Origin of the sequence: Brevibacillus sp. BD137, from assembly GCF_041644655.1 — a bacterium.
Taxonomy (GTDB): domain Bacteria; phylum Bacillota; class Bacilli; order Brevibacillales; family Brevibacillaceae; genus Brevibacillus; species Brevibacillus brevis_D.
Genome location: NZ_JAOTNO010000008.1, coordinates 57,672 through 115,342 on the forward strand (window position 1 = coordinate 57,672; position 57,671 = coordinate 115,342).

General features: G+C 47.5%; 55 protein-coding genes, 2 tRNA genes, 1 pseudogene and 1 riboswitch (2 of these 59 cut by a window edge). Of the genes and pseudogenes, 16 read left to right on the forward strand and 42 right to left on the reverse strand.

The genetic code is table 11. The annotated features are described in order from the left end of the window. The 8 genes and pseudogenes from ODZ53_RS18065 to tnpA all read right to left on the reverse strand — a co-directional run. Positions 1-396 carry the beginning of an alpha/beta hydrolase gene (locus tag ODZ53_RS18065; protein WP_372678869.1) on the reverse strand. The gene continues 444 nt to the left of window position 1, outside the view, so the window shows 396 of its 840 coding nt (coding positions 1-396); the start codon lies at positions 394-396; its stop codon lies beyond the left edge, outside the window. A 105-nt stretch (positions 397-501) separates the two neighbouring features. Further along, positions 502-1,593, reverse strand: coding sequence for a YheC/YheD family endospore coat-associated protein (locus ODZ53_RS18070; protein ID WP_372678871.1), 1,092 nt, complete (start codon positions 1,591-1,593; stop codon positions 502-504). 118 nt (positions 1,594-1,711) lie between these two features. After that, entirely contained in the window at positions 1,712-2,905 is a 1,194-nt protein-coding gene (locus tag ODZ53_RS18075; RefSeq protein WP_372678873.1) for a M20 metallopeptidase family protein, read from the reverse strand. Between the two features lie 70 nt (positions 2,906-2,975). Next, positions 2,976-3,974 carry a histidinol phosphate phosphatase domain-containing protein gene (locus tag ODZ53_RS18080; protein ID WP_372678875.1) on the reverse strand — a complete coding sequence of 333 codons (999 nt, stop codon included), beginning with the start codon at positions 3,972-3,974 and terminating at the stop codon, positions 2,976-2,978. A 153-nt stretch (positions 3,975-4,127) separates the two neighbouring features. After that, positions 4,128-4,604 (reverse strand): dihydrofolate reductase, encoded by a 477-nt coding sequence (locus ODZ53_RS18085; protein ID WP_015892627.1) that lies wholly within the window; start codon positions 4,602-4,604, stop codon positions 4,128-4,130. After that, complete coding sequence (locus ODZ53_RS18090; RefSeq protein ID WP_087346046.1) at positions 4,601-5,395, reverse strand: thymidylate synthase; 795 nt, start codon at positions 5,393-5,395, stop codon at positions 4,601-4,603. Before ODZ53_RS18090 ends, ODZ53_RS18085 begins: the two co-directional genes overlap by 4 nt. Positions 5,396-5,569: 174 nt before the next feature. Beyond that, entirely contained in the window at positions 5,570-6,661 is a 1,092-nt protein-coding gene (gene tnpB / locus ODZ53_RS18095) for an IS200/IS605 family element RNA-guided endonuclease TnpB (protein ID WP_372678878.1), read from the reverse strand. A gap of 2 nt (positions 6,662-6,663) precedes the next feature. Next, positions 6,664-6,923 (reverse strand): annotated as a pseudogene (gene tnpA, locus ODZ53_RS18100) (IS200/IS605 family transposase); the annotation flags it as partial. A gap of 127 nt (positions 6,924-7,050) precedes the next feature. Between tnpA and pdxR (ODZ53_RS18105) the strand changes: the two are divergent. Together pdxR (ODZ53_RS18105) and ODZ53_RS18110 are read left to right on the forward strand one after the other, a co-directional pair. After that, positions 7,051-8,490 carry a MocR-like pyridoxine biosynthesis transcription factor PdxR gene (gene pdxR / locus ODZ53_RS18105; protein ID WP_372678880.1) on the forward strand — a complete coding sequence of 480 codons (1,440 nt, stop codon included), beginning with the start codon at positions 7,051-7,053 and terminating at the stop codon, positions 8,488-8,490. Between the two features lie 117 nt (positions 8,491-8,607). Then, entirely contained in the window at positions 8,608-8,808 is a 201-nt protein-coding gene (locus ODZ53_RS18110; protein ID WP_015892632.1) for a hypothetical protein, read from the forward strand. A gap of 116 nt (positions 8,809-8,924) precedes the next feature. Here the strand turns inward: ODZ53_RS18110 and ODZ53_RS18115 are convergent, their stop codons facing one another. Then, the gene (locus ODZ53_RS18115) at positions 8,925-9,131 is read right to left on the reverse strand and encodes a cold-shock protein (RefSeq protein WP_015892633.1); all 207 of its coding nucleotides are present in this window, start codon (positions 9,129-9,131) and stop codon (positions 8,925-8,927) included. A gap of 124 nt (positions 9,132-9,255) precedes the next feature. On the opposite strand from ODZ53_RS18115, the gene ODZ53_RS18120 reads away from it, so the two are divergent. Then, complete coding sequence (locus ODZ53_RS18120) at positions 9,256-9,735, forward strand: hypothetical protein (RefSeq protein ID WP_173606330.1); 480 nt, start codon at positions 9,256-9,258, stop codon at positions 9,733-9,735. 186 nt (positions 9,736-9,921) lie between these two features. Then, entirely contained in the window at positions 9,922-11,385 is a 1,464-nt protein-coding gene (putP, locus tag ODZ53_RS18125) for a sodium/proline symporter PutP (protein WP_372678883.1), read from the forward strand. A 129-nt stretch (positions 11,386-11,514) separates the two neighbouring features. Here putP and pdxR (ODZ53_RS18130) read toward each other — a convergent pair whose 3' ends face one another. Continuing rightward, positions 11,515-12,936: a MocR-like pyridoxine biosynthesis transcription factor PdxR gene (pdxR, locus tag ODZ53_RS18130; RefSeq protein WP_372678885.1), complete on the reverse strand. Its 1,422-nt coding sequence runs from the start codon at positions 12,934-12,936 to the stop codon at positions 11,515-11,517. 114 nt (positions 12,937-13,050) lie between these two features. Between pdxR (ODZ53_RS18130) and ODZ53_RS18135 the strand changes: the two genes are divergently transcribed. Both ODZ53_RS18135 and ODZ53_RS18140 read left to right on the forward strand, forming a co-directional pair. After that, positions 13,051-13,638 carry a GNAT family N-acetyltransferase gene (locus tag ODZ53_RS18135; RefSeq protein WP_372678887.1) on the forward strand — a complete coding sequence of 196 codons (588 nt, stop codon included), beginning with the start codon at positions 13,051-13,053 and terminating at the stop codon, positions 13,636-13,638. After that, complete coding sequence (locus tag ODZ53_RS18140; protein WP_372678889.1) at positions 13,635-14,498, forward strand: hypothetical protein; 864 nt, start codon at positions 13,635-13,637, stop codon at positions 14,496-14,498. The genes ODZ53_RS18135 and ODZ53_RS18140 overlap by 4 nt, the downstream gene beginning before the upstream one ends. A gap of 75 nt (positions 14,499-14,573) precedes the next feature. Here ODZ53_RS18140 and ODZ53_RS18145 read toward each other — a convergent pair whose 3' ends face one another. Both ODZ53_RS18145 and ODZ53_RS18150 read right to left on the reverse strand, forming a co-directional pair. Next, positions 14,574-16,541, reverse strand: a complete 1,968-nt coding sequence (locus ODZ53_RS18145; protein WP_372678891.1) for a dynamin family protein — start codon at positions 16,539-16,541, stop codon at positions 14,574-14,576. Continuing rightward, entirely contained in the window at positions 16,538-18,208 is a 1,671-nt protein-coding gene (locus ODZ53_RS18150) for a dynamin family protein (RefSeq protein WP_142497898.1), read from the reverse strand. Before ODZ53_RS18150 ends, ODZ53_RS18145 begins: the two co-directional genes overlap by 4 nt. Positions 18,209-18,418: 210 nt before the next feature. Between ODZ53_RS18150 and ODZ53_RS18155 the strand changes: the two genes are divergently transcribed. The 4 genes from ODZ53_RS18155 to ODZ53_RS18170 are packed head-to-tail and all read left to right on the forward strand — an operon-like array spanning position 18,419 to position 22,482. Then, on the forward strand, positions 18,419-19,993 hold the full coding sequence (locus tag ODZ53_RS18155; RefSeq protein WP_234125258.1) for a spore germination protein: 1,575 nt from the start codon (positions 18,419-18,421) through the stop codon (positions 19,991-19,993). Next, on the forward strand, positions 19,994-21,100 hold the full coding sequence (locus ODZ53_RS18160) for a GerAB/ArcD/ProY family transporter (protein ID WP_372678894.1): 1,107 nt from the start codon (positions 19,994-19,996) through the stop codon (positions 21,098-21,100). It abuts the gene before it with no gap. Beyond that, positions 21,093-22,325 (forward strand): Ger(x)C family spore germination protein, encoded by a 1,233-nt coding sequence (locus tag ODZ53_RS18165; RefSeq protein WP_372678896.1) that lies wholly within the window; start codon positions 21,093-21,095, stop codon positions 22,323-22,325. The genes ODZ53_RS18160 and ODZ53_RS18165 overlap by 8 nt, the downstream gene beginning before the upstream one ends. 4 nt (positions 22,326-22,329) lie before the next feature. Beyond that, positions 22,330-22,482: a hypothetical protein gene (locus tag ODZ53_RS18170; protein WP_016743138.1), complete on the forward strand. Its 153-nt coding sequence runs from the start codon at positions 22,330-22,332 to the stop codon at positions 22,480-22,482. 113 nt (positions 22,483-22,595) lie between these two features. Here the strand turns inward: ODZ53_RS18170 and ODZ53_RS18175 are convergent, their stop codons facing one another. The 4 genes from ODZ53_RS18175 to ODZ53_RS18190 form a co-directional block, all read right to left on the reverse strand. Next, the gene (locus tag ODZ53_RS18175; protein WP_142497902.1) at positions 22,596-23,120 is read right to left on the reverse strand and encodes a type 1 glutamine amidotransferase domain-containing protein; all 525 of its coding nucleotides are present in this window, start codon (positions 23,118-23,120) and stop codon (positions 22,596-22,598) included. A gap of 175 nt (positions 23,121-23,295) precedes the next feature. Then, positions 23,296-23,378 (reverse strand) — tRNA-Leu (locus ODZ53_RS18180). 17 nt (positions 23,379-23,395) lie between these two features. Then, positions 23,396-23,472: transfer RNA gene (locus ODZ53_RS18185), tRNA-Pro, on the reverse strand. 134 nt (positions 23,473-23,606) lie between these two features. Beyond that, a complete protein-coding gene (locus ODZ53_RS18190; protein WP_372678899.1) occupies positions 23,607-24,095 on the reverse strand; it encodes a hypothetical protein in 489 nt (162 codons plus the stop codon). 135 nt (positions 24,096-24,230) lie between these two features. On the opposite strand from ODZ53_RS18190, the gene ODZ53_RS18195 reads away from it, so the two are divergent. The 3 genes from ODZ53_RS18195 (at position 24,231) to ODZ53_RS18205 (ending at position 26,851) form a co-directional block, all read left to right on the forward strand. Further along, positions 24,231-24,455, forward strand: coding sequence for a hypothetical protein (locus ODZ53_RS18195; RefSeq protein ID WP_007722024.1), 225 nt, complete (start codon positions 24,231-24,233; stop codon positions 24,453-24,455). Between the two features lie 67 nt (positions 24,456-24,522). Continuing rightward, positions 24,523-24,975 (forward strand): metallothiol transferase FosB, encoded by a 453-nt coding sequence (gene fosB, locus ODZ53_RS18200; protein WP_372679140.1) that lies wholly within the window; start codon positions 24,523-24,525, stop codon positions 24,973-24,975. A gap of 154 nt (positions 24,976-25,129) precedes the next feature. Further along, positions 25,130-26,851 carry a protoglobin domain-containing protein gene (locus ODZ53_RS18205; RefSeq protein WP_372678901.1) on the forward strand — a complete coding sequence of 574 codons (1,722 nt, stop codon included), beginning with the start codon at positions 25,130-25,132 and terminating at the stop codon, positions 26,849-26,851. A 5-nt stretch (positions 26,852-26,856) separates the two neighbouring features. Here ODZ53_RS18205 and ODZ53_RS18210 read toward each other — a convergent pair whose 3' ends face one another. From ODZ53_RS18210 to ODZ53_RS18295, 18 genes are all read right to left on the reverse strand, one after another. Beyond that, entirely contained in the window at positions 26,857-27,960 is a 1,104-nt protein-coding gene (locus ODZ53_RS18210; RefSeq protein ID WP_372678903.1) for a chymotrypsin family serine protease, read from the reverse strand. Positions 27,961-29,684: 1,724 nt separating this feature from the next. Then, positions 29,685-30,995: a nucleobase:cation symporter-2 family protein gene (locus ODZ53_RS18215; protein WP_372678905.1), complete on the reverse strand. Its 1,311-nt coding sequence runs from the start codon at positions 30,993-30,995 to the stop codon at positions 29,685-29,687. A 32-nt stretch (positions 30,996-31,027) separates the two neighbouring features. Beyond that, positions 31,028-31,618 (reverse strand): xanthine phosphoribosyltransferase, encoded by a 591-nt coding sequence (locus ODZ53_RS18220; protein WP_015892653.1) that lies wholly within the window; start codon positions 31,616-31,618, stop codon positions 31,028-31,030. A gap of 230 nt (positions 31,619-31,848) precedes the next feature. Continuing rightward, a riboswitch (purine riboswitch) is annotated at positions 31,849-31,950 on the reverse strand. Positions 31,951-32,082: 132 nt separating this feature from the next. Next, positions 32,083-33,168: a ribosome small subunit-dependent GTPase A gene (gene rsgA, locus ODZ53_RS18225; RefSeq protein WP_041749572.1), complete on the reverse strand. Its 1,086-nt coding sequence runs from the start codon at positions 33,166-33,168 to the stop codon at positions 32,083-32,085. 244 nt (positions 33,169-33,412) lie between these two features. Continuing rightward, the gene (locus tag ODZ53_RS18230) at positions 33,413-33,661 is read right to left on the reverse strand and encodes a hypothetical protein (protein WP_064201031.1); all 249 of its coding nucleotides are present in this window, start codon (positions 33,659-33,661) and stop codon (positions 33,413-33,415) included. A gap of 97 nt (positions 33,662-33,758) precedes the next feature. After that, complete coding sequence (locus ODZ53_RS18235; RefSeq protein WP_372678908.1) at positions 33,759-33,980, reverse strand: WYL domain-containing protein; 222 nt, start codon at positions 33,978-33,980, stop codon at positions 33,759-33,761. 169 nt (positions 33,981-34,149) lie between these two features. Beyond that, positions 34,150-35,391 (reverse strand): MFS transporter, encoded by a 1,242-nt coding sequence (locus tag ODZ53_RS18240; protein ID WP_372678910.1) that lies wholly within the window; start codon positions 35,389-35,391, stop codon positions 34,150-34,152. 276 nt (positions 35,392-35,667) lie between these two features. Beyond that, positions 35,668-36,291, reverse strand: a complete 624-nt coding sequence (locus ODZ53_RS18245) for a YcnI family copper-binding membrane protein (RefSeq protein WP_372678912.1) — start codon at positions 36,289-36,291, stop codon at positions 35,668-35,670. Positions 36,292-36,305: 14 nt separating this feature from the next. Then, entirely contained in the window at positions 36,306-37,592 is a 1,287-nt protein-coding gene (locus ODZ53_RS18250; RefSeq protein WP_372678914.1) for a copper resistance CopC/CopD family protein, read from the reverse strand. A 152-nt stretch (positions 37,593-37,744) separates the two neighbouring features. Further along, a complete protein-coding gene (locus ODZ53_RS18255) occupies positions 37,745-37,984 on the reverse strand; it encodes an alpha/beta fold hydrolase (RefSeq protein ID WP_372678916.1) in 240 nt (79 codons plus the stop codon). A 90-nt stretch (positions 37,985-38,074) separates the two neighbouring features. Then, on the reverse strand, positions 38,075-39,178 hold the full coding sequence (locus tag ODZ53_RS18260; RefSeq protein WP_372678918.1) for a Ger(x)C family spore germination protein: 1,104 nt from the start codon (positions 39,176-39,178) through the stop codon (positions 38,075-38,077). Then, positions 39,175-40,284 (reverse strand): GerAB/ArcD/ProY family transporter, encoded by a 1,110-nt coding sequence (locus ODZ53_RS18265; RefSeq protein ID WP_372678920.1) that lies wholly within the window; start codon positions 40,282-40,284, stop codon positions 39,175-39,177. Before ODZ53_RS18265 ends, ODZ53_RS18260 begins: the two co-directional genes overlap by 4 nt. Positions 40,285-40,301: 17 nt before the next feature. Then, positions 40,302-41,777 carry a spore germination protein gene (locus ODZ53_RS18270; protein WP_372678922.1) on the reverse strand — a complete coding sequence of 492 codons (1,476 nt, stop codon included), beginning with the start codon at positions 41,775-41,777 and terminating at the stop codon, positions 40,302-40,304. Positions 41,778-41,927: 150 nt separating this feature from the next. After that, positions 41,928-42,983 carry an ABC transporter substrate-binding protein gene (locus ODZ53_RS18275; RefSeq protein WP_015892665.1) on the reverse strand — a complete coding sequence of 352 codons (1,056 nt, stop codon included), beginning with the start codon at positions 42,981-42,983 and terminating at the stop codon, positions 41,928-41,930. A 60-nt stretch (positions 42,984-43,043) separates the two neighbouring features. Beyond that, on the reverse strand, positions 43,044-43,841 hold the full coding sequence (locus ODZ53_RS18280; protein ID WP_015892666.1) for an ABC transporter permease: 798 nt from the start codon (positions 43,839-43,841) through the stop codon (positions 43,044-43,046). Then, on the reverse strand, positions 43,838-44,641 hold the full coding sequence (locus tag ODZ53_RS18285) for an ABC transporter permease (RefSeq protein ID WP_372679142.1): 804 nt from the start codon (positions 44,639-44,641) through the stop codon (positions 43,838-43,840). The genes ODZ53_RS18280 and ODZ53_RS18285 overlap by 4 nt, the downstream gene beginning before the upstream one ends. Before the next feature lie 44 nt (positions 44,642-44,685). After that, positions 44,686-45,672: an ABC transporter ATP-binding protein gene (locus ODZ53_RS18290; RefSeq protein ID WP_016743157.1), complete on the reverse strand. Its 987-nt coding sequence runs from the start codon at positions 45,670-45,672 to the stop codon at positions 44,686-44,688. Between the two features lie 154 nt (positions 45,673-45,826). Continuing rightward, complete coding sequence (locus tag ODZ53_RS18295; protein WP_372678925.1) at positions 45,827-46,777, reverse strand: DMT family transporter; 951 nt, start codon at positions 46,775-46,777, stop codon at positions 45,827-45,829. Between the two features lie 136 nt (positions 46,778-46,913). Between ODZ53_RS18295 and ODZ53_RS18300 the strand changes: the two genes are divergently transcribed. Both ODZ53_RS18300 and ODZ53_RS18305 read left to right on the forward strand, forming a co-directional pair. Further along, positions 46,914-48,263, forward strand: coding sequence for an aminotransferase-like domain-containing protein (locus ODZ53_RS18300; RefSeq protein WP_372678927.1), 1,350 nt, complete (start codon positions 46,914-46,916; stop codon positions 48,261-48,263). A gap of 318 nt (positions 48,264-48,581) precedes the next feature. Further along, complete coding sequence (locus ODZ53_RS18305; protein ID WP_142498581.1) at positions 48,582-49,205, forward strand: YqaA family protein; 624 nt, start codon at positions 48,582-48,584, stop codon at positions 49,203-49,205. 54 nt (positions 49,206-49,259) lie between these two features. On the opposite strand, the gene ODZ53_RS18310 is transcribed toward ODZ53_RS18305, so the two are convergent. The 5 genes from ODZ53_RS18310 to rbsK form a co-directional block, all read right to left on the reverse strand. Beyond that, on the reverse strand, positions 49,260-51,398 hold the full coding sequence (locus tag ODZ53_RS18310) for an ATP-dependent Clp protease ATP-binding subunit (RefSeq protein ID WP_372678929.1): 2,139 nt from the start codon (positions 51,396-51,398) through the stop codon (positions 49,260-49,262). A 118-nt stretch (positions 51,399-51,516) separates the two neighbouring features. Beyond that, entirely contained in the window at positions 51,517-52,656 is a 1,140-nt protein-coding gene (locus tag ODZ53_RS18315) for an MFS transporter (RefSeq protein ID WP_372678931.1), read from the reverse strand. A 64-nt stretch (positions 52,657-52,720) separates the two neighbouring features. After that, complete coding sequence (locus ODZ53_RS18320) at positions 52,721-53,317, reverse strand: TetR/AcrR family transcriptional regulator (RefSeq protein WP_372678933.1); 597 nt, start codon at positions 53,315-53,317, stop codon at positions 52,721-52,723. A gap of 152 nt (positions 53,318-53,469) precedes the next feature. After that, the gene (locus tag ODZ53_RS18325) at positions 53,470-53,832 is read right to left on the reverse strand and encodes a cupin domain-containing protein (protein ID WP_372678935.1); all 363 of its coding nucleotides are present in this window, start codon (positions 53,830-53,832) and stop codon (positions 53,470-53,472) included. A 9-nt stretch (positions 53,833-53,841) separates the two neighbouring features. Beyond that, positions 53,842-54,744, reverse strand: coding sequence for a ribokinase (gene rbsK, locus ODZ53_RS18330; RefSeq protein WP_372678937.1), 903 nt, complete (start codon positions 54,742-54,744; stop codon positions 53,842-53,844). Between the two features lie 167 nt (positions 54,745-54,911). On the opposite strand from rbsK, the gene nfi reads away from it, so the two are divergent. Beyond that, positions 54,912-55,598, forward strand: a complete 687-nt coding sequence (gene nfi / locus ODZ53_RS18335) for a deoxyribonuclease V (RefSeq protein ID WP_372678939.1) — start codon at positions 54,912-54,914, stop codon at positions 55,596-55,598. Here nfi and ODZ53_RS18340 read toward each other — a convergent pair. The 3 genes from ODZ53_RS18340 to ODZ53_RS18350 all read right to left on the reverse strand — a co-directional run. After that, on the reverse strand, positions 55,595-56,233 hold the full coding sequence (locus ODZ53_RS18340) for an immunity protein Imm33 domain-containing protein (RefSeq protein ID WP_372678941.1): 639 nt from the start codon (positions 56,231-56,233) through the stop codon (positions 55,595-55,597). The two genes, nfi and ODZ53_RS18340, sit on opposite strands and share 4 nt — an antisense overlap. Before the next feature lie 142 nt (positions 56,234-56,375). Beyond that, on the reverse strand, positions 56,376-57,278 hold the full coding sequence (locus ODZ53_RS18345) for an alpha/beta fold hydrolase (RefSeq protein WP_372678943.1): 903 nt from the start codon (positions 57,276-57,278) through the stop codon (positions 56,376-56,378). 124 nt (positions 57,279-57,402) lie between these two features. After that, positions 57,403-57,671, reverse strand: the 3' portion of a protein-coding gene (locus ODZ53_RS18350) for a hypothetical protein (RefSeq protein ID WP_372678945.1). It continues 37 nt past the right edge of the window; only the last 269 of its 306 coding nucleotides appear in the window; its start codon lies off the right edge, out of view; the stop codon is at positions 57,403-57,405.

Below are 57,671 nucleotides of genomic sequence, written 5' to 3' on the forward strand. Positions count from 1 at the left end.
CGCGTCACCGCCGCCCTTGCTGTGTCCCAATACATACAGCTTCGTTTTGTCCACGTAATCGGGTAACGGGAGCTTGCCTGACAAAATCCGTTCCGTCAATGCTTGCAAATCAGCCAGCTCGCGCGCATATGTATTGCGTCCGAATTTCTCCAGCTCGTCGAACTCCGTCAAGCTCTCCCCTACGCCATTGCAGCTAAAATTAAAGCGAATGGTGGTAATGCCTTGCTTAGCTAGTTCATCGGCCACGTAGGGAAAGCTTCCCCAATCCTTGAAACCTTTAAAGCCATGGCAAAACAGCAGTAGTGGCTGTGCTGAGCCTGCCGATTCCTCCGTATGAATGTCGCCGCGCAGCGTTAACTCCTCGTCGAGTGCGATGGAAAAGGATTGTTTTTGCATGTGCGTTTCACCTCTTGTGCCATTTTTTTATTATTATGCCGTGTCCCCCTCTTAAAAGAAACGGAAATAACAAAAAAAGAGACCTTCCACTATGGAAGATCCTCTTTAGTTAGCTGCATTGCCCTTATTAACAAGATACAACGCATACTCCAACGGCCGTCGAACCGCCGTCGCATATCGCTTGTGCTGACGCATCTGCTTGAAAATTTCTCTCCCTGGCTTCGGATTGATTTCGATAATCCAAACCCTGCCATGAACATCAATCCCCAGGTCAAAGCCAAACTCCATCATCAGGCCGAAATGCTCTTCAATGCGTGTAACCGTCTTAATCGCGAGCTCCTTGCATTCCTGTACAATCCGCTCTGCCATTTCCTGACCAAATCGTGTGACCAAGAACGAAACAGCAGGCAAAGCTGTTCCTCCCCCATGCAAATTCGAGGTGGATGATTGGATCGGCCCAACCCGAATGCCCATCCCGGTCAAACACCACTGACCCTTCCCGTCCTTTTGCACAAGCATGCGAGCATCTACTGTTCGCTTGGGAACCAGTGACAATTGTAGCCCCTGTTGAAGAAAAAACTGCTCGTTTCCGCTCTTCTCATTCTTCATCCAATGCTCCAGCCGCTCGCACACCTCTGTGAGCGTCGCCAGTTTTTCACAGCTTTTGGCTTGCTGCTTGGTCCTGCCATGCAAAAGGTAACGACCTGCTCGTTTCTCCACACGCAGTATGCTTCTTCCACCTGTGCCGTTTGTCGGCTTGAGATAAACCAGACGATGATTGGCAAGCATCGTGGCAAGCGTTTTTCTGTCGTAGGGGAGTGTTTCGGGAAGCCAGCGCTGTAGCTGTGGATCTTGTATCAAAATCTGATGAACGACATATTTGTTCGAGAAGCGATTATTCGCATAACGGAACCAGTTTTGCTTGCGAAATGGCAAATAGGCACGATGCTTAGGCAATGGATAGTAGCGATAACGGTCGATGACGATATCGGGCCAGGGGAAAAACTCTCGTCTCCACTTCTTGCCATCTGATACAAAACCGTTGATCCGCTTTTCTGTAAAACGGACATCTTGTGGGCTAAACAAAAAAACCTCTGCCCCCATTTCTCTTCCTGCCTCTACCAGCCTTCGCAAATAGCCGGGCTCGACAAAGCCTGATTCTCCTCGGTAGGTCAGTACGCCTATCCGTTTTCTCACCGAAAGGCCCCTCCCTCCCTTATTCGATTTTCTAGCTAGCCTCGTATAGCTTATGGTTGAAAGCAAAAAAAAGCGCCTTTGTCCTATGTAGGCAAAAGCGCATCTTTCATGCGTTTTCTTATCGTTGCTGTGTTTCCAAATAGTGCAGCGCTGTTCGTCCCAAGAGCTCGCCTGCGATGAGCATGGCATCCTCGTCGATATCGAAGCTGGGATGGTGGTGGGGATATGTTGCCAGTTTTTCCGGATTGCCTGCCCCTACGAACAAGTAAGCGCCGGGCACCTTTTCCAAATAGTACGAAAAGTCCTCGCCCCCCATCAACGGCTTCATCGACTCCACACGGCCAGCTCCAAACGCTGCAATAGCTGCTTCCCGTGCGATCGCTGTTTCCTTTTCATGGTTAATGACGGCTGGATATCCTCGCTCGTAGACAACTGTAGCGCTTCCTCCCATCATGGCAGCCGTCCCCTCCGCTATTTCTGTCAGGCGCTGCTCCGCACGATCGCGGACGTCTGGCAAAAAGGAGCGGACAGTCCCAGTCAAACGACAGCTATCTGCGATGATGTTCGTACTGTCTCCGCCGTGGAACGTCCCCACGGTCACGACCACACTTTCTAACGGGCTAACGTTGCGGCTGGCAATCGTTTGCAGATGTCCGACGATTTGTGAACCGATCACAATAGAGTCGACGGTTTCTTCCGGAACAGCACCGTGTCCCCCTTTTCCTTTAATCTCGATGGAAAAGTCGTCCGTATTCGCCATGAGCGGACCCGCACTAATGAATACCTTTCCTACAGGGAACATCGACCACAGATGAACACCAAAGATCGCATCGACGCCATCTACAGCACCATCCTGAACCATTTGGATAGCTCCGCCCGGATTTTCCTCCTCCGCATGCTGAAAAACAAAGCGAATTTCACCGGCAAACTGCTCACGATGTGCTGCCAAAACAGAAGCGAGTCCTAGTAGCTGGGAAGTGTGCGCATCATGCCCACACGCATGCATGACGCCAGGTACAGTCGATTTATACGGTACATCTTTTTGATCTTGAATCGGCAGCGCATCAAAATCCGCTCGCAACGCGACGACCTTACCCGGGCGCCCACCGCGCAAAACGCCGATGACTCCTCTACCGCCAACTCCTGTGCGAACCTCATCGAAGTGAAGTCCTCTCAATATTTCGGCAATAAGGGCTGGAGTCTTCTCCTCTTGAAAGGAAAGCTCGGGATGCTGGTGCAGATGACGCCTCCAGCTAATGATTTGTGGTTCCATCTCTTTTAGCAGCTCTTTTAATTGTTCCTGCAAGGCCATGGTTCTTCCCCCCTTGATTCACTATTCTTGTCCCATCATAGCAGATTCATGGGACAAATGGGGAGCTTGACTAATCCAGGGCGAGCATGCTACGTTTTCGCTTTTCAAAAACCGCAAAGCTCGTATAGCCTACCCGTTTCAACTGCGCTCGAGCCTCGTCCAAATGCTGACCGACTTGATCAGGCGCAGTAGCGTTAGACGCCAAGGTGATGGGTACCTCATTCTGGAACAAGATTTCTAGAAAACGATAGCTGGGCGAAAATTCACGGAGTTGACTCGCCAAACCGTAGCCTGTATTGATTTCCGTCGCAATCCCCATACGTCCAAGAGCCCGGGCCAAACGCTGATAATACGGCAATAGGGCAGTCTCATCCGGTCGCATACCAAACGCTTTGATGCCATCGATATGGGCGATAACATCGAATAATTGCGATTCGATCGCCTGCTCCAGCTTATCAAAATAAAGGCTGTACAATCCGATTAGCTCCTGTCTTCCAAAGCGTTCTTGTCCACCCTGGATCGAATAACCCCAGCCTTCCAGAAAATGCACGGCTCCTATGCACACATCCCACGGATATTGATTGATGACATCCCGCAGTGTCTCTTCTCCACCCGAAAAATAATCCAATTCAATCCCGACACGCAGCTCAATTCCATCCTCCGCCCAGCGAAGCCGCTCTTTTTGCAGGAAAACAACAAAGCTGTCCAGTGAATCGTTTGCGACCTGGCTCAGCCATTTGCGTTGCGCTGTCCCCAAACGATCAGAGCCGATGTGCACATACTGTTCGTAATACGACCGATACTCATGAAAACGATATAAGTGCTCGACCACGCAAACTTGCTGAATCCCAGCCTGTTTGGCACGTAATCGATACAATTCAAGCCAATCTCGTGAATACGGGCCTTGTTGTAGGCGTTCTGCCAACCCATTGGTCAGCATACTTGCCCATTTTCGGCTCCCCATCACTTCGGCATGCTCCACGACGGGGCGCAATGATTCCGCTTGCTTGAGCAACCAGTCCAGCGAATACGGCCCTTCCTCCAGATGGACGTGAAAGTCTACCTTCACCCGATCACCTCCTTAGGTTCGTCCCTGCTATTTCCTATCGTTATATATGCGTTTGGTTCCATACATATGTCGAGTATTCACATGACGAACGACCTAGTAGAAGAGGTGAAAAAAGAACAAAAAAATGCCTCAGCATCGAGGCATTTTTGTTTATCAGCTATTTTTCCGCTCATACACGTAAAACGCATGCGGATGAACGTTCTTCTCATCCACGATACCCTCACGCTTGTCCACCAAGGTGTAAGCATCGCGATCCCATGCCGGGAAAAACGTATCGCCCTCTGTTTCCAAATCGATCTCTGTAATGTACAGTCGATCAACGACATCGAGGAACTGGCGATAAATTTCCGAGCCGCCAAAGATGATGACATCACCCATGGCGAGAACTTCTTCCTTCGTATGAACGACATCTACACCTTCAGGGTGAAAGTCCTGGCTACGTGTCAGAACGACATTTCTGCGGTTAGGCAGCGGCTTGCCGATCGATTCGAACGTTTTGCGTCCCATTACAATCGTTTTTCCTGTCGTTAATTCCTTCACATTTTTCAAGTCGGCAGGAAGGTGCCACGGCATGTCGCCATCTTTTCCGATGACTTGGTTGCGGGCATAGGCAACAATCAAACTGATCATACGGCCACCTCGCCTTTGATGTGCGGGTGGGATTCGTAGCCTACGATTTCTATATCTTCGTATTTGAAGTCAAAAATCGAAGTCACATCTGGATTGAGCACGAGCTTTGGCAGTGGTTTCGGCTCGCGAGTGAGCTGTAGCTTGACCTGCTCGATATGGTTGAGATACAGATGAGCGTCTCCGATCGTATGAACAAAATCGCCCACTTCAAGCCCTGTGACATGCGCCACCATATGCGTCAGCAACGCGTAGGAAGCGATATTAAACGGCACACCCAAAAACGTGTCGCCACTGCGTTGATACAGCTGGCAGGACAGCTTGCCATTCGCTACGTAAAACTGGAACAGCAGGTGACAAGGCGGCAATGCCATCTTGTCCAATTCAGCCGGATTCCACGCACTAACGATCAAGCGACGAGAGTCCGGATTGCGTTTGATCTCATCAATGACCCATTGAATCTGGTCCACTGTTTTGCCGTCGCGTCCAGTAAAAGAACGCCATTGGCTTCCGTATACCGGGCCTAAATCTCCGTTTTCATCGGCCCATTCGTTCCAGATCCGCACGCCGTTTTCCTGCAAGTAACGGACATTGGTATCGCCTGATAAAAACCAGAGCAATTCGTGGATGATCGATTTCATATGCAGCTTTTTCGTCGTGACCATGGGAAAGCCTTCACTCAGGTCAAAACGCATCTGGTGCCCAAAAACACTGGTCGTTCCGGTGCCTGTCCGATCCTCTTTTGTGACACCCTCATCCAAAATGCGCTGGCACAAATCCAGGTATTGTTTCATCGTCCATCTCTCCTTCCATCTCATCTATTTTACCTGACCCAGACGAAAAGGAAAGATCGGAATGTCATGATATATTGACACTCCCCATGCCTAAAGGCGGGGGATTCTTGGGTAGTCACTCCTAACGGAATGAATTTTACCAAGCTATCCCTGTGTGTCCCACAGTTTAGTTGACTACGCCAACAATCGAAGTCCTTCTTGCTCAATATTGATCGCAGCGTTTTGGTCACGATCATGTTGTACGCCACAGTGTGGGCATATCCAACTGCGCAAGTTAAGACTTTTCACTTCTTTGTTGCGGTATCCGCAGTTTGGCGTTGAGCAGAGCTGGCTTGAAGGAAATTGTTTTCCCACAATGGAGACCTTTCTTCCATACCATTCTGCCTTATACTCCAGCATCGCACGAAACATCGACCACGAAGCATCTGCAATGGATTTGGCTAACTTGTGATTTTTGACCATATTTTCCACTTGCAAGTCCTCCAAACAGATCACTTGGCTTTCGTTAATCAGCTTGGTTGACAGCTTATGTAGAAAATCGTTACGGGTATTTGCAATTTTTTCGTGGAGTCGAGCTACTTTGGTACGCGCCTTGTTCCGGTTGTTGCTGCCTTTTTGTCTACGAGATTGAATCCGTTGCCACTTCACCAGTTGCTTTTCATACTTGCGATAGTATTTGGGATTTGCTACCCTCTCACCAGTAGAGAGAATGGCGAAATCCTTGATTCCAAGGTCAATCCCAACTGTTCGTTCTACTATTGGGAGTAATTTACTCTCCGTTTCACACAATACGGATACAAAGTATTTACCTGAAGGATTGCATCTAATCGTAGCCGATAGGATTCGCCCTTCAACTTCTCTGGATTTAGCAAACGATACCCATCCCAGCTTAGGAAGTTTGATGCGATTCCCTTCTATTTTGATGTTCATCTTGCATGTATAGGATTGCTTTGGGTTCTTCTTGCTCTTGAATTTGGGATAGCCTTTTTTCTCTTTGAAAAACTTTCTGTAGGAGGAATCCAAATCTTTTAAGGTTGATTGTAGGGCAGTGGAGTCCACTTCTTTCAACCATCCGATTTCTTTTTTAAGTTGCGTGAGCAAAGCAGAACAGTCGTTGTAATTCAACGTTTTGTTTTCTTGTTCGTAAGCATCTTTTCGTTTCGCAAGAAAGTGATTGAATACAAAGCGAGTACATCCAATTGTCTTGTTGATGAGTGTTGCTTGTTCTTTGTTTGGATACAAACGGAATTTGTAGGCTCTATGCAAGTTCCCTTCAAATGTTTTACGACTCGGTGGATTCCGAATTGCGGATCGCATTTGATGAGCAAATGAACATGATCAGGCATGATTTCCATTTCAACAACTTCCACACGTAGTTCCACTGCCTTTTCAAGAAACAACTCTTTTAATCGATGTCTACTGGCTCTTTCAAAACCTTTTTACGATACTTCGGACAGAAAACAACGTGATATTTACAGTCAAATACGACATTGTGGTTACTTTCCACTGATCTACTCAAGACCATCACCCATGGTTAATTATACCACTTCCTTAGCACCCCCTACAGGGGATGCAGAGCAAAGTACCTTATATCCCCATAGCTAAAGCAAGGGGTTTTACGGCACGAGTAATAAATATAGAAAGCGGGATTCGTGATGGATGGCAAATCTTCTGTTCCTACAAAGCCCTTATATAAACAAATAGCAGAGCAAATTGAGCAACGAATCAGCAGTGGTGAATTCGGTCCTGGCAGCTATTTGCCCTCGGAGCGCACACTGGCCAAAGAACTGAACGTCAACCGCTCGACCGTCGTCGCTGCGTACGATGAGCTGCAAGCAGCAGGTATGATCGAGCGCATACAAGGAAGTGGTACCATCGTCAGCCAAGATATTTGGGGACTGGCACGGACCCGCGTTCCGAACTGGCGTCATTTGACGGAATCAGGTTCATTTCGTCCGAATTTACCGCTGATTCGCAAAATCCGTCGTGAAACACAGGAAAATGACTTGATCGATTTGGCGAGTGGCGAGCTCTCGACCGATCTCGTCCCCAATCAAACGCTCCAGCAGCTCATGAACCCCGATGACTTCCCGGCTCACCTCGGCTATGAGCATCCGCAGGGCAATTGGGCTTTGCGAGAAACATTGAGTCTCCACATGAAAGCATGGCGAAGCATCGAAGCACCCGCTACCTCCATTATGATTACGTCAGGCGCACAGCAAGCCCTTCATCTCGTCGTTCAATGCTTGTTAAAGCCAGGGGATGCGGTTGCCATTGAGAAGCCGTCTTATTGTTATTCCTTGCCGCTTTTTCATTCTGCTGGCTTGCGTACGTTTTCGCTGCCTGTCGACCGGGATGGAATCGACCCGAAGCACTTGGCCCAGCTCCACCGCCAGCACCGCATCAAAATGGTTTTTCTCAATCCGAATTATCAGAACCCGACAGGAACGCTACTTTCATTGGAGCGGCGCCAGGAATTGCTCGCGTTCTCCTATGAAAAAGGGATTCCGATCATCGAGGATGACCCATACAGCCTGACCAGTTTTTCGAGAGAGCCCGTCCCAACCTTAAAATCACTGGATCAACACGGAACAGTACTCTATATCAGCTCTTTGACCAAAATCGTAGCCTCAGGTCTACGAATCGGCTGGATCGTCGGGCCCCCTACCGTCATGGAAAGATTGGCAGATGCGAAACAACAGTTTGATTTTGGGCACAGCATTTTTCCGCAATGGCTGGCGAATCGCTTTCTCGGATCTCCTCAGTTTGCGAGTCACATCGATCTGTTGCGAACAGAGCTATCCTTGCGGCACGATCAGCTTGTCTCCTCGCTCCAAGACAAGTTCGGTGATCAAGTAGAAATGGTCGGGTCAGAGGGTGGCATTCACCTGTGGTGTAAATTTAAAGGGGAATGGAGCGGCGAACATTTTCTCACAGAATCAGTCAAACGGGGAGTAGTTTTCGTTCCGGGACATCTTTTCGGCGCGGAGCAAGGGTATGTCCGCTTCACCTTTGGCAGAGTTACCCTAGATCAGATCACTGAGGCAGTCTCTCGCTTAGCGGATGCATTCTCAGCAAGTGGATGGTCAAAATAATCCCCAAGTGGATGGCAACATTTTTGTGCGGTCGGTATATGATCGAAGTAAGCTACCGTATGCATCCTCGTGTATATCCGGCAGGATGACTGGGCCATACAGAAAGGACTGGCTGTTATGAGTATTTTGCCTTTCATTATTGCTATTATTGTACTTGTTCTCATAGGTCTCGTCGTTACCATAAAAATCGGTATGAACCCATCCGAATCCAAAGTGCGGGACTTTAAACAACGCTCCCGCAATCTGTTGATCATTTACGGCATGATTACCATCGCCTTGGTGATTGCATTGTCAGTCTTTCTCTACAACAACCTTTGATCCATCCCGAACGATACGTGACATAAATAAGACGCCGTCTGCCTTGTACAGGTATGACGGCGTTTTTGAATCGAAGGAGGTCCTTCGTCATGTGTTTTTAGAAGATGATACCTCTTTTACACGACTTTCCTCGCCACATTGGCGGCTTGCAGCCCACGCTGACCATTCACGATTTCAAAAACCACCTGCTCGCCTTCCTCCAAGTTCCGGTAACCTGCCCCCGTGATCGCAGAGTAGTGTACGAATACATCAGGTCCTCCATCACGCTCAATAAACCCATAGCCCTTTTCTTTGCTGAACCATTTTACTTTCCCTTGAATCATTGTGTTTCCTCCCTGTAATCAGTGCAGCTCTTACGCTTACCCCATCATATGCGGATGCGAAGTCAGTGGATATACGGTAAAATAAATAAAGTATGAATCGTCACGCCAGAAAGGAGTGAATCACATGAAAAAAGTATGGATGATCGCATGCGCGTTGCTGCTCACTGCCTGCTCCGATCTATCAGAAGGGGTCCAAACCGCCCAGCAAGCAGTAGAAACAGGTCAACAAGCGATTGAGACAGGAAAACAAGCTGTTGAAGCGGGCCAACAAGTTCTCGAAGCCGGCAAGCAACTGGCTGAGTCTGAAGTCGCCAAACAGTTGCAAACATACCTCCAGCAAAAATACGAATCCTCTGAAGCATTGCGTAAGGCCATGTTCAGTGGAGATGGTCAGTTGCTCGTAAATGAATTGCAAAAAACCGAGCTTGCGAACTTCAGCTTTTACAAATCTGACATGTTTGGTGTTGAATATACAGGCACACTCTCTGCCGATGGTACTTTCAAAGTGCTCAAGCACGATTTGAACAACCAAGGTGCAGAGCCTACAGTCGTAAAGGAATTCAAAGTAACACTCGACGGAAACGGTCAGGTACAAGTTCAGTAATTTGGAAAACATTTCAAGGGAAGCCTGCGATCAATCCTCGCGGGCTTTTTCGTGTTATTAAAAAACTTTTTATTGGATTTCTACAAAATTTTCTGTATTTCCTTATAGATTTTTATAATTGGGCATGATAATGTGTAAGATGTTCATATAATTTTCACAAATACTAAACACAACGAGGTGATGCCAATGAATATGCTACTCGCATCTATTATTGTGTACATGGCAGGTATGCTCCTGATCGGCTATTATGCCTACAAACGTACCTCCAATCTGACAGACTACATGCTCGGCGGTCGGTCGCTCGGTCCAACTGTAACCGCTCTCAGCGCGGGTGCATCCGACATGAGTGGCTGGTTGATGATGGGCTTGCCTGGCGCCATGTTTGCCCAAGGTCTTAGCGCATCCTGGATTGCCATTGGTCTGACTCTCGGGGCTTATGCCAACTGGCTGTACGTCGCTCCCCGCCTTCGCTCGTATACAGAGGTTGCCAACAACTCGATTACGATTCCTGCTTTCTTGGAAAATCGTTTCGGGGACGGGTCTCGGATGCTTCGTCTTGTCTCAGCCCTTGTTATTATGATCTTTTTTACCTTTTACGTCTCATCTGGTCTCGTCTCTGGAGGCGTGTTGTTTGAAAACACCTTCCATCTGAGCTATCAAACGGGACTATGGATTGTTGGATTGGTCACCATTGCCTACACATTGTTTGGCGGCTTCCTCGCTGTAAGCTGGACGGACGCTGTACAAGGACTCATCATGGTCATCGCGCTCATTCTCGTTCCGCTTGTGACCGTTCTTACAGCAGGCGGATTGGGAGAAACATTTACCGAGATTCACGCTGTCGATCCCTCTTTGCTTGACATTTTTAAAGGGACGAGCCTGCTCGGCATCATTTCTTTGTTTGCATGGGGTCTCGGCTATTTCGGACAACCGCACATTATCGTTCGCTTTATGGCGATCACGTCCACGAGTGAGATTAAAAAAGCACGCAGCATCGGTATGGGCTGGATGATTTTCTCCGTCATTGGCGCCATGCTGACAGGTCTGGTCGGTATTGCCCTGTACTCCAAGCAAGGCTGGACGTTGAGCGATCCTGAGACGATCTTCATCCAGTTGGGTACGATTCTGTTCCATCCGATCATTACCGGCTTTTTGCTGGCGGCCATTTTGGCAGCGATCATGAGTACGATTTCCTCTCAGCTGCTCGTCACCTCCAGCTCCTTGACCGAGGATATTTACAAAACCTTTTTCAAGCGTTCTGCAACCGACAAAGAGCTGGTCACCATTGGCCGCCTGTCCGTCTTGCTTGTATCTGTCATCGCCTTTTTGCTCGCCTTGAATAAAAATGATACGATCCTCGATCTCGTTGGATATGCGTGGGCAGGATTCGGCGCTTCGTTTGGGCCTGTCATTCTGCTATCCCTCTATTGGAAGCGCATGAACAAATGGGGTGCTCTCGCCGGGATGGTCGCTGGCGCACTTACCGTTATCATTTGGACTCGTTTTGATGTGCTGAAGGACTTCCTCTACGAGATGGTTCCCGGCTTTGCCATTAGCCTGCTCGCCATCGTGGTTGTCAGCCATTTGACCAGCAAACCTTCGAATGAAGTAACTGCTCAATTTGATGAGTACCAAAAAAGCATGAAATAATCTCTGCCGAAAAAAAGCCAAGCAGCCTATGCGCTGGACAATTGCCCTGTCCCACGCCATAGGCTGCTTTTTTCTGTTGAAACGATTTGAGACCCCCACCGGAACGAGAAGATCCGGCAAAAGCGCCAATCATAACGAAAACCAAGCTTCTGCTAGACGACTGATTCCTACTGCAATGTCTTGTTCCTCCACTCCACCAAATCCAACGATGATTCGCGGCCGCACATTCGTCGGATCATTGGCCCAGTTATGGCCGCTCGGATAAACGCGAACATCGGACGCACGAGCTAGCTCGATCAGCCCCCTTTCCGTTCGGGAAGTATCTACCTCTAGCAAAATATGCAGCCCCGCTGACTGTCCCAAAACTCGTACTTCCTGAGGCATGTACGTCTGTATCGACCGAAGCAATGCATCGTGCTTGCGGTGATAGACGGTGCGCATTTTTCGGACATGCTTTTCCCAGTAGCCCTTTTGCATGAACAACTGCATGCTCCGCTGCAAATGGCGGGAAACCGGAGAAGGATACGCCTGGAATGCTTCCAAATATCGCTCGATCAATTGCCGCGGAAGTACCGTGTAATCCAAGCGAAGTGCTGGAGAAAATGCTTTGGAAAAATTCCCGATATAAACCACACACCCGTCCCGATCCATCCCTTGCAAAGAGGGCGTAGGGTGTACATTGTAGCGGAATTCACCATCGTAATCATTTTCGATGATGATTCCGTTCCTTTTCTTTGCCCATTGCAACAATTGCTGGCGCTGGCCGACTGGCATGACCATCCCATACGGAAATTGATGGGCAGGCGTCGTGTACACGACCGTTGCTTTGCTTTTTTCCAAGGCTTCTATGGACAGCCCGTCTTCCACTAGCGGGATGGACACGACCTCATAGCCGTGCTGGGAAAAGACGATTCGTGCATCTGCATAGCCAGGCTCCTCGATCGCAACCACACGATGCCGATCTGCCAAGAGCAGACACAAAAAGCTGAGAGCCTGCTGTAATCCAGTGCCGATGATGATGTGCTCAGGCCGACAAATGAGCGTACGTGCTCTGCGCAAATATTTACTGAGCTCTTCTCGGAGCTCCCACTCACCTTGATCATCCCCGTAAAAAGAAAAGTCCTCCGGATAGACATCCAGCGCTTCCAGCATACAAGAGCGCCATGCAGCGTAAGGAAACGACTTCGTATCGATGACAGAACCGTGAAAATTGTAGCGACAGGTAAGATGCTCCCCTTTTTTCTTTTTCAAGAGAGATGAGTACAAGGCAATCTCCTCATCCTGCTCCACTGGCTCTGACCATCTCTCGATCTCGGCAGCATAAAAGCCACTTCGCTCCCGGCTCACGATGTAGCCTTCTGCGAGTAGTTGCTGATAGGCAGCCTCAATCGTATTTTTTCCGACGCCGCTTGCTTTCATCAACTGACGAATCGACGGCATCTTGGTTCCGGACGGTATCTCTCCCGATGCAATCCGTTTGCTCAATTGCTTGTATAGCTGATGATACAGAGGTTCCTTGCTCTGTGCATCCATGACCGGCATGTACTCCATCAGCGGCCCTCCATTCTGTCCCTATCCAACTCTCCCAAACTGTCACTATGTATAGGAGCAGTTCTCTTTTACAATGATTGTACCAGATTCACCCAAACGAAAGGAGAACAAGTCATGCGTATTCATTTGCAAGGAGAAAAGGTGGTTCTTCGAGATATTCGAGCAGAAGATTTGGATACGATTTACTATTGGAAATACGAAGCCGAGGATCGGGAACATCTCAATTGGAATGGCCCCTATAAACCGCTTGACCCGTACACAAAAGAAGAGTATCGTGCCCTCCCACGCTCCCAGGAGTCTCTCGCTCTCGTCGGGACAGATGCACCAAGAACCGAGCTGATCATTGAGATTGACGGCGAGCTAAAAGGCAGTGTCGGTCGCTACTGGGTATCTGAGGAGACGAACTGGTGCGAAATCGGAATCGTCATTTACGACTCCCGCTACTGGCAAAATGGTTATGGCCGGGAAGCGTTTCGGATGTGGATCGACTACTTGTTTACCCACATGGATACGGTACGTTTAGGCATTGGTACGTGGTCCGGCAACGAACGGATGATCAAGCTGGCTGCTCACATGGGAATGGTGGAAGAAGCGCGGGTACGCAAAGCAAGGATTGTTCGCGGTGAATATTACGATGCGATTAAGATGGGGATATTGCGCGAGGAATGGGAGAATCGGAAATTGAAACAGGGGGAACCATGAGGCTGGAAATATGCAAACTCGATGAGGTGATCGTCATAGGCGTCCCAGAGGATTTGGATTTTGATTCTCACGACGATGATTACGCACAATTTTATAATCCTCGGCTTACGGGGATCGAGCATGTACTTGAGCCAGAAAAAATATTTGAGATGTGGGATTCAGATGGCACGATCATCGGGAAAAGAGTGAGTCATATTGAACACATTCCAGATGGGTGCTATGTGAAAACGATACCAGCAGGAGAATTTGCCAAGCTTCACAAGAGTCAATTGCAGTACGAACTAGATATGTTTGCTAGGACAAATTATATCGAAGAAATGAGCTATGGATTTTCTACCAAAGAGACCAAAAAAAATGGTGATACACAAGAATTTTTCTATCGGCCAGTTCAGTATAGTCCTGATGTCGTGAATACACGTACGATTCCATCTTTAGAGAAAGACTTTTCAAAGTCATTAAAAGAACGATATATTTCCGTATTTTACGATGTAGAAAGCTGTAGCTTTCGCCGATTTGTATATAACCGATATATCACGCAGTACCAAGGTTGCCTCTGGGACTTAGCGAGATTCAATAACAACGATAAAGGTATCGTCAGAGAGGGTATGTCCGAAAATGAAGCGGAAACGTTTTTGCTTGAAAAAGGTGAGGTACTCGTTTTTTGGGAAGGTTTTAGTACGTTCGGAAAAGAGATGATGCGAGACAAAGTAATGAAGATGGACGCAAAATATCTGCTGGAAAACTATGGGCGCTTCACTATCGATATGTACATTTTTGATGAGACATTGACGTGGACTGTTATTTTTCAGCCCGAGGAAGACGAAGACGGATTCGAACATATTTTGCTGCGGGTAGTATGATAAATACCTGAAAAAAGGGCAATCCCTGGTCTGAAAAGACATAGGGACTGCCCTTTATTACTTTTAGAAAATTAATTACTCCAACTCAGCCGCTACACGACTTACTTTTGCCGCAAGCTCGTCGAGATCGACGTTCATCTCAAGAGCCGCAAACAGACCTGTGAAGTACTCGTTGATCTGGTCGATGACGCGATTGCGCTCACTTGCCACCAGCTCTTGGAACAGCGTTGAAAACTGCTCATCCAATTGCTTGTTTCCGATTTCTACGTACGCGCTCACTGGTTCTTGCATGCGCTTCTCCAGCTCGTCACGCATTTTTGCTTTGCCATCCTGCTCGAAAAAGTCTTTCGTGTTTTTGAACAAGGAAACCGCTGAAGCAAATGCCGATTCGGCTACTGGCAGTTCGTTCGCAAAGGACAGTGTTTCTACCTGTCTCTGCTGATAAGGTGCCAAGGTCAAACCTGCTGCGTAGCCTTGTACATCCTGTTGCCATGCCGCAACAAGTGTTGCCCCCTGCTTGTTCGTGAATTTCTCCAAGCGAAGAGTAGTGGCACGCAGCTCCTGGGCCAAGTCGTAGCTGATCGAACGCAGAAGATCAGTCAAGCATCCTTGCAGGGCTTGCTTCATGTTGCGTCCATCGTCCTTGATGACAGCCGGGTTAAATGCGAGATTGAACAGTTCGTTAAAACGGAAGAACAAGCGCTGGCGAACGTAGTAGAGCAGCTCCTCGCGCTCTTTGGCCAAGTCGCGTTCGAACGAAGCGGTAGACAGCGCTTCAACAGCTGACAGAGCCTGTGTCTTGGCGTTGCTTGCTGCTTCTTTGCGCAACAGACGCTCGTCTTCCCCGGACTGTGCCATACGCATGAATTCTGTCAAGGTATCATGAGCGCGACGGATTTCACCGATTGCAGCATTCACAGCAATTTGCGTCAGCTCTTCAATCGTAAAGCGGAGGAACTCTGCTTCAAACGACGCCATTCCCGAAAACTTGAATGCTTCTTCAGCCGGCATTAACGACTCGCCTTCAGCCGTATTTGTGCGCTGGCGGTATACTTTCTCCGCAGAAGCTGCCAGCTTGCCTTTTTCATGCATCCGTGCCAACAGAGCAGTCTGGCTCGACACCGGATAAATACGTGGGAGGCGAATTCCGCACGAGAGGAGGTTTTTCTCGACGTGGGTAATCACTCCCTGCAATTCCTCATCGTTTGCTGCGAGGTCACAAGCATTGACGATAAAGAACATTTTGTCCATTTCAAACGTATCCTTGACCCGTCCCATTTGTAGCAAAAACTCGCGGTCTGCCTGTGAAAAGGCGTGGTTGTAATAGGTTACAAACAACACGGCATCCGCGTTTTTCATGTATTCAAACGCCACACCTGTGTGACGCGCATTGATGGAATCTGCACCAGGCGTATCAACGAGAACGATGCCCTGGTCTGTCAACGGGCAGGAATAGAACAACTCGATGTATTCCGCAAAACAAGCTTTTTCTTCCTTGGCTACAAAGCCTTTGAATGCCTGCATATCCACAAGCAGTTCTCCACCCAGATGAGCAGCCATTTCTGGCAAACCTTTTGTTACAGCTTTCAAAAAGGTGTAGTGAGGTTTTGCCGTAGGCGGGATTTGGGCGACGTCGATCTTGCCCAGCTCAGCCAGTGCGCCATCCAGATCAGATGCAACCAGTCCAAACACAGCGAGTGAACGGATAACATCCTGCTCAATTGCTTCGCGCTCCTTCAAGACGACACGCACAGTTCCATGCGGATGCGCATCCGTAGGCGGCATAATTTTGTTGATCGCTGCTGTCGTCGGATTCGGCGATACAGGCAACACGAGATCGCCCATCAAGGCGTTGGCAAACGAGGATTTACCTGCGCTAAAAGCACCAAACAGTGCAACGGTAAAACGATTGGCGGTTAGACGATCTGCTCGATCCAGCATCGCCTGTGCCTGCGCTTGCATCCCTGGTACGGAAACGACTTCTTCACTTGCGCGTCGCAGACGCTCTGCTGCCGCAATTAGTTTGTCTCGTAGTTGATTCATGCTACTTGTTCTCCTCCACGCATAATCGCCAACAGACGACCCTTGGTTTCTTCTTCTCTCGCTGCCAGTCCTGCCAGCTTTTGATGCAGCGCTGCCAACTCACGCAATGCGCCAAGACGCTCGCCTTGAGCTGCACTTTCTACGCGCACTTTCTCCTTTATCATCTCAACCACTTGTGCAATAAAGGAGAGACCTACTCGTCTGTACTCCAGCTTCATCCCGCTGGAAATATCCGCACAGTAGTTCAGGACGTACTCACTCGAAGCAGCACCCTCTTTGATGTGCTTGCTCAGGAACTCACCTGTAATCTCGATCTTGGTCGCGTGCACGCTAGCGTGATATTCTTCGTTCCGCAAATCAAACACTTGCGGCTGCTTGCCAAGCCATTCTTTGAAATGGAAGTCGAGATTTCCCGCCACTTTTTCGCGGAACTCGACGAGAAGCGCTTCTTCGCGGCGTTCGCGCTCTTCTTCTGTCTTCTTGCCTGCAAACAATAACCCCACCTTGAAGCCCGGTTTGCGACTCTCCAAGTAGCTTCGTGCTGCTTCGTTCGTACTGAAATAAGTCAAACGAGCATTGTCCAAAAGTACACTCAGCTCTTTTTCCATCTGCACGCGGGCATCCTCAGCACGCTGCTCTAGAGCCGCCGCTGTTGCTTCCTCCTGCTCAAGCGCTTCCTGCACAGCCGCTGCATTACGACTATCGATGCCTTCTACTTCCAGACCATCTAGCTGGGCTTCCCACTGCTGGCGTTGATCTGCCTGGCTTGTTCTTACTACTTGGATGTGTTCATCGATCAAATGCTCGGCAGCACTGCGAACGCTCGTGCCAACCAGCTTTTCACGATCAGCGATCAACTGCGAAAGCATGCCCTTAAATTCTTCATACATGTTCTCAGAATGATCTGGTTCCGCAAGCGACGTGTAAAAAATACCATCCGGATGAATGTTCCAGGTCGCGAATGCCTCCTCGACACTTTCCTTATAGCTGTCGAAATCCAATTCGAAATCAATATGCTTATCAATCATGTTCACAACCAGATAAACTGGCTTGCCACGGTCCTTCAACGTCTTCGTAAAGTTGAAGTTCTCTTCGGCTTGAACATGGTTATAATCCATCATATAAATGACGACGTCAGCCAAATGCAGAGCAGATTCTGTAGCGATTTTGTGTGCAGCATCTGTTGAATCAATGCCCGGTGTATCGAGCAAGCTGGCGTATTCGTCAAGGAATGTTCCCGGATAAGAGACCTCTACGGATTCAACCGTATCTCCGTCAACAGCAAACTGCTTGAGCTTCTCCATCTCCGTATCTGGATCAAAAGTAAGGACTCCGCTGTTCATGGTGAAGACACGAGCCGCTTTTTCTCCGCCACGAATCTTCACGACATTCGCACTTGTCGGAATCGGATTGGAAGGCAACAAATTAACACCCAGAAGCGTGTTAATCATCGTTGATTTTCCTGCGGAAAAATGTCCACAAAACGCAATATTCAGCTCAGCGTTCTTTGTTTTCGCGGCCAGTTGAATGAGCTTGAGCGGCGTGTTTTCGTCTCCCTGCGACTTCATTACTTCTGCGAGTTCTTCCCATGTATGTGCCAGTCGGGAAAAGTCCGTTTCCCGGATCAATACTTGACTGTCAAGCACTTCTATTCCACCCTTCTCCATCTTTCCTACTCTCTCTACTAATACCTGTTCATGAACTTCCTTTTTACTTCACTCTATTCTACCATGCCGAATGTATCACAGGTCACAAATGAGTTCAATTCAAAACTATGAAAGATTTAGCATTCGCCTATTCTTCCGCATAATTTTCCTCTCATCTGGAAAAAATCGCACTAACATGATATTCGCAATCTGAACGGGAGGAAACTTCAAATGATGCGCAGATTTTTGTCACAGCGTCGCAAAAAGAAAACTCCCTCTCTTATCACACAACGCTTGCAGCAGCGAAATGATCCTGCGCTTGTACTAACGACCAGTTTGCAGCAAAACATGGAGACGTTTAAGACCGTGCTGGGCAGCCCACACGATTTATTACTTCGTTCCTTTACGATCGGCAACACCACTCATACCTGCGCCGTGATTGCGATTGATGGATTGGCGAACTGCGATATGCTGGATGCGCAAGTTCTCGGACAAATCCAGTTGATGATCTCGACTGCTTCCAAGGTAGTACCGACTGAACCAGACGAGATTGTCCGGATGCTTTATGAGGAAGTCCTCACTGTCGTTGAAATATCGAAAGCAACGGATTTGACAAAAGTACTCGAAGGCATTCTTTCCGGGGATACAGCCATTTTTGTAGATGGAGCGACCGAAGTCATTATTGTCGACAGCAAGGGATGGAAAACTCGTGCCATAGAGGAGCCGGTCTCCGAAGGATTGGTGCGTGGTCCGCGGGATGGCTTTACGGAGAGTATCCGGGACAATACCGTTCATATACGCAGACGTATCAAAGACCCGAACTTGCGCTTTGAAGGGTCGATCATAGGCAGACGCAGCCGAACAGATGTGATCATCGCCTACATTGAAAACATCGTTGATCCAGAACTGCTGAATGAAGTGAGACGGCGAATCTCTACGATCGATGTGGACGAGATAGAAGAGTCCGGTTTTATCGAGCAATGGATTGAAGATGATTTTTTATCACCTTTTCCGCAGATTCATAACACGGAGCGTCCCGATAAAGTGAGTGGAGCGTTGTTTCAAGGTCGCATTGCGATATTGGTGGACGGGACTCCGATGGTGCTCATTTTGCCTGTGACGATTGGATTGCTCCTGCATTCACCAGAGGATTACTACGAACGTTGGATTGTCGGTTCATTGGCTAGGCTGTTGCGGTATTTGGCAGCATTTCTGGCCGTCTATTCGCCCGCTTTCTATATCGCTCTCGTCACCTTCCACCCTGGCTTGATTCCGTCTGATCTCGCCTTCTCGATCGCGGCCACACGTGATGGGGTTCCGTTTCCGGCATTCGTAGAAGCGATCATGATGGTGACGACGATGGAGCTGCTGCAGGAAGCCGGATTACGCTTGCCGAAGCCGATTGGCCAGACTATCGGGATCGTCGGCGGTCTTGTCATCGGTGACGCAGCGGTTTCTGCGGGCATCGTCAGTCCTGTCATGGTCATCGTCGTCGCCCTCACTGCCATCGCTTCTTTTGCCATCCCTTCTTATCACCTTGCCATCGCCTTTCGAATGATTCGTTTTTTCGCGATGTTTATGGCGGCTATTTTTGGTATTTATGGTGTGGTGCTTAGCTTTATTGCCATCATGATTCATTTATCCAATCTGACCAGCATCGGGTACCCTTATTTGGCGCCTCTTGCTCCACATATGCCAAGGGATTGGAAGGATATGATTTTGCGCGCACCGGTTACCTTCTTGAAAACCCGACCAGATGCCCTTCACACGAAAGATGAAAACAGAATGAGTACAGGAGGGTCGTAAGTGAGTGCAGAAACCTTGGCGGAGAAAATGATCAGCAAAAATCATATGGGGATTAACATTGCCTCAGTCACAATCGGCGTCGGCATCCTGACCTTTCCCCGCTCCTTAGCCAAGGCAACCGGAGCATTCGATGGATGGATTTCCGTCGTGATTAGCGGTCTTTGTGCGTGCCTGGTAGGCTGGCTTCTTGCCAAGCTAGCGGCTCGCTTTCCGAGACAAAGCTTCTTTGAATACAGCTCGATGATCGCAAGCAAACCGATCGCTTACATCTTGACCTTTCTCGTCTGTATTTACACGATGCTATTTGTCTCGTTTGAAATCAGGGCAATCGGAAACATCGCTAAGCAGTACCTGTTCTACAATACCCCGGTGGAAATGATCACGCTCTCTTTTCTCTTAATCGTTCAATATTCCGTGATTGGATCACGTATTGCCATGCTGCGGCTCAACCTGCTGTTTTTGCCTGTAGTTCTTGTCGTCATGTTCGTCGTCCTGCTGTTTACCACCCAGTTGTTTGACATCGAAAATGTTCGTCCCTTCTTTTCATCAGACTGGCGCTCTCTCTTGGAAGGCTCCAGAGTAGTCGGACTGTCTTATTCTGGCTTCGAGATTATCCTTTTTTACACTATGCTGATGAAAAAGCCTCAGGAAGGGGCAAAGGCCGTGACGTTAGGTCTCTCGATCCCCATTCTGCTCTACATGACCATCTACATGTTCGCCATCGGCGTATTCTCTGCGGAGGTTGCGACGAACTTGACCTATCCAACCATCGAGTTGGCAAAAGAGGTCGAAATCCCCGGCGGCTTTTTTGAACGGGTGGAGTCCGTTTTCTTCACCATCTGGATCATGACGATCTTCAACACATGTGCGATGTGGCTCGATATAACCGTGCTCAACTTGTCGTCCATGTTCAACAAGGTGCGCAAAACGTTTTGGGTGCTCATTCTTTCTCCCATGATTTATTTTGTCGCGATGCTCCCACAAAACCTGGTTGATTTCTTCGCGTTTGCAGACAGCATCACTTATTTCGGAATGATCCTCGTCTATTTATGTCCGATTTTGCTGCTCCTCATCGCTGTCATACGAGGTGTAAAGGGTCATGAATAGACAGCTCACTGCTTTCTGCATCTTCCTGCTTCTATCGACTTTGCTGGCTGGATGCTGGGATCAGGTTCAAATTGAGGAACGAGGATTTGTGGTAGGCGTAGCAGTTGATAAACCTCGTACAAAAGAAGCCGAGCAGCAAGCCAAACAAGAGGCACCAGACAAACCTCAAGTAAAAGAGCGCTTTCTCGTCACTCATCAATTCGTCGTCCCCGGTGGATTGATCTCCGGCGGTCAAGGAAAAGGCGGTGGTCAAAACACAGCCAATGAGGCTTACCTCAACCTCATATCCGAGGGGGATTCTCTTTTCGAGATTTCACGTGAATTGGCTACCCGGACCAGCAGAACTCCGTTTTATCAGCATATGAATATCCTGATCGTCTCCGAAGACGTTGCCCGTACGAAAAACGGTTTTGCCAGAGCACTCGATTTCTATCTGCGTGATCCAGATTCCAGACGAAGCAGCAAGGTATTTATCTCAAATGGCCCCGCTAAAGAAATACTGGAAGTCAAACCGAAAACAGAGAAGCTGCCCGCTATTTACGTCAACTCGATTGGAGAAAACGTTAATAAAAATTCCCGCATGCTTCCAGAGGCTCGATTGGGCGATGTCCACGAGGAGCTTCTCAGTTCGTACAGTTTTGTGGTTCCGCGTATCAGAGCAGAAGAGCAGGAGGTAAAATTAGCAGGCGCCTCTGTTTTTACCCGTGACAATCAATTGATTGGTTTTCTGGGGGAAGAAGAGACGGAGGGGCTGAATTTTCTCACGGGAAAAGTTAAGGGAGGTATGGTAAAAGGCAAGGTAAAAAACGGTCTTGTCTCGATGAACATCCAAGGGATCAAGCATAGCATTGAAGTAGATTTACGTGATCGGCAACACATGAAATTTACAATAACGATCGAATGTGAAGGCACATTGGCTGAGTCTTACGCCACAATGGATTCACTGAATAACACTGCGATGAAAAAGCTTGAACAAGTGTTCTCCGAAGAAATCGAGCGAATGAGTAATGATACCATCCAGAAGGTCCATAAGCAGATGAAAGTGGATGTCATCAAGCTTGGCAACTATTTGAAGCAGCATTATTTTTCGCTATGGAAAAAGATTCGGCAGGATTGGGAATCAGGGCAGCATCTGTATGAAAAAAGCGAAATAAAGGTTCAAGCAAAAGTCTATTTACGCAATATCGGTGCGATCAACCGTACCGAACGGCAAAACAACAGGTGATCCCATGCTCAAATTTTTAGGCGTAGTTCCTCCTTATTTGACCTTTGCAGGGACGATCATGGCGTTTTTGATTCCCTATCTTTTTTTTAAAATCAATAACAAAATTCATGAGTTAGGCGATCCGCCGTGGAAGAAACGGAATAACTCCGGTTCATAAAACACCAAGCCGAAATGTAACATGTTTCGGCTTGGTGTTTCTCTCATTCTTTTTTGGCGAGTTGTAAAACGGGTGGCATATTTCGGTGGGAATTTTGTGGGGAAAGCACATTGTCATTGTATTGCCAGCAAATCAGCAAACGCTTTGGCGTACGCAGGGAGGTCAGGCGGTCTACGGGAACCTACAATGTGACCGTCTACCACGACCTCTTCATCTACCCAAATAGCTCCTGCATTCTCCATATCATCTTTAATGCCTGGCGTGGATGTCGTCGTTACCCCGCGCAAAATTTTTGCCGAGGCAAGCACCCAACCCGCATGGCAAATATGCCCAATCGGTTTTTTCGCCTCGTGCATCGCTACCACAAACGACAGCACTTCCGGATAGCGGCGCAGCTTGTCAGGTGCCCATCCTCCTGGAACGAGTACGCCTGCATAGTCGGCAGGATTGACCTCTCCCATCGCTTTGTCAGCCTCACACGGTACACCGTACTTCCCTATATAGACGTGATTCGCCTTCGGACCGACGAAATGGACGGTAGCGCCTTCCTCTCGCAGTCTCATCACCGGATACCAGAGCTCGAGATCCTCAAATTCACTTTCGACGAAGCAAACCACTTGTTTTCCTGCAAGTCTCAACGTTCTCGCCTCCATTTCCTTCTATACTACGCTATTGTAGCAGGTACAAAAGGAAAAGACAGCAGGTACATAGATCAAGCATGCTGCCTATCTGGCGTCTGTATAATAAAAAAAGTGAGAAACAGGCCTACTCACTGTTCCCCACCTTATAACGAAAACCATATGTATAGATTGCTGGTGCCGGTAGAGGGACTTGAACCCCCACGGTTTCCCTCACGATTTTGAGTCGCGCGCGTCTGCCAATTCCGCCATACCGGCCTATTCAAAAGAAAACATGGTCGGGAAGACAGGATTCGAACCTGCGACCCCTTGGTCCCAAGCCAAGTACTCTACCAAGCTGAGCTACTTCCCGATTGCCAACCATATCGGACCTTCTCTCATTCGACAATTTCCGATAAGTATCGCAACACTTACATACTATACAGGCAAATTGAACCAATAGCAATACCGGATTTTTTTGGAATATAGTCATTTTTTCCTAGTATTTCATTTCCCTTTCCATGGTGCACAGGCTTTTCCACAAGGTATTTGTCGTTTCAAGAAATCCTGCGGTAGATTAAACGGATAGTCCAGCGGATGACGCCCTACAACAATCCAGCGCCCATTCGAAAGCTTTTTCAACTGGTACACACGGAAAAATCGATCGCTTGGATCGAAGGCAAACCATACCACAAGCGTCGCACACCTGCTGCCCGAAGACAGGACCTGTGATTTTACAATTGGTGGAGCCCCTATCGTATCCCCTACCGGGATTGCGAGTCGTCCGTTTATTCGCCGCAAATCAAGATTGCCGATCACTCGATTTGCCAGACAAGGGGTCATGAACTTTTGCAGGAAACGGCGAATTTTCACCTTGGAATTGAACCGTTTTGGCAAAATGATTCCGCGATCCCCCACACGCTTATGCGCTGAAAAGATAATCGTAAAGAATGCTTGCTCTGCCAATCGAATGACCTGCACCCATTGCTTTTTCATCTGAAGTCCCTCCCCCTGTCAGATTATGCATCACGGGAAGAAAATGGTTGGACGCGTACCTATATACATAAACCGTTGCGTGCAGGGCAAATTAATACGGTGTTCTGATCACCTAAAACCGCAGGAGGTATAACAATGCCTAGCCAAATTAACACGGACTCGCTTAAAAAAGCAGAGGTAGCCACCACGCTGGCAAAAAATATGATTACGCAAGCAATCGAGCAATCTGCTGCCAATCCACAGCTCGCCGAAGAAGCCTTGAAGCAAGCGTCTCAGGAAATTGCCCAAGCGCAAACAATGGTGTCCCAAGTCCAATCCACGCTGCAAACCCAAGCGCAAGCTCAACAAAGCCAATCCTAACCAAATGGCAGGCAGACCCGGATTGGACTGGTGGTTTGCCTGTTTTCCCCATACAATAGCAATTGAGATGATTGCTAAAAAGGTGGGGGACATATTGCCGCAACTTCGAGGATTGAATCATTTGCTTTTCTCTGTCTCAGATCTGGAGAAATCTTTTTGTTTTTACCGGGATGTCCTGCACGCCAAACCACTAGTACGAGGTCGCAAGCTGGCTTACTTTGACTTAAATGGCTACTGGTTGGCGCTGAATGAGGAACCCGACATCCCACGCAATGAAATTGCTCACTCCTATACACACATGGCCTTCACTATTACAGAAGAGTCATTTGATGAGTGGTATGCTCACTTGGAAAAGCATGGCGTGACCATTTTGCATGGACGGGACCGTTCGGAGCGGGATAAGCGCTCCATTTATTTTACCGACCCTGATGGGCATAAGTTCGAATTACATACGGGCACTCTCCAGGATCGTCTCGCTTACTACCGGGACGAAAAGCATCACATGACCTTTTTTGAATAATCGATGACATTGCCCATTTCTTAATATACTTTTCACAAAATCACAATAGTTCCAAAGATTCAACTCCATACGTGAATGCTATAATCGATAAAACACTTATGGCCTATTCCCTTATGAATAGGCCCGCTTTTCGTAAACATTATGGAGGGATTTTATGTTTGGTAAGCGTGGCGCCCAAACCGTTACCGCCTCAATTCAAAAAAGCGATGTCCAAATGTCCGATCAGCTAACGGGGAAAATTCATTTTTTGCAAATGAATCAAACAGACCTTGATCGGCTGAAACAAATTGAACCACTCCTAACAGAACACCTAGAGGCCATTACAGAGCGTCATTACCACATGCTTCATCAATACTCCCATCTTATGCAGATCATCGAAACGCATACGACGGTTGATCGATTGGCCGTATCCTTTCGTCACTATTTGCAATCGCTTCCACACGCCAAGCTAGACGATGCCTATGTAGCCGGGCGTAAGAAAATCGGAGAGGTCCATAGCAAAATTGGACTTGCGCCAGAATGGTATACAGGCTCTTACTTGCGGGTTTATGAATATTTGATTCCCGCTATCGTCAATACCTATTCGAAACGTCCCCAGGAATTATCTTCTGTCCTGTTGGCGCTCATGAAGATCATCACGCTTGATTCGCAAATCGTCCTCCAATCGTATCAGGAGGACAATGATTACAAAGTCATTGATCGCCTGGGCGAAGTTCTGGAATTAGTGATTCAGATCGATAAATTCAAGCATGTGCTGGACACGCTTGAGGATACGACTGAGGAAGCTGGCAATGTGGGGTCTGCTGCTGAGCAGCTAAGCGAATCTGTGCAAAAAGTGGCTCAATCAGCCGTCTCTGTCGCAGAGAGTGCTTCCACGACAATCGAGCAAGCGACAATGGGCAAGGATATTATCCAAGATTCATTAACCAGCTTTCTTTCCATGGCAGATGAATTCCAAGAGATGCAAGCAAAAACTTCGCAATTAATGACATCCATTGCAGAAGTTTCTCAGGTCGTCCAAGTCATCCGCAATATTGCCGATCAAACCAATCTTCTTGCATTGAATGCGTCGATTGAGGCAGCGCGTGCCAACGAACACGGGCGAGGCTTTGCTATCGTGGCAGATGAAGTACGAAAGCTCGCCGAGCAGACCAAGCAATCCGTTCAAAGCATTACTGCCACAATCAACAATGTTCAGAATGAAGCTGTCCAGGTAAAAGAAACGGCCACTCTCATGAGCGACCATTTTAACGATAAAGTGATTCAGACACGCGATGCCATTGGGATATTAGGAGATATTGTGCAAAATATTGAGACTGTCGGGCATTCCACCGGACACATCGCCGCATTGGCACAAGAGCAGTCTGCTGCCACAGATGACATTTCCATGCGCATATCGCAAGTCCTGACGAATATGGAGCAGGTCTCTTCGCACGTCTCGAATGTAGGTAAAAACGTCTATAATGTGGGGGCTGGCATTAACAGCCTACACAAGCTGAGCATCACACAAACGAGCCAATTTAAGACCAAGCATTACTTGCGAATCGTCAAAACCGACCATCTCTTATGGAAATGGTGGCTGTACAACTTCATGCTGGGGTATCACCACATTGATGAAAAAGAACTCGTGGACCATCATCAATGCCGCTTGGGGATTTGGTATGACGAGGCCCTGAACAATCCATCCTTGAGCACCTTGCCTTCTTTCAAGCAATTAGAAGCGCCTCATCGCCAGTTCCACGAAACGGTTCGGCGGATTTACCACCTCGTCAAGCAAGGAAAACTAGAGGAAGCAGAAGCTACGTTTGATACGCTAGAAGATATCTCACAACGCATTCTCAACGTACTGGATCAGCTCGCCAAAGAAGTATCCTAATGCTATTATCTACTTTTCTTTCGCTTGCCCGGCTGCCTTTTGGAGGCAGCTTTTTTTGTTTGGACACGGTTTAACTCTGCGGGAGATAGGGGTCTAGTACGGGTGTCGGTTCGCCTGACCCTTTTTGCTTTGACAACTGACCTGCCTGTTCTCACTGTTGCTCTTGCTATCCCCACGCCAAACGCTTGCAATGCCCAGACAACCGGATACGAAATGGAGAGCCTCCCATTGGCTGAACCAGCAAAATTCACAGCCGCCGCGTAATTGCCCGCAGTCAGCCAAACAGAGCCGGAATCTCCCGGCAAGGAGATGGGAACCGTACTTCTGATGACCGTCTGGTTCTGAAAACGAATGGTCCCCAGTCCTCCGTAGTTCCCGTAACTGACATCAATATCGGTGTGGATCGATTCGACCGTTCCCCATGTCAGCCCCGATGAACGGCCCACCTTTTTCAATCTGCGCCCGATACCATACGAGCGAATCACGCCTGGTACTCTGCCCACGGTTGCATAACGAGGGGCAAGGAGTCGATTGGAAGTAGGGATGCTAAGCGCTGCATCCATTCGATTACCTGCATTTCTCCGAAGTCGAACATACCGATACAAGCGTCCGATTCGATCTCTTCCCGAACGACCACCGTCAGCTCCACCTGGCTGGATGGTCTCGGTATAGCCGCTCGTATTGTTACGATTCAGGACGTGATTGTTGCTCAACACAAACCGTTGGCCTCCTCGGGCAACGATTAACCCAGCCGTTCCGGACGCCCCTGGGTAGCCGATGCTATATCCAGCGATCACAGGTCTGATTCTGCTGCGGTAATTCGTTGCAGAAGGACGTACAGCAGGATGACAATGGCACGGTCCAGAGGTTACGGTTCGAACAGGAACGGATACATGGGCTGTCGCCACCTGACTTTTGACAAGGACGCAACTCGGGCAGCTCTTCTTCACGGCGGCACTTGCATTGACGGTATACATCACAATACAGGCGCCGCCTTTTTTGTTTTTTCCGTTTGCGTAGCCAATCCCGATGCCAATTACGCCCGGCATCCGCTTCCACCTTTTGACCAAATGCTTCTTGGCCAGGAGCGCTTCCTGAAAGGTTGCCATGGCACCTCTTCCTTTCTGGAGGTAGTTTGTTTTACATGGTCATCGTATGTAAAACTTGGCCAGCACTGTTGGACGCTTGTCATTGCGGGGAAGCCTTTTTTGCGTATTTGAAAAAGCATGTTATTCCAGCTGTAGTGCTGGGGAGGAAACAGGAGAAAACGCTCAGATTCTAGGGCCACCCGCTGGGGGATTGACTGCCCGGCTCCATGAAAAAAAGCGAAACCCGCGTCCAAAGTGGTCCTTTCAGGAGGTATCTCAGAGGTGGACGCTAAGGGCTTGTTTCTCTTTTTTTCATTGCGCCTCGGTCGGCGTCCCTAAGATCTTCGCTTTTTTCTCCTGTTTCCTCTACGAGCTTTCCATGTTAAACGGGTTTTAAAAGCCTTAATAGATGGAAGAATGTAGTCAGTTACGACAGAGAAGAATATTTCCAGACGTAGCGACTTGTGGAGTCCGACCAAGCGGAGAAGGGATTCGCGGGCAAAAGAAACGCAACCGTGCCCATGCGACGTAGCGGCTACCACTTTTGCGTTTCCCCGCGAATCCCTTCGGAGTGGACAGTCTCAGCCCCCAGCAGGACGGAGCCTGGAGCCTAGACTGGAAATAATCTTCTCTCCACCGCAGCCACATACATAAGAACCTCAAGTTGTTGCTGTAGTGCTGGGAGGAAACAGGAGAAAACGCTCAGATTCTAGGGCCACCCGCTGGGGGATTGACTGCCCAGCTCCATGAAAAAAAGCGAAACCCGCGTCCAAAGTGGTCCATTCAGGGGGTGTCTCAGAGGTGGACGCTAAGAGCTTGTTTCTCTTTTTTTCATTGCGCCTCGGTCGGTGTCCCTAAGATCTTCGCTTTTTTCTCCTGTTTCCTCTACGAGCTTTCCATTGATCCGATTTTTTAATACCTCAAAAGATGGAAGAATGTGATCAGTTACGACAGAGAAGAATATTTCCAGACGTAGCGACTTGTGGAGTCCTACCGAGCGGAGAAGGGATTCGCGGGCATCAGAAACGCAACCGTGCCCACGCGACGCAGCGGCTACCACTTTTGCGTTTCCCCGCGAATCCCTTCGGAGCGGACAGTCCCAGCCCCCAGCAGGACGGAGCCTAGAGCCTAGTCTGGAAATATTCTTCTCCCCACCATAGCCACATACATAAGAACCTCAAGTTGTTGCTGTAGTGCTGGGAGGAAACAGGAGAAAACGCTCAGATTCTAGGGCCACCCGCTGGGGGATTGACTGCCCGGTTTCATGAAAAAAAGCGAAACCCGCGTCCAAAGTGGTCCATTCAGGAAGCATCTCAGAGGTGGACGCTAAGAGCTTGTTTCTCTTTTTTTCATTGCGCCTTGGGCGGCGTCCCTAAGATCTTCGCTTTTTTCTCCTGTTTCCTCTACGAGCTTTCCATGTAATCCGATTTTTAATGCTTTGAAAGCTGAAAAATGTGAGCAGTTACGACAGAGAAGAATATTTCCAGACGTAGCGACTTGTGGAGTCCTACCGAGCGGAGAAGGGATTCGCGGGCAAAAGAAACGCAACCGTGCTCGCGCTACGAAGCGGCTACCACTTTTGCGTTTCCCCGTGAATCCCTTCGTAGCGGGCAGTCCCAGCCCCCAGTAGGACGGAGCCTGGAGCCTAGACTGGAAATATTCTTCTCCCCACCACAGCCACGATAAAAGAAAACCGCCACCTCCTGTCTAACCAGGAAAAAATGGCGGTTCATTATCTGATGATGTTAAGACGCTTCCGAAACAGTTACATTTGCCGGAGTAGTCTGAGATGCTTTTTTATTCGTATGAACAAGCAAGATATTCAAGATGACTGCCGTCAAAGAACCTGTCACGATACCATTTTGCAGCATCATTTTTGCTAACGTAGGTAATTGATCAAACATCGTCGGAACCGCAGCAGAGCCTAGTCCAACAGCGATACTGCAAGCAGCGATCAGCAGATTTTCGTTTTTGCTCAGGTCTACCTGCGAAAGAATATTGATACCCGATGCAACAACCATCCCGAACATAGCGATCATCGCTCCACCCAATACCGCGTTAGGAATGACCGTTGTCAAAGCAGCCAGCTTTGGCAGTAATCCGAGAACGACCAGGATTCCACCTGCACCAATCATCACATCGCGCGATTTAATGCCAGTCAAGGAAACCAAACCGACGTTTTGCGAAAAAGCCGTGTAAGGGAATGCGTTGAAAATGCCACCCAGTACGATTGCGACCCCTTCTCCGCGCAATCCTTTGACAACATCTTGATCCGTCACTTTTGTATTGGTCACTTTACCGAGTGCAAAGTAAACACCAGTGGACTCAGCCATACTGATGATATTGACGAGAATCATTGTAACAATGGCCACAATACTGAACTGTGGTGTACCGAAGTAAAACGGTTCAACCACGCTAAACCAAGAGGCTTCTGCAACATTCGCGAAGCTGACCATCCCCATCGTGTAAGCGACAGCCGTACCGACAATCAAGCCGAGTAGAACAGAAATCGCACGAATAAATCCGGTAAAGAAACGATTAATAAGCAAAATGATAACCAACGTTCCTAAAGCCAAAAGCAAATTGTGCGGTTGTCCAAAGTCCGGCATGCCTTGTCCGCCAGCCGCGTTGTTCATCGCAACGGGAATGAGCGACAGTCCAATGATCGTAACAACTGAACCTTGTACCACGGTTGGGAAAAAGCGCAGCAGCTTGCCAAACAGTGGAGCTGCCAAGACAACGAATATACCCGATATGATGATGGCACCGTAAGCGGTCGCTAGATTACTCGTAGAAGCAATCGCAATGATCGGTCCTACTGCTGTAAACGTACAGCCTAGCACAACAGGAAGGCGAATCCCCGTATAACGTGTACCAAGAACTTGCAAGAGCGTCGCGATTCCGCATGTGAAAAGGTCAGCAGCAATCAAATAAGCGATTTGCGTAGGAGTCAGATTCAAAGCACCACCGATAATCAACGGTACGACGACGGCTCCTGCATACATGGCAAGAATGTGCTGTAAGCCCAAAGTAACAATTTTATGTTTGGCTAGCATGAGTGAACCCTTACCTCCTATTGATTTTTTGATTATACGCGAGCAGGCTCTTCTTCAATAAAATGAATGCCTTCTGGTGACATCGATTCAATACGTGCCAATGATTCGATTCGTACGCCAGCTTGCTCCAAGAGACCGCGGCCCTCCTGGAAGCTTTTTTCAATAACAGCGCCCACTCCAACGAGATGAGCACCGGCATCTTTGACAATATTAGTAAGCCCTACCAGAGCAGCTCCCGTAGCCAAGAAGTCATCGACAATCAATACGCGGTCTTCTTTGGACAGATACTGACGGGAAACACTGATTTGGTACGTTTCCTGACGGGTAAAGGAATGAACAGGAGCAGAATATACTTCCTCTGTCAGCGTGACAGCTTTTTTCTTTTTCGCATAAATAAAGGGAACACCTAAAGCAAAGGAAGTTGCCATTGCAAAATGAATTCCACTTGCCTCAATCGTCACGACTTTTGTAATGTTTTCACCAGCGAACAACTCGGCAAAGCGTTGTCCGATCTTCATCGTCAATTGCGGATCTACCTGGTGGTTCAAAAACGCATCCACCTTCAAAACGGATGCCGACAGTACCTTGCCATCCTGTACGATGCGCTCTTGTAATTCTTTCATCAGTTCTTCCTCCTCAGATATCGTTCCGGCCATTTTTATTTGCGGCCTGCTGAAATATAGAAAGCCCAGAGTGGACAGTGTCACAAGCGGGCTACGTAACGAACCAACGCCAAGTGAAACTGTCCCTCTGGGCTTTTATCCCTTAGGTGTGACACATCATTCGTGCCTGCGCCGCTCGGACCAGCTTTCTTTCAACCCTATTATGGAAATAGGAAAGAAAGAGACGGAACCCTAGACGCACTTTCACTCGTAGTCAGGTGATTTACGGTCACCTGGTAGAAACGGTTGGGCCTTATTCCCAAAATTATACGAGCTACCTATCTTTTTCGAAGTGTAATAACGAGTATTGACCAAATCTATCATAACTCTCGCGTTGGTAGCAAGCGTTAATTTTTGAAAGAAAAAGGAAGCGCTTACTTGCCCAATTAAAGGAAAGAGCCCTGATTTCTCAAGGGCTCACGTACTTATCTCTTTGGTTTTTTCTCCCGCATTTGAACGTTGAGCTTCTTCCATTTATCCCTTTCAGCAGCAGCAAGCCTTGCGTCTTCTTTGCGTGCCAGATGTGCCAATTCGCGTTGGAGCTTTAGGTAACTGTCAAAGCGTGCCTTTTCCAATGATCCATCATTGATGGCAGCTTGAACAGCACAGCCGGGCTCGCGCATATGCTTGCAATCATTGAAACGGCATGTTTCCGCAATGGACTCGATATCGTCAAAGGCACCGCGGAAGCCCTCATCTGCCTCCCAGAGCTGGAGTTCCCTCATACCCGGTGTATCGATCATGAGAGCACCACTCGGCAATCGGAACAGTTCACGATGAGTCGTCGTATGGCGGCCACGGTCATCACCTTCACGCACGCCACTGACTTTTTGCATCTCCGCTCCGCTCAATTTATTGATCAACGTGGATTTGCCAACACCAGAGGAACCCATCAAGGCAATCGTCTGGCCCTCGCCCAAATACGGTGCGAGCTGATCCAGTCCTTCTCCCTGCTCAGCACTGACTACGTGAACAGGTACTCCGATCGCGATTGATTCTATCTCTGCCATACATGCATCCAGATCGTCACACAAATCTGCTTTGGATAGCACAATCACCGGATTTGCTCCACTTTCCCACGCAAGAATGAGATAGCGTTCAATCCTGCGCAGATTTAAATCATTATTTAAGGAATTCACGAGGAAAACCGTATCGACGTTCGCAGCCACAATCTGCTCTTCCACTGTATCCCCAGCTACCTTGCGGGAAAACTTGCTCTTACGTGGAAGAAGTCCGTGGATCGAGGCTTTCTTTTCCTCTGGGCGGGCACTGATCACTACCCAGTCCCCGACAGCCGGAAAATCTTCTCGTCCGGTTGCCTCATAACGAAGCTTACCTGTTACCTCGCCTAGGAGCTCGCCATGCTCACTCCACAGGCGATAAATACGTTTATGTTCAAGTGTGATACGTCCCACACTGAAGCCTTGCTCAGCATAAGGGGTAAAATGATTAGCAAAATACTCATTCCAGCCCATAGATTGCAATACTTGTTGATTGGTTGTTTGATTCACTGCGGATTCCCCCTGCAATTGGTTAGATATATGGCTATCAGCCAGAACCAGTCACAGTCGAATCCTCATTTGGTGAACGATATTACTGTTCGCTTGAAAGGAGGATTCCCGTGACCCCGACTACGACACTCTGAACAAATTTGATGACTACCATAAAAACATCTCTCCTTTAGCAAACCTACCATTCAGGTTTGGAATCATATTTCCCAATTATTGTACCATAATGAAACAAAATGCAACAGCGTCAATCTCCCCCGCCGCCGCCTCCACTATCTCCGCCACCACCGCTATCGCTTCCGCTGTCATAGCTATCCCAACGATCATTTGAATCATGACTTCGATGATGGTGATTGTGAGAGCTGTCTACATAAAAGGCTCCGCCCCCGCTGTCTGAAGAGGAATGAGAGCGCCCACTTCCGCCTTTTGCAGCTTTGGACGCTAAGACAAACACTACGATCAAGAACATGATGACAATGACAATGAAGAACTCCATTGTTGTCCCCGCCCTTCCTCTTTTTTGAAGTTGTTTACCTATTTAGTATAACATAGTATGGCTGGAATAGGCTGGGGGCTTGGAGGATGATTCCTTTTCATCCGGCAAAATACCCTGACACAGGTGCGATCGCCAAAATGTTTTCCAACACAAATACACGATACGCCTTCCTCCTATAACAGTATGCTTTCAAGCTCCCTTTGTTCTCATCGATATGAACCACACGAATCGTACGCCTGCTAGCCTCCCCATCCTTCTTCAAATAGATGATCTCCACTGCTTGCTGCCTCGCTGCGTACCTTCTCAACTCCTGAATCATCAGGCTCTCACCACCACAAAATGTGTCTTCTTGTTGTTGAGATCATCATATCAAAAGAGAACGTTTGTTCGCAAGTTTTGATTACAAAAACCAACGATTGCCTCAACAAAAAAGCATGCGCCCTAAAAAATGGACACATGCCTTATGCTTGTTACACTGTGTATGTGACTCAGCGCCTCCTAAGCGCACGTCCGAACACAATCAGAATCGGTGCCAACAAGATAGCCGCTGCAACGAGCGAAGCGCGAATCGAAAAACGCGTCCCAATCCATCCGACAGCAGGACCACCTGCCGTTTGTCCCAAAGCATTGGACTGGCCCATCATCGACAAAACCGTCGCTCGCACCTTGCTTTCAATGTTTAAATTCAGCCACGTATCATACAGCGGACTGCTCAATGACTGGATCACACCGATCAACAGCAATGCAACTAATGCCCAGCTAAAGCTAGGAGAAAAGGCAAAAGCTATCATTGCTGCAATTTTGAGCCCCGTCAACGTGAACATGCCTACAAGGACAACCCGCTCATTGTTCACATCCAGCCTTTTTTCCACAACGCCTACTACGATGAGGCCGAGCAAGCTTGCGAGTGCGGCAATGATCCCGAACCACATGGGCATCGAAATAGCAGCGAGCTCTGGAAAACCAATTTCTGCGATCAAATGCGCTTCCCACAAACGGTCATACCCTTCTGAGGCTGCACCCGTAAATAGCGTCACGAACAAGATCAGCATGAGAATCGGCTGACTGCGAATCACTTTGGCACCCGAAGTCCACGTCTGAATCATTTCCTTCACGTGGGAAGCATCTTGCTCACGTTCACGGGGAATAAATCCGGTCTCCTTCATGAACAGAATCAGAAAAACGCCAAGCCCCAGATACATGAGGCCACCTATGAGGTAAGGCAAATTGGGAGCGAGTGTTGCCAATGCCACACTAAGTGCAATCCCGAGCAGATTCCCAAACAAGGAGTAGCGCTTGGCCTTCATGAAAATCGTACCGATCTTCTCTTCCCCGACCTCATCTACAATCCATGCAGTATCCGCTCCACTGATAAACGTATACCCAAGACCACTGACGACTTGCGAAAACAGCACCAAACCGAAGACAGAAATCATCGGTACCCAAACATCAAGCGCGGGAACGATCCCCTGCATCGCAAATCCGATTCCCAGAAAAAACATCCCGAGAATGACGGAGCGACGGCGACCGTACGTATCCGCCACTACTCCTGTTATCCCTTCAAGCACCAACACGGATAACTCCAATACCGTCCCGATCACTAGCAATTCAAACGGGTTAAAGCCCAGTGTCACAATGTAGTAAATCGCATAGGTTGTGAACATGGTCGTATTGGCCAGAGAAGTCAAAAAACTTTTGGTCATATATACTTTTGTCGCATTCATGAACATGGAAGCAGTATCCACCTTTTTTTAGGCAGATGACGCATTCCGTTTTTCACATACTGATCGTACCTCTACAATCCTCTACTGTGCAAAATGCGTCCGCGTCATGCTGCCGTTCGTATTTTTCCTTCCGTGTACTTGCTTGCTCTGAATAGTGTTTTTAACATGTGATATACACCTCCGAAAGTAATTACAGCTATTATAGAATGTTTTTAATTTCCACACAATGGAAAAAGCCGTGCAGTATGATTGGACACACTGCACAGCTTCATTAGGAAGTACTTACGCTTTTTTTCTAAACAAGCCAACGATGGAGATCAGCAACGCCAAACCAGAAAGTACCAAGGGCAAGGTATTGTTGCTGCCTGCACCAGCCGATTCCCCAGCAGGAGCGGTTGTCGGCTTTTGTTCTTGTCCATGCTCATGCCCTGCTTCGCCTACACCAGCCTTAATGGTAGTGACAGACGCTGGCGTGTTGGAATCCTTGTCCCCTGTCCATTCCACAACCTCGCCATTTGCATAGGTCTGATAAGCCTTCCAAGCCAATTGGCCCTCTTCTTTTGGGTTTGCCCCGACAAACGTGAACTCTTGGAACTCATGCGCCTTGATTCCGCCTTCTGTGGCTGTCCACACAAGTGCTGTGTTCACACCGTCTTTATCTTTCTCGAACTCGTAGGACCAGCCCGGAATCGGTTGCACGGAGTTTACCTTCACACCAGCCGGGAATTCCACCTTCACTTTTGTCGTGTTGACGTCTTTTTCTACTGGAACACGTACGGTGTATTTTTCATAGGAGCCTGTAGTAGTCTCTTTCGGATAGACGTTCACATGTGCTTGTGCTGCTGTCGCCAACGTCAAAACTGCACCTGCTACCAGTACACTACTCATCCATTTTTTCATTTTCATCTTATAAATCCTCCCTAGTTTGAATCTGTTTGAATCACGGCTTGATTATTTGTCTTCGCAGTCGGGTAGTTGATTTGGCTCATCCAAAGTCCGGCCAGAATAGCGATAATCCCGAATACAATCTCCCAACGCAAGTAAGCGGGCTTCAACGAATTTTTCGTCCGCCAGCGTCTGGTTTGCCTAAAGGCCAGAAGAAGCATGAGGCAGACACTTGCTATTTTTCCGTATAACAGATAGCTCCAGGCTGTTGCACTCTGGATAATATTCATGACATCCGTCTGTACGATGAGCATGACAACGCCCGTCACGACGGCAAGCACTGCCGCCACCGCAACTGTCTGCAAAAAGAACTTCTTGAACGACTCCTGTCCTCGTTCAACCGCTTTAACTGAAAGTAACAAGTAGACAAGTGCCCCCATCCACACGGCGACCGTCAAAACATGCAACAGTCTCAGCAAAATGGACAGCCAGACAGGAGCAATGCCCCATGCATGACCACCAAAAGCTTGCGCGCTGATCAATAGAACCCAAATTCCCACATACCAGCCAGACACCATATTGGGGATCGCAATCAATAACAATAGCGCAAAGGACACCAGCAGCATGATCGCAAATGGAGACTGACTGAGCAAGTTCCCGTCCATCTGCCACAGTGCTTGCGTGAGTGATACAGTGGTTAACGATTCGTCATACAGGAACCACAAAAATATAAGTCCGATGATCGCCAAACTCCATCCGATTTGTCTGCCAATCCCGATGAGCTGGGCAAGCGAAGGCAAACCATGACGCTGTGCTGCCCACGCTACCAGGTACAAGCCGCCACCGACGAGAATAATTCCTTGCGCCAAATAGCGGTACATGATCAAGTAGCTTGAATCTGCTTTTTGCTCATTGGGCGGAACCACGACTGCACTTTTTTGTCCGATCGAAAACGTGAGCTTCTCTGAGATCGGATGTCCGTCCTCGGAAACGACCGTCACGATAACCGAGTACGTCCCCTCAGCCAAATCGCTCGGCAAATTCGCATTCAACTGCGCGGCATCACCCGGCTGCAATGTCGGCCGCTCCAGTTTTATTTCCTTGCCATTCCAATCAAATAAACGCACGTTAACAAGATCAGGCTCCAATGTTTCGGTAAACCGCGCAGATATTTGTCCTGGATTCGCCTTCAGTACCTCACCATTTTGTGGGGAGCTGCTCATCAAGCCAGCATGGGCGTAAGCAGTTGTCATACCCGTTGTCAGTACAAGTAAGAAGGCGAGCAAAAACACAACCGTATATTGTCTGATGTTGTATGTCACCCTGTCACCTGCTTCCTTATTTCGTCCTTAATCCTATCAGATTAGTACGAGAATCTATATGGCTCCATCGGGCTATCTGTTGTGGCAAAGTGTTGAAAACAAAAAAAGGCATGAACGGAAATTCTGTCCGATCCGTGCCTTTTCAAACTGTATTAGGATGATTTTACAATGTTTTGTGCGAGAAATTCCAGAACAAGCTTGTTGAATACCTCTGGTTGATCCATCGGTGGGATATGCGCTGAATCAGGCAGGATGACTTTTTTTGCGCCTGTAATCCGCTCACCTAACACATCGGCGATCTGTAGAAAATCAGGATAATCCCGCCCTCCTGCAATAACGAGTGTCGGGGCTTTGATTTCTTCCAAGCGCTCGATGCGCTTTTTCGATACCAAGCCCTTGCAGAACCGCTTTCACATCATCGTACAAGGTAAAAGGAAGGTCAGTCGCTAGTGTTTTACCGAACCCGCGGATATCAAAGCGAACTACCCAATGACGCCTGTACGTAAAATCTTGATCTCGATATCTACATCAAATTTCGCCCTTTTCATGATTTCCCGCCATTCATCTTTATTCATTTTCTTTTTCCCACTTCTTTGACTGGCTATATTGTAGATTTCCCCAAATCCTACAGGGTCTACATCTTGCTTTCTAAACTTTTCCAGTAAATGCTCCGTCTCTTTTTTAACCGCCAGCTCGATTGCTTTTTGTACCTTTTTCAACTGCTCAGGCTTGGATAAATCGATTTTTTCAGCCATTTCCTGAATCTGCGCTGTCATATTGACTTTCACAGAAAATCTTGGTTTCTCCAAATCCAACACTTTTATTTGCTTTTTGCTTGAGATATGTTCAATGACAGTAAAAAGACGCTTTTTATCGAGGGAGATGTTTATTTCCAACTCCCCCTTATTGTAACGCTCCCGTAATATCTTGAGGAAAAATCCCTCCCTTGATGTAATCTCTGCCACCAGTTTTTGATCTCGAAATAAACCAATTTGATTAATATGCAATTCATTCCCTACTCTTTCGATATAAGGCATCACAGGATCTTTCCCGATTGCATAATAATCTTTCATGAACTCATGAAGTTTCGAGGAGATCATATTCTCTCCTTCGACGTTCTGCCGTATGGCTTGATAGAGGTAAATTCCAATGTTGCTGTTCTCAGGATAGCGATGTGTCAAAATATCATACGCTCTTCCTTTGGCTACCGTTAAATAGACATTGCTTCCGATGGAGGCATCACGCGTTAAGTTTTCCACAAGAGACAGGATTCCTTTACGCGCTAACTCATCGTGGTAGACCACGACGCGAATTTGACCTCCTACAATTTTTTTGGAAGACTCCCTGTTCTGTGAAACGGTAAGTCCCTTGCTCGTATGCGCTGTGCCAGAAATGACGGTGACCAACTCACGTGCCTCCGGGTCAATTTGATAAAATACCGTGGTACCCAATAGCTTTCCGTCTTTACTAAGATCGTACCCCACTGCAACTGCCAGTCCCAATTTTTCTAATACGTGCTGCTCCCCACAGCCGTTCAATAACACGACCACTGCTAAGTAGTAAACAAGCAACCGTAACCTTTTCATGTCCGGACCGCACCCTTCCGAAACAGCCGAATCACTACATAAAGCACGATGGGATAAATAAAAATGATATAGAAACCTACTGCACCGAAAATATCCGTGATGAAATTAATCGACTGGCGTGTTTCCAAAAAATTGCTAGCAAAAAACATGACACCAACAATCCCGAGAAGGGCCATTCTCTCCTTGACCCCACTAATATGGTGAACCCCCCGCATGGCTACCCACAGGTTCATCAGCAAATTATCCAGCATGATAAGCATCCACAGTGAGATAGACACAAACTCAAAACGCTCCAAAAACGGAAACTCTACAATTTTCATCATCATTAGCGTTGCCCAGATAAGATGCTGAAGCTGCTCCCCTTGAAAGTACAAGAGTGTAACCAGCATGACTGCCACATACAAGAAGGTGGTCATAAACAGGCCACCATGTACATATCGCGGTAGCATTTCCTTTTCCTTCACAAACGGATAGATGAACAAAATAATCTCAAATCCGATGATGGAAAAAGACATCTTCTTCGCACCGTCCATAAGCTCTACAAGATCATGATGAAAGACTGGCTGCAATAAATGAAAATCGGCGTATTGCATGGGATAAACCAAGAGCAGTAACTGCCAGACCGTCAACCCGACAGAAAAAAAGCTAATGCCAGCCAGCACCCGAATGCCACCCGTCACTCCATAAATGGCCAGGCAAAGCAAGGAGGCATTTAATATCCAGGAAGGCACTCCTGGAAACATCCATGACTGAATGATCTCGATGTACCCTCTCAAGATCGTTAAGGCAGAGCCCATGATATATACGATAAAGATGAAATTAAGAACACGTGCAGGCCATTTTCCAAATACAGTTTGATGAATGTCATACAAATCCATGTCCTTGTATTTCGCTAAGATTTTTAGCATGAACCACGCTGCTATATGGGTCATAATGCCTGCTATTATGACCGAAATCCAAGCGTCTTGCTGCACCCTATCATAAATAAAGCGTTGGACACCCGCTATGCCGATTCCAACCTGATTGCTATGGACCATAAATAGCGCAAGCGATACGCTGATAGCCATATGGGTATTCCGACGAAAAGTGGACCGTGACATTGACATTCACATTCAACACCTAACTACTGAACTGGTCTTTTTTTCCCGGCCTCATCAGGCACACGGGTATCGTCAGGAGAACGTGTCATAGCCGGACGCTTGCCGAGAGAGTAAAAAGGGAACCTGATCAGACTGTTTTTAATATCCTGCAAGCGCAAAGGAAAAAAGGGAAGAAAAAACGGACGACCCAGACTTGATTGACGCAGGATGTGTATCAAGAGAAAAGACGCGCCAAGCATAATACCAAAACCTCCCCATATCCCAGCTAACACGATAATCGGAAAGCGGAGGATTCGGACTGCCGTACTCATCATGTAGGAAGGAAAAGTAAAGGAAGCTAGTGCACTGAGTGCCACAATCATGATCAATATGTTACTGGTAAAACCTGCTGCAACCGCTGCCTGTCCAATTACGATACCGCCAACAATCCCTATCGTTTGCCCAACTTTAAAAGGAAGTCTCGCTCCAGCCTCCCGCAAGAATTCAATAATCATCTCAAGCAGCAAAGCTTCAAACAAGGGGGGAAAAGGTACCTTGGAACGAGACTTTACGAGCGATACAAGGAGAGCAGATGGAATCATTTCATAATGGAACGTAAGTGCAGCCACATAAGTAGCAGTAAAAAACAAAGAGACAAAAAGGGCCGAGAAACGTAACAATCGAATGAAGGAAGCCATTTGCCACCGGATATAAAGATCTTCATTGGACTTAAAAAAGTCCACGAAGGAACTGGGACCGACGATAGCAAACGGGCTCCCCTCCACAAACACGGCAACCTTTCCTTCCAACAGGGCTTCACTTACATGATCAGGTCGTTCGGTTAGGATTAACTGCGGAAAAATAGAGAACGTATTGTCATCAATCAGTTGAACCAATTTTCCACTGTCAATCACGCCGTCTATATCTAGATCGCGTAAACGCTGAATGACGGTTTGAACATTTTCAGGAGCAGCCAGCTCCTCCATGTAACATACTTCCACATTCGTCCTGCTACGTTTCCCAATCGTAATGGATACGTTGGTCAGCATATCAGTCGACAAATATCCCTGTAGGACTCCTAAGTTGGTTTCCAATGCTTCGGTAAAAGCAACCTGGGGACCGAAAATCTGCGTTTCGACCTGAGCCTCTCCCAAAGAACGACTCGGCATTCTTGCTACGTAGAGAAGAAGCCCGCACGCCATTCCTTCTATTTGAAGGTAAATCCATCCCCTCACGAGATGATCGCTGACTTGTCTGTAATCCATGGTTTTGGTGAAATGAGCAATAGGAACATTCCCCAAAATCGTCTCAGGATCGATGTTTTCGTCAGGTAACTTTTCGAAATAGGGAAGCAAAACCTGCTGGAGAATGACCGTATCCACTAGATAAGGAAGATAGGCTAGTAACAAGCTATTGGTTCCACAAGAAAGGGTACGAAACACCATTCGCGGATTTCGCATGTGATCCCATAATTTTTCTCGTGTCTCGCTAACGGATTCAGGAATCATGTTGGTTGTCATCTTATGTCTACCCCAATATATGGTGTCCCCTTATTATTTTTCCAATGCCCTCGCTCTATTCCCCTTTCAAGCCGAAGAGTAGGCTCCCGGACAAAATAAAAACAAAAAAACCGAGACGGAAATGCTCCATCTCGGTTCGTTCACCACTATTTATCTGCCGCTCTTCATTTCAGTCCAGTAGCGGTCGTATTGCTGCAAGGTTTCTCCTACATCCACCAGCCACTCCGCACGGGCAATGTCTGCTGTATCCAGGAAGACCATCTTGTTGGCACGGTATTCTTCACTGTGCAGTGGGTATGCTTTTTCGTTCGGGTTACTGTAACCGATAGACTCGTAGTTTTTCACACTGACCTCTGGGTCCATCAGGTAGTTGATGAACTTCTCAGCCATTTCCTTGTTCTTAGCACCCTTTGGAATTGCCATCGTGTCTGCCCAGATCGTTGCGCCCTCTTTCGGAATGACGTACTCTACATCTGGATTTTGTGCGTGAATGAAAGCCGCGTCACCGGACCAAACCGTTCCGATCCATGCTTCTTCCGCAATCATCTTTTGCTTGATGTTGTCTGTATCAAAAGCAACAACATTCGGTACGACTTTTTTCAAATCAGCAAAGGACTTTTCCAGTTCCTCTTTGTTCGTCGTACTATTGGAGAAGCCATTTTTGATCAGTGCCATTCCCATAACCTCACGAGGGTCATTCAGCATGATGACACGGCCCTTGTAAGCTTCGTTCCACAGATCATTCCAGCTTGTCGGGGTTTCTTTTACATATTTCTTGTTGTAAGCAATCCCGGTAATTCCCCATGTATATACGAGTGAATACTTGTTTTCTTTGTCAAAAGGAGGTGTCTTGAACGTAGACACGATATTGCCCATGTTCGGGATGTTCGCTTTGTTCAGTTCTTCCAGAAGACCCAGCTGAATCATGGTACCTACCATGTAGTCGGAAGGTTGGATCAGGTCGTAGCCAGATGCACCTGCTTGAATTTTTGCCAGCATTTCTTCGTTGCTGCCGTATACATCATAGTTGACCTTCACGTTGAATTTTTGCTCAAAACCTTTGATGACGTCTGGGTCAAAGTTGTCTGCCCAGCTGTAAATATTCAATACTTGTTGCTCTTGCTCAGATGACGATGAGCAGCCTACAGCAGTCACCGCAAGTACGGCGGTCAGAGCGCCGATCATCAAGGACTTGAAACGTTTCATTTTTTCCTCTCAACCTCCAAATCAGTTATGGGATTGCCTTATGAAAACTCCATGATGGTTCTAAAAGATGGATTGATTATTTTTCGAGTCTTTGCGGCGGAAAATCTCTGCCACCACAACCAACAGCACGGTACTCACGATCAAAAGTGTTGAGAGTGCATTCACTTCTGGCGAGACGCCTCGTTTTACCAACCCATAAATGTAGAGTGGCAATGTAGTCGAATTCGGACCAGCCACGAAGAACGAAATAATGAAATCGTCCAGCGACAGGGTAAACGACATCAGGAAGCCTGCGATGATCCCTGGCATGATCAGGGGCAGCGTCACATAGCGCAATGTCTCCCATGGAGTTGCTCCCAAATCTTGAGACGCTTCTTCTAGTTCTTTGCCCATATCAGCCAAACGTCCAGAAATAATAACCATCACATAGGGCATGCTAAACGTAACATGCGCCAGGATCAGGGTCACTTTCCCCAGCTCCATCTGTACCTGACTAAATAGCACGAGCATAGCCAACCCCATCATGATCTCCGGGATGACAATCGGTAAGTACATTAACCCGTTGAAGATATTGCTCCAACGCAGGGAAAAGTGCTTGACCGCCAGAGAAGCAGCCGTACCCAATACTGTTGCAATGACGCTACTGATAACCCCAATCGTCAAACTGTTCATCAGCGCTTGCATGACCTGCCTGTTTTCAAACAAAGAAACGTACCACTTCCACGTAAAACCAGTCCACGTCGCGTTGATCCGTGAATCATTGAACGAATAAAGGACAAGGATCAAGATTGGCAGATACAAAAAGACCAGCATCAGCCATGAGTATCCAGATAGTGCGTTTCGACGTAATGTTTTCATGCTGATTCCTCCTTTGTCTCGCTCGCTTTGGTAGCGCGGAAATAAAGAAGAATCAACAGCATGGACAATAGCATCAGCACGATGGACAAGGCAGAACCAAACGGCCAGTCACGGGCAGACAAAAATTGATTTTGAATGACGTTACCGATCAGAGCCGATTTCGCTCCTCCCATGACATCCGGAACGACGAACATCCCGATGGAAGAAACAAATACGAGGATCGATCCAGTGACGACACCTGTCTTGGTCATTGGCAAAGTCACGTGCCAGAAAGCCTTCCAAGGTGTTGCACCCAGATCATACGCTGCTTCCAGCTTGCGGCGATCCATCTGCTCCAGTGACACATAAATCGGCAGTACCATGAACGGCATAAGCGTGTACACCATCCCGAGCAGAACAGAACCCGAATTGTACAGAAGCGGTAGCGGCTCCGAAATAATGCCCAGCGACTGCAGGAACGTATTGATTACGCCTTGCGAACGCAGGATGATTACCCACGCATAGGAACGGACCAAGAAATTGATCCAAAACGGAATCATTACGAGCAACAGCCATATTTGCTGAGTCGATTTTTCCAGCCGTGAAATGTAATACGCCAACGGATAGCCGCACAAAATCGAAAATACAGTTGTTAAAACCGCTACGACCAACGTATCCCAAAAAATTTGACCATACAGCGGATCGAAAATACGGATGTAATTGTTCAGCGTAAACTCATAGACAACTTGCCCGTACGTGCCTCTTTTGAGGAAAGACAGTATGGCGATCATAAGCATAGGCAGGACGAAAAGCGCACCCATCCACAAAAGGGCGGGAAGCGCGAGCAGTTTTACCGGCTTCTTGTTTAACAAGGAAGGATCACCTCGTCCGTCTGTGCCCAGCCAATGGCCACCTGATCTCCCACCTGCCAGTCCAGACCGTCACCTGCGTACTGGTGTGCCATTACGGTCATATCCTGCCCCTCAAGGCGGATAAATACCTTGCGCAAATTGCCGAGGAACACCGCGTCAGCAATGGTGCCCAGCTTCTTGTGCTTGTCCTTGTCGGAGTCAACCGGGTACAACTTAATCTTTTCCGGACGTACCGCTGCATTCGTTCCGTTTTCCCGGAAAATGTTGTTTTCCCCAATAAAGGTAGCCACAAACAAGGTTTGCGGGGAGTTGTAAATCTCTGCTGGAGAAGCAATCTGTTCAATTCGTCCCTTGTTCATGACCGCGATTCGATCGGACATCGCCATCGCTTCTTCTTGGTCATGGGTAACGTAAATGAACGTTATCCCTAGGTTTTTCTGCAAGTTTTTCAGTTCAAGCTGCAAGCTTTTTCGCAATTGGTAGTCTAAAGCACCTAAAGGCTCGTCCAGAAGCAGAACGCGTGGGTTGTTGATAATCGCCCGTGCGATTGCTACGCGCTGTTGTTGTCCGCCAGATAGCTGCTTTGGCGTACGTTTCCGTAATTCTGTCAGTTGGACGTACTGAAGTACTTCCTCCAAACGCTTTTGTTGTTCAGCTGCGTTCACTTTTTTCATTTTCAAGCCAAACAGGATGTTTTGCTCCACAGTCATGTGTGGAAACAAAGCATATTGCTGGAACACCATGTTCATATCGCGCTGATACGGCGGCACATGGCTAAGGGGCTTTTCGTCTAGGAAAATTTCCCCGGTCGTTGGCTGCTCAAAGCCAGCAATCATTCGCAGCAGCGTCGTTTTCCCACAGCCACTGGGGCCGAGTAACGTCAAAAACTCCCCTTCTTCAATGGAGAGAGAAAAAGAGGGGACGACGACAGTATCTGCAAATCTCTTTTCAATCGAATCCAGATGTATAATTTTTTTCATTCCGTCATCTCACCATATGTCATTATACTCACAATCTAGGTAACTATATCGTGTATGATACGATTTGTAAACAGTTTCACGAACGATTCCTCCTCAAAAACAAACAGAGCCAATGAATAAACATTCGCTCTGTTGCGTATCCTTTCTCTTTTTCTCACACAGATGTAGATTTCGATTGAGGCGTGTGCTTCTGTTTTTTAAATTTTGCCCCTAGGAAATTCGTCCCAATCACCCCGATAATAATCATCACTGCGCCAATGAGATGGTAGTATGCCAGCTGTTCCTGCAAAAAGATAACGCCTGCCACGATCGTAACCAACGTAGACAGATTGTTAAACACGCTGAGTTTGGATGCCTCCATTTTGGACAAGGCAAAGTTGGTCATAAAAGACGTCATGAGCGAGGACAGAATCCCCAAAAATACAATCGAGATGATAAATGCCGAACTCGCGAAAGGAGCAAAATAGGTCGATAAAGTCCCCTCTGCACTATGGCGAATGACTGACCAGCCGTTAAAAAACAAAAATCCGAGTAACGCCACCATATACGTCATGTCTATATAATGAAAGGACTTTGTCATTTTCCTCGCCAGAACACTATACCCCGCCAAAGAAAACGCGGATAACAGGATGAGAATAGTACCGATACTGCTCCCTGAGCCTGAGCTTACACCCAGCCCCTTCATTGCAAAAATGTACACGACACCTCCGACGGATAAAAGCGTGGACAGCTTTTGCAGCCACGTAGAAGACTCCCCCAAAAAGAACGCCGCCATGACCATGGTAAAAATCGGAACGGTTGCTTGAATAATCCCCGCCTCAGACGAAGTGGTATACACCAGTCCAAAAGCCTGAAGGGTAAAGAACAGAATGGGGTACAGCATGGCGAGCGGTATAATCGCGAGCATGTCTTTTGGTTTGATGGACAGCTTGATCCACCCAAACACGATCGGGACAGAAGCAATGATAAATGCCACGGTAAAACGGTGTGCCAAAGTATCAACCGGATTGGTTACAGCGAGTGCCATTTTCAGAAACAAAAACGACAAGCCGGTAATCCCCGCGTTCAGTAATGCTGCAAGAATCGCTTTTTGTTGGTCTTTCATCGTATGTATCTCTCCTACTGGGGACTTTTTACAGACGGCCGTCTTAGGTTAATAGTAATGGGGGATCAATCGTGCTACAATGCAAAAAAGGAGTAACTGTACCGATACAAATTCGGCGTAAGGGAATGTTTTTTGAATGCACAAATATTTGCAGCTTCAAAATGAACTCGAAACGTTGATTGAAAGCCTCTCCTATCAAGACGGAGACCGGCTTCCCTCCATTCGGGAGCTCGCCACTCGCTACCAATGCAGCAAAAGTACCGTGATCCGCACCTTGGATGAACTCGAAAAGCGTCATCTCATCTATTCGGTCGACCGAAGCGGCTATTACGTCGTGAAAAAGCAAAGGAAGATACAGCCCGCAGATACGTCGATAATCGATTTTGCGACCTCTGCTCCCGATCCTGACCTCTTTCCTTATGTCGACTTTCAACACTGCATCAATAAAGCGATTGAAACCTATAAAAACGATCTTTTCATATACGGAACCACACAAGGCTTGCCATCACTCATTACCGTCGTCGCCAAGCTGCTTGGGAACCATCAGGTTTTTACGGACTCGGGCAATATTTTCATTACCTCCGGTGTCCAACAAGCTCTAACCTTGCTATGCAGCCTTCCTTTTCCAAATGGCAAAAAAACGATTCTGATTGAGCAGCCCAGCTACCACCTTTTCATTGAAAGCTTGCAAGTACGCAAGCATCCTGTTGTGGGGATCAAGCGGACTGCCCAAGGAATCGATTTAGAAGAGCTAGAGTCTATTTTCCGAACGGGAGAAATCAAGTTTTTCTATACGATGCCTCGCTATCATAGCCCGCTCGGGACGTCATACAGCCGAAAGGATAAGCAGCGCATTGTGGAGCTTGCCCAGCAGTACGACGTCTATCTCGTGGAAGACGATTACATGGCAGACCTTGAGCATGACAGCAAAGCAGATCCCCTCTTTGCCTATGACCGCTTTTCTCGCACGATCTATGTAAAAAGCTATTCCAAGATTATTTTTCCAGGGCTTCGTCTGGGTGTAGCTGTTATACCTGACGCGCTAAAGGATTCCTTCAACCAACACAAACGACTCATGGATATCGACAGCTCCATGCTATCTCAAGCTGCGCTGGAAATTTACCTAAAAAGCGGAATGTTCGAGCGACACAAGCAAAAGATACGCAGTTCCTATCACCGACGATCCAACCTGCTGATGGCGTCCTTGAACCAGTTTGCGGCGAATGAAGAGCATCTGTTCACCTTTCAGCCCCTTGCGTATCCAGGGATTCATACGCATATTGTGTTGAACGATTCTATTCCGGTCCCTGCTGTTATCAGCCAGCTCAAAAAACGCTCGATCCTTGTGGATGCTACTGACAAAAATTACTTGATGGGCTTTCCGCAAGAAAATATGTTAAAGCTGAATGTGTCCTATGCCAAGGAAACAGTGATTGAGCAAGGAATTGACGTGTTGATGGATGTGCTACGCCGCATGCACCGTTAACCTATCCGCCTTAAGTCTTAGATAAAATCCGGCGGGGGTGCGTTTTTGGACAACAATAAAATCTCGATAATGGAACAGTAACCAGAAAACGATCTACATCGTATTATCAGATACAAGGAACATGGTTTACCCGAAAGATTCTCTGGTATAAATTGTTTCAAGATGCAGGGATTGGGGTATTTCATTGTATAATTAGTGAATCCATATCAAAAAAAATTCGTTCCATAGTCGGCCAGTTTGAAGTAGAATCGCATCTATACACATACTTAATTGAGTTGATGACTGGCAGTTAACGATAGAATGACAAAGGAGAAATAGATGCTTCAGAACATTTTAGATTTCTTAATGGAATACGGCTATTTAGGAATGTTCATCCATTCTTTTGCAGACGCAGTCATCTTTCCCGTTCCTGCCTTCTTTCTTCAAGTGCCACTCAGCCTCGTTGACCCTTCGCAGGCATTGTGGATTGCTACGGTAGGCTACATCGCTTGTCTCATAGGGACTCCCGTCGGTTATTTTATCGGTAAAGTACTAGGCAAATCCGTTCTGTACAAACTCCTCAAGAAGGAATGGATTGACTCTGCCACAGAGATGTTTCAAAAGAAGGGTGAAGTCGCGATCTTCATCGGTTCGTTTACACCGATTCCGTTTAAAGTATTTACAATCATGTCGGGTTGCTTGAAATTCCCGTTGTGGAAATTGATCGGGTATGCCGCGATTGGACGGGCAGTCAAATTTTACGCAGTTGGACTCTTGTTCTATTTTTACGGTAAAATGGCGGAAAATATGGTCCATAACGTTTCTCTCTATATCTTTCTCACCGTGGTGCCGCTCATCTTGGTCGGGTTATGGGTGAAGAAAATTGTCGCCAAGCGCCGCCAGCTGAAAATGGAAAGTACTGGCGTCAGCAATGGCATCAATGAGAAACTCATGAATAAATAAAGAAGATCGTAAAAAGCAAAGAAACCCCAATCGGGGTTTCTTTTTTTACAACTGTTAACCTTTTTTCACTCGAATTACATCATCCTCGACATCAATGACCATTGCTGTCACATTGTCTTCTTCCATCACCAGATCCGCAATGCCATCCTCAACATATTGCTGAATCACGCGGCGCAATGGACGTGCCCCGAAGGCAGGGTTGTAGCCCAGCTCAGCCAGCTTTTCTTTTGCGGCATCTGTCACGCTGATCTCCATTCCTTGCTCAGACAGATTGCCCATGACATCTTGCAGCAGCAGATCGACGATTTTGACCAAATCCTGTTTTTCCAGATGAGCAAAGGAAATGATCGAGTCGAAGCGGTTCAGGAACTCCGGCTTGAAGTACGCTCCCAGAGAATCCAGCACGGTGGCAGGCTCGGGCGCTTGTGCTCCAAAGCCAACGGAGATTTTACGCTCGATCACACCGGCATTGCTCGTCGCAATGATGACCGTCTCCTTAAAATTCACCGTACGGCCCTGACTATCTGTCAGACGGCCATCCTCCAAAATTTGCAGGAACATGTGCATCACGTCCGGATGTGCTTTTTCGATCTCATCCAGCAGGATAATGCTGTATGGATTGCGGCGTACGCGCTCTGTCAGCTGACCTGCTTCCTCATGACCGACGTAGCCAGGAGGAGAACCGATCAATTTGGATACCGAGTGCTTCTCCATGTACTCGCTCATATCGAGGCGGATCATGGAATCACGGGTACCAAACAGCTCTTCTGCCAGCGCTTTGGACAGCTCTGTTTTCCCTACGCCAGTCGGACCGACGAACAGGAAGGAAGCAATCGGTCTGTTTTTCGGTTTCAGACCTGCACGACTGCGTCGAATCGCCTTCGCTACTTGTGTGACCGCCTCGGACTGGCCAATGACTTTTGCTTCCAAATGAGCTGCCAGGTTTTTCATTTTCATCTGCTCATCACTTTGCAGCTTAGTAACAGGAATCCCCGTCTTTTGCTCGATCAAGGCTTGGATTTCTGTGACGTCAACCTTAACGCGTTGTTCCTTGCCCTCGATTTGATCCAGCTTCTCTAAAATGCCCGCTTCCTCGTCTCGCAGACGGGCAGCTCGTTCGTATGCTTCTTGCTCTGTCGCTTCCTTTTTCTCCTGATTGATTTGCGCCAGACGCTCATGCAACTCTGACGTATCCACCACGGAGGATCTCAGGTTCAAGCGCGAGCCCACTTCATCCATGAGATCAATCGCCTTATCGGGCAAGAATCGATCCTGGATGTAACGATGGGAGTATTCCACGGAGGCACGGATGACATCATCCGAGTAAGCGACTTGGTGGAATGCTTCGTATTTCGGGCGCAAACCTTTCAAAATCTCGATGGCTTGTTCTACGGTTGGTTCCTTGACCATGACTGGCTGCAGGCGGCGCTCCAGTGCAGCGTCTTTTTCAATCACGCGATACTCTTTTAATGTAGTTGCCCCAATCAGCTGCAACTCACCGCGAGCAAGAGCTGGCTTCAGAATGTTCCCTGCATCCATAGATCCTTCCGCAGAGCCTGCCCCCACCAAGAGATGAATCTCATCCACAAACAGGATGACGTTTTTGCGTTTTTGCAGCTCAGCAATCACTTGCTTCATTTTTTCCTCGAACTGTCCGCGAATTCCCGTTCCTGCAACTAGAGAGGCGACATCTAAAATGTACACCTGCTTGTTTTTCAGCTTGGTCGGTACTTGCCCTTCCGTAATGCGCAGAGCGAGGCCTTCCGCAATCGCCGTCTTCCCGACCCCTGGCTCCCCGATCAGAACCGGATTGTTTTTGTTGCGACGGTTCAAAATCTCAATGACACGCTCGATTTCTTGTTCGCGTCCAATCACAGGGTCAATTAGTCCGGCACGTGCCGCATCGTTTAGATTACGGCCCAGGTCATCGAGGATGCCCCCACCGCGTTCTGGCGCTTGTCGCTGCGGTTGACCGGAAGCTTTGCCCGGATTCATCTGGCCTTGAGCAAAGCCTTGCAGGAACTCATCCAGTCCAGAGAAGGAGGAGAAAGGACTAAAGCCCATACCCACTCCCATTTTGTTGGTCAGCTTTGTTTTGCAATCCTGGCACAGATCGTATTTTTGTTGCTGATTTTGTACACGTATATGAACTGTCACAGTTGCTTCTCGTTGTTTACAGATTTCACAATGCATATTCAATCCCCCCAAAAGCGTTGTTTTGGAATTCAGAAGACCTTTGACCTTTTCTGACCTTCGTTGACTTTATTATAGTTTGACCTTTTTTGACTTTCAAGAGGGATTGTATGGTTTTTTACACTTTGCTCTTTTGCAAGTAAGGAACGATTGAAAGTAACCCGATAACGGCGAAACAAGCCCCTACCCACAATGGTGAAACAAGTCCATAGCCACTGCTGATCCCGATCCCGCCTAAGAAAGAACCAATGGCAACACCCAATGTAATAAAAGAAGTATGCAACGTGTTTACCATCGTCCCACTGCCTGCTGTATTCATGACGCGCGCAATCATGGCCGGATTCATCGCTACACCCGTCAACCCAATCAGAACAATGGACAGCACCGCGATCCATTTATTTTCGGCACCTACCGCAAACAGAACCAATGCCCCTAGGAGGATGCTTAATCCCGTTACAAGGATTCGCATGGTAAAACGATCAGCAAGTCTGCCAATCACGATATTTCCGATCACGGTCGCGATACCGTAAAGGGCAAGCAAATACGGGATGCTCGCATCCGAAAATGCCGTTACTTCCGTAAGAATCGGAGTAAAATAACTAAACGCTGCGAAGGTACCGCCAATGATCAGCATACTCGTTGCATACGCGGCCCAAAGGTGCGGATTTTGAAAACTGGCAAGCTCATCCTTTGCGTTCATCCGATCTTTTTGTGTGGAGGAAGGGAGCAGCCATTGAATCAAAATCCCTGATAGCAATACAACGATAGCAACAGCCCAAAAGCTCATTCTCCAGCCGAAATATTGTGCAATCACAGTTGTCAGGGGGAGTCCTACGACAGTAGCAATCATTAAGCCTGCCAAAACAATCGAAGCGGCCTTTCCCCGTGAATGAGGGGGAACCAAGCCGGCTGAAATACTGACAGAGATGCCAAACGCAGCGGATGAGGCAATACCCGTTAGGATACGCGCAAGCATCATCGACTCGTAATTCCAAGCCATTGATCCTAACGTTTGACCAATAAAGAAGACGGCAATCAATGATAGCAACGCTTGTTTTCGGCGAATGTGCAGGAGCGTTGCTGTTAGTAGCGGGCCCCCTATCACCATTGCACCCGCATACGCCGTAATGAAATACCCGATGGATGAGATCGATACGCCGAAATCATAGGCAAGGTCATTCATCATACCTGCCACCATAAATTCAGAAGTCGTCATTGCAAAAATCGCTACCGCTAACAAATAAATCATCGACGGCATGAGGAAGCCCTCCTTACTTATTATTGTAACAATCGGTACAAAAATAACTCAAAAAAAGAGCGCATTACGCGCCGAAGATAGATTCCATGGTCCCCTTCATAATTTGTTCAGCCAATGTCCGATTCTGTGTGGATGTATTCAATACACGAAAACCGTAGTAACTGCTTAAAAATAGGCTTGCCAAATCCACCGCAGATCGTTTTTGAGAGATTTCACCCGTTCGCAAGCCTTCCTCCATCACTTTTTCCATGGTATCCTTCAGAAGTTCAACATGCCTGGAGACGATTTCTTCAATCTTGGGATCGTCTTTTGCCCGTTCCAATCCCGCATTGATCAGCAAACATCCCTTTGGATTCGTTGATTCAAAGTCTTCCACGAATGCCCACGCTAAAAAATTTTGCAACCGTTTTTTCACAGAATCCGGACCTTCCAATAATGCCCGCTGTTCACGAATCCCGGTATCGTGATAGTGTTCCACCACTGCAAGATACAGGTCCTGTTTGCTGCCAAACGTATTGTACAAGCTGCCTTTCCCTAGTCCAGTATCACTGCATAAATCATGCGTAGAGCAACCATTGTAGCCTTTTGACCAAAATGTTTTCATGGCCACATCTACGATGGATGTGTAATCAAAATCACGTGGTCTGCCGCGTTTGCTCACCGGAATCCTCCTTTCGTTTCCAACTGTTATGGAAAATCTTATACATTATGTACCGTTTGGTCAACAAATAAAATGGTTGCAACTGTACAAAACCATACCTATAGAAAAAGCCCATTTTGAAAATCATCTTTCAAAATAGGCTCGATCATTGATTATATCGTCTCTAAATCTGTTACTGTTTTTTCGTTTACTTGATCTCCAGTATTCAGCGTCGTCTTTGGTTCAAGCAATAATACTTGAACCTCTTCCTCTGCAACTGGCATATGCTCTACACCTTTTGGAACAATGAGAAATTCCCCTTCGTTTAACCAAACATCTTTATCGCGAAACTTAATAAGCAGTTTCCCTTTCACTACCAAAAACATCTCATCCTCATTTTCATGCTGATGCCAGACAAACTCTCCTTTCAACTTCGCCAGCTTTACATAGGAGTCATTGATTTCGCCTGCAATTTTGGGATTCCAATACTCATGGAATAACGTAAACTTTTCAGCTACATTGACCTTCTCCATCATTTTCCCCCCTTAAAAAGAATATGCTTGTACTTCATCGAAAGTAGGCAGGGATGGTTGAGCACCGTTCCTAGTAACGACAATCGCTGCTACTTTGCTAGCGAAAGTGGCCGCTTCGGTTTCTGTCATTCCTTGTGTGATCCCAACCGCAAAAGCTGCTGTAAAGGAATCGCCTGCCGCAGTTGTATCCACTGGCTCTACGCGGAACGCCGGGATATGGGTCGCTTCATCAGCGGTTATTAAGAGAGCGCCCTTTTCTCCCAACGTCACGATGACGCGCTTTGGTCCACCAGACAAAAGCTTTTTGGCTGCGGCATGCACTTCGTCTATCGTGGATACAGGCATTCCTGTGAGAATGGAAAGCTCTGTTTCATTCGGGGTTAACGTATGTACATGGGTTAATAGCTCACTGGATAGCTCGCGTGCAGGTGCCGGATTTAAAATGACCAGCTTGCCGAGTCGAGACGCCTCTTTGACTGTATATTCCACGACAGGCATCGGGATTTCCAGTTGGAGCAATACGACGTCACTGTCCTTTAAAATAGACAGATTTTCAGCAATATGCTCGGTGCTGACGAGCGCATTCGCTCCTGGAACAAGCACGATGTTGTTTTCCCCATCATCACTTACATTGATAAAAGCCATGCCTGTTGTACCTGAGCATTTGATCCCCTCTATGTGAACGCGGGCATCCGTTAACCCTCCCAGCATGACCCGGCCGTTCTCATCTTCTCCTACCATTCCAATCATGGAGACATGCGCACCCAGGCGAGACGCTGCTACTGCCTGATTCGCTCCCTTTCCACCCGGGATCAGCTCGAAGTGATGGCTTGCGATCGTTTCTCCTGCTTTGGGCAAATGTTGTACATGGGTTACGAGATCCATATTGATGCTTCCTACTACTGCGATTTTCACGACGGGCCCTCCTCGTTCCATCTCGAACATGATCATTCTGTCGGTTACAAAATAGTGCTTTTCATCCGAGAAGTCAACGTATTTTCTCGGAATTGTTCCTAAGACTTGGAGCATAGCACATCCATTGGATATAATGAACAAATCTTCTATCATCCGGAGGTAACCAGATGGAGCCGATTATCCAGCATCCTTGGAACATAAATGAGCAAGAGGCAATCAACTTACAACGACAGCTAGCCCAGCAAGTAAAAAAAGAAGATCAACTAACGGACGTATGCTATATCGCCGGGGTAGATGTCGCCTATCATGCCAAGTCTGATTTGTTAGTCGCTGGTGTCGTGATCCTCGACGCCAATTCCCTGCAAGTCGTCGAATCTGTCGTCATTCAAGACACCGTCGAATTCCCGTATATTCCCGGCTTGTTCTCTTTTCGAGAGCTGCCTCCGTTGGTACGTGCATTCAAGGAGCTCAAAACAACACCGCAGCTCGTCGTCTGCGATGGGCAAGGAATCGCTCACCCGCGAAGATTCGGACTAGCCAGTCATTTGGGCGTCCTGTTTGACATTCCTACTATTGGCTGTGGAAAGACGAGACTACTAGGTGAATACGAAGAGCCAGCACACGAAAGAGGTACGTATTCCCCGTTGATCGATCAGGGTGAGATCATCGGTGGAGTCTTGCGCACACAACCGAATATCAAACCAATCTTCGTCTCGATCGGACACGGAATCTCTTTGCCAACTGCATGCACGTGGATCACCAAGCTCTCACCCAAATACCGTTTGCCCGAAACGACGCGGCAAGCGGATCAGCTCGTGAATAAAGTATCGGCGGAGTTAAATCGGAGCCGCTAATGAAGTGTCGGCCATACATTAACATCGTGCTCGTCCAAGACTCCTTCAATCTGATCTCCTTGGAAAACGACAATGTAGCCTCGTGGCAGAGCCATAGCTTGCAAAAGAGACGGACGTAGCTTTAGCAGTTGGTAAACGTAGTATGACTCTAGCTGGTCACTGTCTACTTCGCCTTCGACAGGCCCAAGATACCACCCGGAGTCTCCTTTTCGAACATCTTCTGCACGCTGCAAATAGACGTGTTCTTGTTCAAATGCACCTTTTGCCACCACCATTTTATCTTGGAACAAAGCAGCTTCCCCTTCTGCTCGCACGGTTTGCAAGCAGTTGTTTTGCGCCATTTGCACGACCAAAGACACAGACAGGTCAGAAGTTGTTTCGGAAAAAGGATTCGCATCGTAGTCGGGTGCCTCGATCTCCATACACCCATCCCGTTCGAAAACCAGTAGAATGGTCCAGCCTACCTGAATTTTCGCACCGTTCTTGATAGGACCCATCTCGTCTTCTACATCAGAGAATACGTCCAATAGAAAGTCTGCTTGCTTCACCAAAAACTCTCGGCAGGTCACGACAAACGTGCGGTTATGAATCTGTTTGGAGCGTTGGCAGAGTCGGTTCTCTTTCTCAGCTGACATGGACCTCTTCCTTTCTGCGTGATCGATTGCAACTATCTTCAGGATAACATGAATAGGGGAAAAGCTCCGTTACACATTTGCTACAAAGGATCTGCAATAACTGACTGACGAAGGAGTAGCAAAGCTCGGCTTGGCAGGTGGGCTAGAACGTTTTTTGTTGTATTTGTTCTGCACAGTCTTTGATCGTATCTATGACCACTCTTGGCTCGGTAAATTGAGGGAAATGTCCACTTTTTTCAGCGAGGATATGTTTGCTGTTGCTTGATAACGAAAGCAGTTCCAACTGATGCTCGATTCGTTTTTTGCGTACTTCTTCTGGCATCATACGATTTTCTTTTCCACCTGTTATCACATAAACAGGGATGTCGGGAAAAAAATGAATTGCTTGGATTTGTTCCACTGTTTTTTTGACAAAATGAACTTCATTGAAAGGTTTATAGGGAGACAAGGAATCAAACATGGAGAGTATTTTGTTAATGGTTTTGACCACTTTACCTTGATATTTTTCAAGGCCGATATCTTTCGGATGGCTAGCTTCTAAAAAGACGACGCCAGCTACTTCGCTGGGGTAACGCCTAGCATATAAATTGGCATATAATCCCCCTAATGAATGTCCGACTAGCAAAAATGGGGGTTCAACTCCTATTAACGCTAAAGCCTCCCGTAACGTTTCTACAATCGTGATTCCATCTTGTGGGGCTTGCGGCTTATCACTACCCGAAACACCCAATCGATTATAGGAAAAGACAGATGACATCTCTGAAAGATCGGGTAGTATCTTCATCCATCCTTCTATGGGTCCCGAACCACCGTTAATGAGAACGATATTGGGTTTGCCGTGCCCACTCCAATGATATTGGAGCTTCCCTCTTGAAGTACTCACTTTCGATACCTCTATTGCCAATGTACAACACCTCACTTGGTCAGGGCTGGATTTCTCTGTAGTAATACGTGATGAACAAATGAGAGTTTCTATTTTGGAAGAAAGATTCATGCTGGGAGTATAAGGAGCAGCGGCAGACAGCACACCTTCCAGTCCCTGCATACTGTGTTCTCACGTTGCACAATAACGGTCTGCGTAAAAAAAGGCATATTCCTTCTCGGTGCTCGAGTCGGAATATGCCTTGTAGGAGCTTCAAGTGATTCATTCATAAAAAGCGATGATGCAATCATCTACCCTCATTCAAATCCTTTAAATCTCTCAAATGATTTTCGAAAGTATTCAGGCGTTCGCTATCTCTCATTAGATAAGTCCTTGGATTGTTACGATTGATGCCTTGTTCAGTTAAATCCATTTTGCTAACCATGCCATTATAATACTCTTCCGTTAGAGTTAGAAGTGCTTGATTGGTAAGATAAGCAGGGTCTCCTTTTGGAATTTTAACAGACACGAGCTCTTCCGTAGTTTCTTTATAAGCGGAAAAGTACATATGAAATT

Bases quoted from the DNA above. Each gene is read 5' to 3' on its own strand.
- ODZ53_RS18075 (WP_372678873.1), bottom strand. From the start codon at position 2,905: ATGGCCTTGCAGGAACAATTAAAAGAGCTGCTAAAAGAGATGGAACCA.
- ODZ53_RS18085 (WP_015892627.1), bottom strand. From the start codon at position 4,604: ATGATCAGTTTGATTGTTGCCTATGCCCGCAACCAAGTCATCGGAAAA.
- ODZ53_RS18090 (WP_087346046.1), bottom strand. From the start codon at position 5,395: ATGAAACAATACCTGGATTTGTGCCAGCGCATTTTGGATGAGGGTGTC.
- pdxR (WP_372678880.1), top strand. From the start codon at position 7,051: ATGGATGGCAAATCTTCTGTTCCTACAAAGCCCTTATATAAACAAATA.
- ODZ53_RS18110 (WP_015892632.1), top strand. From the start codon at position 8,608: ATGAGTATTTTGCCTTTCATTATTGCTATTATTGTACTTGTTCTCATA.
- ODZ53_RS18115 (WP_015892633.1), bottom strand. From the start codon at position 9,131: ATGATTCAAGGGAAAGTAAAATGGTTCAGCAAAGAAAAGGGCTATGGG.
- ODZ53_RS18120 (WP_173606330.1), top strand. From the start codon at position 9,256: ATGAAAAAAGTATGGATGATCGCATGCGCGTTGCTGCTCACTGCCTGC.
- putP (WP_372678883.1), top strand. From the start codon at position 9,922: ATGAATATGCTACTCGCATCTATTATTGTGTACATGGCAGGTATGCTC.
- pdxR (WP_372678885.1), bottom strand. From the start codon at position 12,936: ATGGAGTACATGCCGGTCATGGATGCACAGAGCAAGGAACCTCTGTAT.
- ODZ53_RS18135 (WP_372678887.1), top strand. From the start codon at position 13,051: ATGCGTATTCATTTGCAAGGAGAAAAGGTGGTTCTTCGAGATATTCGA.
- ODZ53_RS18140 (WP_372678889.1), top strand. From the start codon at position 13,635: ATGAGGCTGGAAATATGCAAACTCGATGAGGTGATCGTCATAGGCGTC.
- ODZ53_RS18145 (WP_372678891.1), bottom strand. From the start codon at position 16,541: ATGAATCAACTACGAGACAAACTAATTGCGGCAGCAGAGCGTCTGCGA.
- ODZ53_RS18150 (WP_142497898.1), bottom strand. From the start codon at position 18,208: ATGGAGAAGGGTGGAATAGAAGTGCTTGACAGTCAAGTATTGATCCGG.
- ODZ53_RS18155 (WP_234125258.1), top strand. From the start codon at position 18,419: ATGATGCGCAGATTTTTGTCACAGCGTCGCAAAAAGAAAACTCCCTCT.
- ODZ53_RS18165 (WP_372678896.1), top strand. From the start codon at position 21,093: ATGAATAGACAGCTCACTGCTTTCTGCATCTTCCTGCTTCTATCGACT.
- ODZ53_RS18170 (WP_016743138.1), top strand. From the start codon at position 22,330: ATGCTCAAATTTTTAGGCGTAGTTCCTCCTTATTTGACCTTTGCAGGG.
- ODZ53_RS18190 (WP_372678899.1), bottom strand. From the start codon at position 24,095: ATGAAAAAGCAATGGGTGCAGGTCATTCGATTGGCAGAGCAAGCATTC.
- ODZ53_RS18195 (WP_007722024.1), top strand. From the start codon at position 24,231: ATGCCTAGCCAAATTAACACGGACTCGCTTAAAAAAGCAGAGGTAGCC.
- fosB (WP_372679140.1), top strand. From the start codon at position 24,523: ATGATTGCTAAAAAGGTGGGGGACATATTGCCGCAACTTCGAGGATTG.
- ODZ53_RS18205 (WP_372678901.1), top strand. From the start codon at position 25,130: ATGTTTGGTAAGCGTGGCGCCCAAACCGTTACCGCCTCAATTCAAAAA.
- ODZ53_RS18210 (WP_372678903.1), bottom strand. From the start codon at position 27,960: ATGGCAACCTTTCAGGAAGCGCTCCTGGCCAAGAAGCATTTGGTCAAA.
- ODZ53_RS18215 (WP_372678905.1), bottom strand. From the start codon at position 30,995: ATGCTAGCCAAACATAAAATTGTTACTTTGGGCTTACAGCACATTCTT.
- ODZ53_RS18220 (WP_015892653.1), bottom strand. From the start codon at position 31,618: ATGAAAGAATTACAAGAGCGCATCGTACAGGATGGCAAGGTACTGTCG.
- ODZ53_RS18230 (WP_064201031.1), bottom strand. From the start codon at position 33,661: ATGGAGTTCTTCATTGTCATTGTCATCATGTTCTTGATCGTAGTGTTT.
- ODZ53_RS18235 (WP_372678908.1), bottom strand. From the start codon at position 33,980: ATGATTCAGGAGTTGAGAAGGTACGCAGCGAGGCAGCAAGCAGTGGAG.
- ODZ53_RS18240 (WP_372678910.1), bottom strand. From the start codon at position 35,391: ATGTTCATGAATGCGACAAAAGTATATATGACCAAAAGTTTTTTGACT.
- ODZ53_RS18245 (WP_372678912.1), bottom strand. From the start codon at position 36,291: ATGAAAATGAAAAAATGGATGAGTAGTGTACTGGTAGCAGGTGCAGTT.
- ODZ53_RS18260 (WP_372678918.1), bottom strand. From the start codon at position 39,178: ATGAAAAGGTTACGGTTGCTTGTTTACTACTTAGCAGTGGTCGTGTTA.
- ODZ53_RS18265 (WP_372678920.1), bottom strand. From the start codon at position 40,284: ATGTCAATGTCACGGTCCACTTTTCGTCGGAATACCCATATGGCTATC.
- ODZ53_RS18270 (WP_372678922.1), bottom strand. From the start codon at position 41,777: ATGACAACCAACATGATTCCTGAATCCGTTAGCGAGACACGAGAAAAA.
- ODZ53_RS18275 (WP_015892665.1), bottom strand. From the start codon at position 42,983: ATGAAACGTTTCAAGTCCTTGATGATCGGCGCTCTGACCGCCGTACTT.
- ODZ53_RS18280 (WP_015892666.1), bottom strand. From the start codon at position 43,841: ATGAAAACATTACGTCGAAACGCACTATCTGGATACTCATGGCTGATG.
- ODZ53_RS18285 (WP_372679142.1), bottom strand. From the start codon at position 44,641: ATGGGTGCGCTTTTCGTCCTGCCTATGCTTATGATCGCCATACTGTCT.
- ODZ53_RS18290 (WP_016743157.1), bottom strand. From the start codon at position 45,672: ATGAAAAAAATTATACATCTGGATTCGATTGAAAAGAGATTTGCAGAT.
- ODZ53_RS18295 (WP_372678925.1), bottom strand. From the start codon at position 46,777: ATGAAAGACCAACAAAAAGCGATTCTTGCAGCATTACTGAACGCGGGG.
- ODZ53_RS18300 (WP_372678927.1), top strand. From the start codon at position 46,914: ATGCACAAATATTTGCAGCTTCAAAATGAACTCGAAACGTTGATTGAA.
- ODZ53_RS18305 (WP_142498581.1), top strand. From the start codon at position 48,582: ATGCTTCAGAACATTTTAGATTTCTTAATGGAATACGGCTATTTAGGA.
- ODZ53_RS18310 (WP_372678929.1), bottom strand. From the start codon at position 51,398: ATGCATTGTGAAATCTGTAAACAACGAGAAGCAACTGTGACAGTTCAT.
- ODZ53_RS18315 (WP_372678931.1), bottom strand. From the start codon at position 52,656: ATGCCGTCGATGATTTATTTGTTAGCGGTAGCGATTTTTGCAATGACG.
- ODZ53_RS18325 (WP_372678935.1), bottom strand. From the start codon at position 53,832: ATGATGGAGAAGGTCAATGTAGCTGAAAAGTTTACGTTATTCCATGAG.
- nfi (WP_372678939.1), top strand. From the start codon at position 54,912: ATGGAGCCGATTATCCAGCATCCTTGGAACATAAATGAGCAAGAGGCA.
- ODZ53_RS18340 (WP_372678941.1), bottom strand. From the start codon at position 56,233: ATGTCAGCTGAGAAAGAGAACCGACTCTGCCAACGCTCCAAACAGATT.
- ODZ53_RS18345 (WP_372678943.1), bottom strand. From the start codon at position 57,278: ATGCAGGGACTGGAAGGTGTGCTGTCTGCCGCTGCTCCTTATACTCCC.